The organism is Streptomyces sp. NPDC002032 (assembly GCF_042890765.1).
Taxonomy (GTDB): Bacteria; Actinomycetota; Actinomycetes; order Streptomycetales; family Streptomycetaceae; genus Streptomyces.
Genome location: NZ_JBIASM010000023.1, coordinates 1 through 52,885, shown reverse-complemented (window position 1 = coordinate 52,885; position 52,885 = coordinate 1). Strand labels below are relative to the sequence as shown.

General features: G+C 72.5%; 58 protein-coding genes and 3 pseudogenes (1 of these 61 cut by a window edge). 23 read left to right on the top strand and 38 right to left on the bottom strand.

All coding sequences use genetic code 11. The features are described 5' to 3' along the window. Positions 1–1,107, bottom strand: the 5' portion of a protein-coding gene (locus ACFYYT_RS33335) for an FAD-dependent monooxygenase (protein ID WP_351821224.1). 138 nt of this gene lie to the left of the window's left edge; only the first 1,107 of its 1,245 coding nucleotides appear in the window; the start codon lies at positions 1,105–1,107; its stop codon lies off the left edge, out of view. A 74-nt stretch (positions 1,108–1,181) separates the two neighbouring features. Here ACFYYT_RS33335 and ACFYYT_RS33330 point away from each other — a divergent pair, with 74 nt between their 5' ends. Then, positions 1,182–1,754, top strand: a complete 573-nt coding sequence (locus ACFYYT_RS33330) for a TetR family transcriptional regulator (protein ID WP_351821226.1) — start codon at positions 1,182–1,184, stop codon at positions 1,752–1,754. Between the two features lie 424 nt (positions 1,755–2,178). Here the strand turns inward: ACFYYT_RS33330 and ACFYYT_RS33325 are convergent, their stop codons facing one another. After that, complete coding sequence (locus ACFYYT_RS33325) at positions 2,179–2,679, bottom strand: MarR family winged helix-turn-helix transcriptional regulator (protein ID WP_351821229.1); 501 nt, start codon at positions 2,677–2,679, stop codon at positions 2,179–2,181. A 108-nt stretch (positions 2,680–2,787) separates the two neighbouring features. Here ACFYYT_RS33325 and ACFYYT_RS33320 point away from each other — a divergent pair. Both ACFYYT_RS33320 and ACFYYT_RS33315 read left to right on the top strand, forming a co-directional pair. Then, positions 2,788–3,678, top strand: a pseudogene (locus ACFYYT_RS33320) (alpha/beta hydrolase); the annotation flags it as partial. Positions 3,679–4,743: 1,065 nt separating this feature from the next. After that, complete coding sequence (locus ACFYYT_RS33315) at positions 4,744–4,914, top strand: hypothetical protein (protein WP_351821231.1); 171 nt, start codon at positions 4,744–4,746, stop codon at positions 4,912–4,914. Positions 4,915–5,057: 143 nt separating this feature from the next. Here ACFYYT_RS33315 and ACFYYT_RS33310 read toward each other — a convergent pair whose 3' ends face one another. The 8 genes from ACFYYT_RS33310 to ACFYYT_RS33275 all read right to left on the bottom strand — a co-directional run bounded on the left by ACFYYT_RS33310 (position 5,058) and on the right by ACFYYT_RS33275 (position 8,893). Then, the gene (locus ACFYYT_RS33310) at positions 5,058–5,462 is read right to left on the bottom strand and encodes a gas vesicle protein K (RefSeq protein ID WP_385322032.1); all 405 of its coding nucleotides are present in this window, start codon (positions 5,460–5,462) and stop codon (positions 5,058–5,060) included. Continuing rightward, entirely contained in the window at positions 5,459–5,677 is a 219-nt protein-coding gene (locus ACFYYT_RS33305; RefSeq protein WP_351821233.1) for a gas vesicle protein, read from the bottom strand. The genes ACFYYT_RS33310 and ACFYYT_RS33305 overlap by 4 nt, the downstream gene beginning before the upstream one ends. Continuing rightward, positions 5,674–6,516, bottom strand: coding sequence for a GvpL/GvpF family gas vesicle protein (locus ACFYYT_RS33300; protein WP_351821236.1), 843 nt, complete (start codon positions 6,514–6,516; stop codon positions 5,674–5,676). The genes ACFYYT_RS33305 and ACFYYT_RS33300 overlap by 4 nt, the downstream gene beginning before the upstream one ends. After that, entirely contained in the window at positions 6,513–6,935 is a 423-nt protein-coding gene (locus ACFYYT_RS33295) for a gas vesicle protein (protein ID WP_351821239.1), read from the bottom strand. Before ACFYYT_RS33295 ends, ACFYYT_RS33300 begins: the two co-directional genes overlap by 4 nt. Positions 6,936–6,955: 20 nt before the next feature. After that, complete coding sequence (locus ACFYYT_RS33290) at positions 6,956–7,204, bottom strand: gas vesicle protein GvpG (RefSeq protein ID WP_351821242.1); 249 nt, start codon at positions 7,202–7,204, stop codon at positions 6,956–6,958. An 88-nt stretch (positions 7,205–7,292) separates the two neighbouring features. Further along, complete coding sequence (locus tag ACFYYT_RS33285; protein WP_351821245.1) at positions 7,293–8,012, bottom strand: GvpL/GvpF family gas vesicle protein; 720 nt, start codon at positions 8,010–8,012, stop codon at positions 7,293–7,295. A 3-nt stretch (positions 8,013–8,015) separates the two neighbouring features. Next, positions 8,016–8,489 (bottom strand): gas vesicle protein GvpJ, encoded by a 474-nt coding sequence (gvpJ, locus tag ACFYYT_RS33280; protein ID WP_351821248.1) that lies wholly within the window; start codon positions 8,487–8,489, stop codon positions 8,016–8,018. Between the two features lie 26 nt (positions 8,490–8,515). Continuing rightward, complete coding sequence (locus tag ACFYYT_RS33275; RefSeq protein ID WP_351821251.1) at positions 8,516–8,893, bottom strand: gas vesicle protein; 378 nt, start codon at positions 8,891–8,893, stop codon at positions 8,516–8,518. Between the two features lie 213 nt (positions 8,894–9,106). Between ACFYYT_RS33275 and ACFYYT_RS33270 the strand changes: the two genes are divergently transcribed. Together ACFYYT_RS33270 and ACFYYT_RS33265 are read left to right on the top strand one after the other, a co-directional pair. Next, the gene (locus ACFYYT_RS33270) at positions 9,107–10,249 is read left to right on the top strand and encodes a histone protein (protein WP_351821253.1); all 1,143 of its coding nucleotides are present in this window, start codon (positions 9,107–9,109) and stop codon (positions 10,247–10,249) included. Positions 10,250–10,252: 3 nt separating this feature from the next. Then, on the top strand, positions 10,253–11,395 hold the full coding sequence (locus tag ACFYYT_RS33265; protein ID WP_351821256.1) for an SRPBCC family protein: 1,143 nt from the start codon (positions 10,253–10,255) through the stop codon (positions 11,393–11,395). 80 nt (positions 11,396–11,475) lie between these two features. Here ACFYYT_RS33265 and ACFYYT_RS33260 read toward each other — a convergent pair whose 3' ends face one another. From ACFYYT_RS33260 to ACFYYT_RS33245, 4 genes are all read right to left on the bottom strand, one after another. Further along, positions 11,476–11,649: a CsbD family protein gene (locus ACFYYT_RS33260; protein WP_351821259.1), complete on the bottom strand. Its 174-nt coding sequence runs from the start codon at positions 11,647–11,649 to the stop codon at positions 11,476–11,478. 108 nt (positions 11,650–11,757) lie between these two features. After that, positions 11,758–12,627, bottom strand: a complete 870-nt coding sequence (locus ACFYYT_RS33255) for an SDR family oxidoreductase (protein ID WP_388610325.1) — start codon at positions 12,625–12,627, stop codon at positions 11,758–11,760. Positions 12,628–12,775: 148 nt separating this feature from the next. Next, positions 12,776–12,973, bottom strand: coding sequence for a hypothetical protein (locus ACFYYT_RS33250; RefSeq protein WP_351821370.1), 198 nt, complete (start codon positions 12,971–12,973; stop codon positions 12,776–12,778). 241 nt (positions 12,974–13,214) lie between these two features. After that, on the bottom strand, positions 13,215–13,976 hold the full coding sequence (locus ACFYYT_RS33245; protein ID WP_351821265.1) for an SDR family oxidoreductase: 762 nt from the start codon (positions 13,974–13,976) through the stop codon (positions 13,215–13,217). Between the two features lie 293 nt (positions 13,977–14,269). Between ACFYYT_RS33245 and ACFYYT_RS33240 the strand changes: the two genes are divergently transcribed. Then, entirely contained in the window at positions 14,270–14,845 is a 576-nt protein-coding gene (locus ACFYYT_RS33240) for a helix-turn-helix domain-containing protein (RefSeq protein ID WP_351821268.1), read from the top strand. A 24-nt stretch (positions 14,846–14,869) separates the two neighbouring features. On the opposite strand, the pseudogene ACFYYT_RS33235 reads toward ACFYYT_RS33240, so the two are convergent. The 3 genes and pseudogenes from ACFYYT_RS33235 to ACFYYT_RS33225 all read right to left on the bottom strand — a co-directional run. After that, a pseudogene (locus ACFYYT_RS33235) lies at positions 14,870–15,187 on the bottom strand (MBL fold metallo-hydrolase); the annotation flags it as partial. Continuing rightward, positions 15,109–15,413 (bottom strand): annotated as a pseudogene (locus tag ACFYYT_RS33230) (helix-turn-helix domain-containing protein); the annotation flags it as partial. The pseudogenes ACFYYT_RS33230 and ACFYYT_RS33235, both read right to left, overlap by 79 nt. An 80-nt stretch (positions 15,414–15,493) precedes the next feature. Further along, positions 15,494–16,681: a low temperature requirement protein A gene (locus ACFYYT_RS33225; RefSeq protein WP_351821271.1), complete on the bottom strand. Its 1,188-nt coding sequence runs from the start codon at positions 16,679–16,681 to the stop codon at positions 15,494–15,496. Between the two features lie 312 nt (positions 16,682–16,993). On the opposite strand from ACFYYT_RS33225, the gene ACFYYT_RS33220 reads away from it, so the two are divergent. The 5 genes from ACFYYT_RS33220 to ACFYYT_RS33200 all read left to right on the top strand — a co-directional run bounded on the left by ACFYYT_RS33220 (position 16,994) and on the right by ACFYYT_RS33200 (position 20,746). Next, complete coding sequence (locus ACFYYT_RS33220) at positions 16,994–17,656, top strand: hydrolase (RefSeq protein ID WP_351821274.1); 663 nt, start codon at positions 16,994–16,996, stop codon at positions 17,654–17,656. Positions 17,657–17,660: 4 nt separating this feature from the next. Further along, on the top strand, positions 17,661–18,155 hold the full coding sequence (locus tag ACFYYT_RS33215) for a DoxX family protein (protein WP_351821277.1): 495 nt from the start codon (positions 17,661–17,663) through the stop codon (positions 18,153–18,155). Positions 18,156–18,277: 122 nt separating this feature from the next. Further along, complete coding sequence (locus ACFYYT_RS33210; protein ID WP_351821280.1) at positions 18,278–19,108, top strand: alpha/beta hydrolase; 831 nt, start codon at positions 18,278–18,280, stop codon at positions 19,106–19,108. 178 nt (positions 19,109–19,286) lie between these two features. After that, the gene (locus ACFYYT_RS33205) at positions 19,287–20,240 is read left to right on the top strand and encodes an alpha/beta hydrolase (protein ID WP_351821283.1); all 954 of its coding nucleotides are present in this window, start codon (positions 19,287–19,289) and stop codon (positions 20,238–20,240) included. Continuing rightward, positions 20,237–20,746 (top strand): hypothetical protein, encoded by a 510-nt coding sequence (locus ACFYYT_RS33200; protein ID WP_351821286.1) that lies wholly within the window; start codon positions 20,237–20,239, stop codon positions 20,744–20,746. Before ACFYYT_RS33205 ends, ACFYYT_RS33200 begins: the two co-directional genes overlap by 4 nt. A 32-nt stretch (positions 20,747–20,778) precedes the next feature. On the opposite strand, the gene ACFYYT_RS33195 is transcribed toward ACFYYT_RS33200, so the two are convergent. The 4 genes from ACFYYT_RS33195 to ACFYYT_RS33180 form a co-directional block, all read right to left on the bottom strand. After that, positions 20,779–21,783, bottom strand: coding sequence for a helix-turn-helix domain-containing protein (locus tag ACFYYT_RS33195; RefSeq protein WP_351821289.1), 1,005 nt, complete (start codon positions 21,781–21,783; stop codon positions 20,779–20,781). A 114-nt stretch (positions 21,784–21,897) separates the two neighbouring features. Further along, positions 21,898–24,609 carry an AAA family ATPase gene (locus tag ACFYYT_RS33190; RefSeq protein WP_351821292.1) on the bottom strand — a complete coding sequence of 904 codons (2,712 nt, stop codon included), beginning with the start codon at positions 24,607–24,609 and terminating at the stop codon, positions 21,898–21,900. A gap of 248 nt (positions 24,610–24,857) precedes the next feature. Beyond that, on the bottom strand, positions 24,858–25,679 hold the full coding sequence (locus tag ACFYYT_RS33185; RefSeq protein WP_351821295.1) for an alpha/beta hydrolase: 822 nt from the start codon (positions 25,677–25,679) through the stop codon (positions 24,858–24,860). 277 nt (positions 25,680–25,956) lie between these two features. Continuing rightward, positions 25,957–26,403, bottom strand: coding sequence for a MarR family transcriptional regulator (locus ACFYYT_RS33180; RefSeq protein ID WP_351821298.1), 447 nt, complete (start codon positions 26,401–26,403; stop codon positions 25,957–25,959). An 84-nt stretch (positions 26,404–26,487) separates the two neighbouring features. Here ACFYYT_RS33180 and ACFYYT_RS33175 point away from each other — a divergent pair, with 84 nt between their 5' ends. Then, complete coding sequence (locus tag ACFYYT_RS33175; RefSeq protein WP_351821300.1) at positions 26,488–27,282, top strand: alpha/beta fold hydrolase; 795 nt, start codon at positions 26,488–26,490, stop codon at positions 27,280–27,282. Between the two features lie 100 nt (positions 27,283–27,382). Here ACFYYT_RS33175 and ACFYYT_RS33170 read toward each other — a convergent pair whose 3' ends face one another. After that, positions 27,383–27,598 (bottom strand): hypothetical protein, encoded by a 216-nt coding sequence (locus ACFYYT_RS33170; RefSeq protein WP_385320272.1) that lies wholly within the window; start codon positions 27,596–27,598, stop codon positions 27,383–27,385. Positions 27,599–27,698: 100 nt separating this feature from the next. Here ACFYYT_RS33170 and ACFYYT_RS33165 point away from each other — a divergent pair, with 100 nt between their 5' ends. After that, entirely contained in the window at positions 27,699–28,040 is a 342-nt protein-coding gene (locus ACFYYT_RS33165; RefSeq protein ID WP_351821305.1) for a HopJ type III effector protein, read from the top strand. 114 nt (positions 28,041–28,154) lie between these two features. On the opposite strand, the gene ACFYYT_RS33160 is transcribed toward ACFYYT_RS33165, so the two are convergent. Continuing rightward, positions 28,155–28,370, bottom strand: a complete 216-nt coding sequence (locus ACFYYT_RS33160) for a DUF6243 family protein (RefSeq protein WP_351821308.1) — start codon at positions 28,368–28,370, stop codon at positions 28,155–28,157. A gap of 245 nt (positions 28,371–28,615) precedes the next feature. Further along, positions 28,616–29,176: a TetR/AcrR family transcriptional regulator gene (locus ACFYYT_RS33155; protein ID WP_351821311.1), complete on the bottom strand. Its 561-nt coding sequence runs from the start codon at positions 29,174–29,176 to the stop codon at positions 28,616–28,618. A 97-nt stretch (positions 29,177–29,273) separates the two neighbouring features. Between ACFYYT_RS33155 and ACFYYT_RS33150 the strand changes: the two genes are divergently transcribed. Both ACFYYT_RS33150 and ACFYYT_RS33145 read left to right on the top strand, forming a co-directional pair. Then, complete coding sequence (locus ACFYYT_RS33150) at positions 29,274–29,876, top strand: DUF2867 domain-containing protein (RefSeq protein ID WP_351821314.1); 603 nt, start codon at positions 29,274–29,276, stop codon at positions 29,874–29,876. 97 nt (positions 29,877–29,973) lie between these two features. After that, entirely contained in the window at positions 29,974–30,387 is a 414-nt protein-coding gene (locus ACFYYT_RS33145; RefSeq protein WP_351821317.1) for a TraR/DksA C4-type zinc finger protein, read from the top strand. A gap of 21 nt (positions 30,388–30,408) precedes the next feature. Here ACFYYT_RS33145 and ACFYYT_RS33140 read toward each other — a convergent pair whose 3' ends face one another. The 6 genes from ACFYYT_RS33140 to ACFYYT_RS33115 all read right to left on the bottom strand — a co-directional run bounded on the left by ACFYYT_RS33140 (position 30,409) and on the right by ACFYYT_RS33115 (position 34,205). Further along, the gene (locus tag ACFYYT_RS33140; protein ID WP_351821319.1) at positions 30,409–30,819 is read right to left on the bottom strand and encodes a hypothetical protein; all 411 of its coding nucleotides are present in this window, start codon (positions 30,817–30,819) and stop codon (positions 30,409–30,411) included. Then, complete coding sequence (locus tag ACFYYT_RS33135) at positions 30,816–31,253, bottom strand: response regulator transcription factor (RefSeq protein WP_351821321.1); 438 nt, start codon at positions 31,251–31,253, stop codon at positions 30,816–30,818. Before ACFYYT_RS33135 ends, ACFYYT_RS33140 begins: the two co-directional genes overlap by 4 nt. Next, entirely contained in the window at positions 31,250–32,425 is a 1,176-nt protein-coding gene (locus tag ACFYYT_RS33130) for a PAS domain-containing sensor histidine kinase (RefSeq protein ID WP_351821324.1), read from the bottom strand. The genes ACFYYT_RS33135 and ACFYYT_RS33130 overlap by 4 nt, the downstream gene beginning before the upstream one ends. Further along, positions 32,422–33,105: a response regulator transcription factor gene (locus ACFYYT_RS33125; RefSeq protein WP_351821327.1), complete on the bottom strand. Its 684-nt coding sequence runs from the start codon at positions 33,103–33,105 to the stop codon at positions 32,422–32,424. Before ACFYYT_RS33125 ends, ACFYYT_RS33130 begins: the two co-directional genes overlap by 4 nt. Then, positions 33,105–33,473 (bottom strand): STAS domain-containing protein, encoded by a 369-nt coding sequence (locus ACFYYT_RS33120; RefSeq protein ID WP_351821329.1) that lies wholly within the window; start codon positions 33,471–33,473, stop codon positions 33,105–33,107. Before ACFYYT_RS33120 ends, ACFYYT_RS33125 begins: the two co-directional genes overlap by 1 nt. A 153-nt stretch (positions 33,474–33,626) precedes the next feature. Further along, positions 33,627–34,205 (bottom strand): TetR/AcrR family transcriptional regulator, encoded by a 579-nt coding sequence (locus tag ACFYYT_RS33115; RefSeq protein ID WP_351821332.1) that lies wholly within the window; start codon positions 34,203–34,205, stop codon positions 33,627–33,629. Positions 34,206–34,296: 91 nt separating this feature from the next. Here ACFYYT_RS33115 and ACFYYT_RS33110 point away from each other — a divergent pair, with 91 nt between their 5' ends. From ACFYYT_RS33110 to ACFYYT_RS33085, 6 genes are all read left to right on the top strand, one after another. Next, complete coding sequence (locus ACFYYT_RS33110) at positions 34,297–34,743, top strand: DUF1772 domain-containing protein (RefSeq protein ID WP_351821335.1); 447 nt, start codon at positions 34,297–34,299, stop codon at positions 34,741–34,743. A 260-nt stretch (positions 34,744–35,003) separates the two neighbouring features. After that, positions 35,004–35,723 (top strand): class I SAM-dependent methyltransferase, encoded by a 720-nt coding sequence (locus ACFYYT_RS33105; RefSeq protein ID WP_351821338.1) that lies wholly within the window; start codon positions 35,004–35,006, stop codon positions 35,721–35,723. 138 nt (positions 35,724–35,861) lie between these two features. Continuing rightward, a complete protein-coding gene (locus tag ACFYYT_RS33100; protein WP_351821341.1) occupies positions 35,862–36,266 on the top strand; it encodes a hypothetical protein in 405 nt (134 codons plus the stop codon). A gap of 389 nt (positions 36,267–36,655) precedes the next feature. Beyond that, entirely contained in the window at positions 36,656–36,790 is a 135-nt protein-coding gene (locus ACFYYT_RS33095; protein ID WP_351821344.1) for a hypothetical protein, read from the top strand. A 38-nt stretch (positions 36,791–36,828) separates the two neighbouring features. Then, positions 36,829–38,460, top strand: a complete 1,632-nt coding sequence (locus ACFYYT_RS33090; protein ID WP_388610310.1) for a SulP family inorganic anion transporter — start codon at positions 36,829–36,831, stop codon at positions 38,458–38,460. Then, the gene (locus tag ACFYYT_RS33085) at positions 38,457–38,966 is read left to right on the top strand and encodes a RidA family protein (RefSeq protein WP_351821347.1); all 510 of its coding nucleotides are present in this window, start codon (positions 38,457–38,459) and stop codon (positions 38,964–38,966) included. The genes ACFYYT_RS33090 and ACFYYT_RS33085 overlap by 4 nt, the downstream gene beginning before the upstream one ends. A 70-nt stretch (positions 38,967–39,036) precedes the next feature. On the opposite strand, the gene ACFYYT_RS33080 is transcribed toward ACFYYT_RS33085, so the two are convergent. The 6 genes from ACFYYT_RS33080 to ACFYYT_RS33055 all read right to left on the bottom strand — a co-directional run bounded on the left by ACFYYT_RS33080 (position 39,037) and on the right by ACFYYT_RS33055 (position 46,962). Beyond that, on the bottom strand, positions 39,037–39,777 hold the full coding sequence (locus ACFYYT_RS33080) for a class I SAM-dependent methyltransferase (RefSeq protein WP_351821350.1): 741 nt from the start codon (positions 39,775–39,777) through the stop codon (positions 39,037–39,039). Positions 39,778–40,188: 411 nt separating this feature from the next. Next, entirely contained in the window at positions 40,189–41,394 is a 1,206-nt protein-coding gene (locus tag ACFYYT_RS33075; RefSeq protein WP_351821352.1) for an MFS transporter, read from the bottom strand. 102 nt (positions 41,395–41,496) lie between these two features. Then, positions 41,497–42,804 (bottom strand): DegT/DnrJ/EryC1/StrS family aminotransferase, encoded by a 1,308-nt coding sequence (locus ACFYYT_RS33070; RefSeq protein ID WP_351821355.1) that lies wholly within the window; start codon positions 42,802–42,804, stop codon positions 41,497–41,499. Then, a complete protein-coding gene (locus ACFYYT_RS33065; protein WP_351821358.1) occupies positions 42,798–43,853 on the bottom strand; it encodes an NAD-dependent epimerase/dehydratase family protein in 1,056 nt (351 codons plus the stop codon). Before ACFYYT_RS33065 ends, ACFYYT_RS33070 begins: the two co-directional genes overlap by 7 nt. 612 nt (positions 43,854–44,465) lie before the next feature. Next, positions 44,466–46,031: an APC family permease gene (locus ACFYYT_RS33060; protein WP_351831084.1), complete on the bottom strand. Its 1,566-nt coding sequence runs from the start codon at positions 46,029–46,031 to the stop codon at positions 44,466–44,468. 220 nt (positions 46,032–46,251) lie between these two features. Beyond that, entirely contained in the window at positions 46,252–46,962 is a 711-nt protein-coding gene (locus tag ACFYYT_RS33055; protein WP_351831082.1) for a TetR/AcrR family transcriptional regulator, read from the bottom strand. Positions 46,963–47,074: 112 nt separating this feature from the next. Here ACFYYT_RS33055 and ACFYYT_RS33050 point away from each other — a divergent pair, with 112 nt between their 5' ends. After that, positions 47,075–48,301 (top strand): saccharopine dehydrogenase C-terminal domain-containing protein, encoded by a 1,227-nt coding sequence (locus ACFYYT_RS33050; protein WP_351831080.1) that lies wholly within the window; start codon positions 47,075–47,077, stop codon positions 48,299–48,301. Between the two features lie 134 nt (positions 48,302–48,435). After that, positions 48,436–50,019 (top strand): hypothetical protein, encoded by a 1,584-nt coding sequence (locus tag ACFYYT_RS33045; RefSeq protein ID WP_351831078.1) that lies wholly within the window; start codon positions 48,436–48,438, stop codon positions 50,017–50,019. Positions 50,020–50,063: 44 nt separating this feature from the next. Here ACFYYT_RS33045 and ACFYYT_RS33040 read toward each other — a convergent pair whose 3' ends face one another. Both ACFYYT_RS33040 and ACFYYT_RS33035 read right to left on the bottom strand, forming a co-directional pair. Further along, positions 50,064–50,723 (bottom strand): DUF5825 family protein, encoded by a 660-nt coding sequence (locus ACFYYT_RS33040; RefSeq protein WP_351831076.1) that lies wholly within the window; start codon positions 50,721–50,723, stop codon positions 50,064–50,066. An 83-nt stretch (positions 50,724–50,806) separates the two neighbouring features. Beyond that, the gene (locus tag ACFYYT_RS33035) at positions 50,807–52,708 is read right to left on the bottom strand and encodes a RiPP maturation radical SAM C-methyltransferase (RefSeq protein ID WP_351831073.1); all 1,902 of its coding nucleotides are present in this window, start codon (positions 52,706–52,708) and stop codon (positions 50,807–50,809) included. Positions 52,709–52,885 lie beyond the last annotated feature (177 nt).

Below are 52,885 nucleotides of genomic sequence, written 5' to 3'. Positions count from 1 at the left end.
GGCTCGGACGCGGACGGCGTCGGTACGGTCGCGGCGGGCGGCGGTGTACGCGGCGAGGGCGGCCGGGACCGCGTTCGTGCCGTCCGCGTCGTTCGCGGGGGCCGCAGGGTCCGTGCTGTCCCCGCCGTTTCCGGCGTGTCCGGCGTCTCCGGCGTCTCCGGCGGGGAGCAGGTGGGCCAGGATCACCGCGTCCTCGATGGCCTGGCAGCCGCCCTGGCCGAGGTTGGGGGCCATCGCGTGGGCCGCGTCGCCCAGCCAGGCGATCCGGCCGTGGTGCAGGACGGGCAGGGGCGCGGCCAGGTCGTAGAGGTCGTTCTGGAGGATGTCGTCCGGTTCGAGGCGGCGGATGTGGTCGAGCAGGGCCGGGATCGGATCGTGCCACGAGCCGAAGCGATGGACGAGTTCGGTGCGGGGGTCGGCCGACCGGGTGCCGGGCGGGACGACCGCGGTGGCGTAGAGGTAGTACCGGCCGTCGGAGAGCGGGGTCACGCCGAACCGACAGCCCCTCCCCCAGGTCTCGCTCATGGCCGGCACCCGCAGGTCCGGGGCGTCCACGAGCATCCGCCAGGCGGTCTCGCCGATGTAGTGCAGGCCGGGGTGGGCCGGGAAGTACGCGCGGCGCAGCGCGCTGTGGATGCCGTCGGCGGCGACGACCAGATCGGCGGGAAGGTCATGGCCGGCGGACGTCCGGACGATCGGGCGGCCCCCGGCGTCGTCCACGGCGCTCACGGTGGTGCCGTAGCGGAGGGTCCCGGACGGCAGCGCTGCGGCCAGGGCGGCGGTGAAGGCCGGGCGCGGGACGGCGATCGGGGCGATTCCGTAGCGGGCGGTCATGTCCGCCGTGCGGGTCCGGGTGAGCCACCGGCCATCGGGGCGGCGTACGCCCATCGTGATGGGGATGGCGCTGCCCGCGGCGCGGGCGGCGTCGACGCCGATGGCATCGAGGGCGCGCAGGGCGTTGGGGGCGAGGCCGATCCCGGCGCCGGTGGCGGGAAGTTCGGGGGCCCGTTCGCAGACGGTGACCTGCCAGCCGCGCCGGTGCAGTGCGAGGGCGGCCGTGAGGCCGCCGATTCCGGCTCCGGCCACCACCGCGTGACGTTTCGGCATGGAACACCTCTCCGTTCGGTTCAGGCATCCTCTACAGATGTAGAGCCTTCACTCTACAGCTGTAGAGTGAAGGCATGTCCAGTCCTGACCGTCGCACCCTCATCGCGGACACCGCGATCGCCACCGTGGCCGCGGCCGGCCTGCGGGGACTCACGCACCGCGCGATCGACACCGCGGCGGGCCTGCCCGCAGGCAGCACCTCCTACTACTTCCGTACGCGCACGGCGCTGATCAGCGCCTGCTACGCGCGTATCGCGGAACTCGACGTGGACGACTTCGAGTCGAAGCGCCCCGACTCACGGGAAGAGGTTGCCGCCGCGCTCGGGGAGCTGCTACACCGCTGGCTGACCACGGGCCGCGAGCGCCAGCTCGCCCGCTACGAGCTCAGCCTTGCGGCCGCGCGCACGCCGGAGCTGGAGCCCGCCCTGCACCGGGCGGGCCGGGCCTCCCGCGCCCGCGCGGCCGCCGTTCTCGCGGCACTGGGCGCGGCCCGCGCCGAGGAGGGCGCGGAGCTCCTGGTCTCCTGGACCGACGGGGTCCTCTTCGACCGCCTCATCGGGACGATGGCCTCGACGCAGCGCACGCCCGACCCGGCGGAACTCACGGCGGTCGCCCGCCGCATGCTCGACGCGGCACTGGCCGGATAGGCCGCGTCGGCGAAGTCCCGTCCGGCCGGTGGTCCGCCTGCGGCGCAGTAACGCCAAGGCGGCCACGGCCGCGGTCAGGAGCAGCAAGATGCCGCCCTCGACCAGCTGGAGCGGCCAGAAGGGCGCGTCCGGTGGTACGCGAAGTCCGGGGCTCCGGAGGGGGCGGTCGCCTGGAGCGCGGCCCAAGCGTCGGTGGCGTGCCCCGGGGCGCGGGCTGCGGACCACAGGCGTGGACGGAGAAGGCTGAAGCCGGCCATCACGGCCGCCGTGGCACCTTCGGCCAGGGCCATGGCGGCGAGGGTGCGGCGGCCGGGAGCAGCAGCTTCCCCGCGAGCCAGTAGTCCGGCGTGACCAGCCTGACTGGCGTGACCGGCGTGCCACAGCCAGGCACGGTCGCCCGGACCTCGCGGGGATGGGGTGAGCGTCAGCTCTTCGGTGTGGAACGTTGTGTGAGCGGTACGGAGGAAGGGATCGCGCTGCTCCCCGGTTGGCCTTGGCCGTCCGCCTCGAGGTTCGCGCGGAGAGCGGCCAAGGTGGTGGCGAGGTGTTTGCGGTCGGCAGCGGAGACCGTCCGCGTCAGCGAGACGAGCGCGCTCTCCACCACAGGCCCGGAAGCTGCCAGCACCTTCTCGCCCTCGGGCGTGAGGCGCAGGACGGAGGAACGGCGGTCGTGCGGGTGCGCGACACGTACGCACCAGTCGGCGGCCACCAGCCGGTCGACCGCCTTGCTGGCGGCCCCCACCGTGATCGCCAGCTCGGCCACGAGGTCGAGCACGCGGCACCCGTCCACCCGCTCGATGATCTGCAGGCACTCGAACTGGCCGAGCGTCAGACCGTGTTCGGCGCGCAGGCGGACGCCGACCGCGTTGTAGAGCCGGGTCTCCACGCGGACGAGATCGAGGAAGAGGCGAGTGACGTGGCTCACAGAGCCTCCAATAGATTCCCGGGAATCATCTTCCCTGGAAGGTGGTTGGACACGGACAGATGGATTCCAAGGAATCCATTCTTGCATCCCGACCCGATGGAGGCCGCCATGTCCGAACAGCAGCGCCAAGCCCTGGACGCCCTGCTCCGCTCCCTGCCGCGCCCCGAGACGCAGCCCACCCCCGCCGAGCTGCGGACCGGCTTCGCCGCAGCCATGACGCGGCCGGCACCGGACGGCGTCACCATCCGCAGAACCGCCCTGGGCGGGAGACCCGCCCTCGAGCTGGAGCCGGCCGGCGCGGCCGATCGCGGCCTGCTGCTCTACCTCCACGGCGGCGGCTACGTCATCGGCTCACCCGACACCCACACCGGCCTGGCCGGTGAACTCGCCGCCCGCACCGGCCTGCGCACGACGTCGGTGGACTACCGGCTGGCTCCCGAGCATCCCTTTCCCGCCGCGGTCGACGACGGGCTCGCCGCCTACCGCGAGCTGCTGGACACCGGTACGGACCCGCGCGAGCTCGTCGTAGCCGGCGACTCGGCCGGCGGCGGCCTGAGCATCGCAACCCTGCTCGCCGCCCGGCAGGCAGGACTGCCACAGCCGGCCGCCGTGGTCGTCTTCTCCCCGTGGGTCGACCTCACCCTCTCCGGGGCGAGCATGCGCACCAAGGAGGACGCCGACCCGATCTTCACCGAGGCCGACGTGCGCGCGTACGCGGACCTCTACGTCGGCGCGGGCGAGCGGAGCCATCCCCTGGCGAGCCCGGTGTTCGCCGACCTCACCGGCCTGCCCCCACTGCTCGTGCAGGTCGGGGCGAACGAGGTACTCCTCGACGACGCGGTCCGCCTGGCCGCCCGCGCGGGCGCCGCCGACGTCGAGGCCACGCTGGAGATCGGCCCCGGCCTGCCGCACGTCTACCAGAGCGAGCACGGGCGTCTCGACGAGGCGGACGCCGCACTCGACCGCGCCGCCCGCTTCCTCTCCTCCCACCTCCCGGCCCCGGGCAAGGCCGGTCACGTGCAGGAACGCTGGCCGCCTTCTACCGGCCCGAAGGACTGCGGCAGCTGCGCACCCGGTCCGACTTGCTCATGGATGGGCTGCTCGGCGCAATCCGCGCTCTCTTCCCTGGTCACCAGTTGGTTACTCATCACCCTGCGGTCCACCCCGGCGCGGCGGACGCCCGGCTCCTGGACCGGCCTGCGTACACGAAGTGGCCGACAGGGGGAATTGTGGTGGCGCCACAGGCACGAACGGCAGCAGCATCGGTTGCGGGCAGCCGCCCCGCAGCCGTTGCCCATCATGGTGCTGGAGTGTCCACAGCCTGCATGGGCGAAGGGACTTCGGCGCGCCGACCGTGTCGTCGCGCGGGATTTCACGTGGAGGGGATCCACCAGCCGAAGCGGGCCGGCAGCCCGATCGCGGGCCGCTCGTACACACCGAGGACGGCCGCCGCCTGAGCCGTGGTCACATCGGCGCGGGCGCCACGGGCCGCCCAGGATGCTCCGGGCCGGTCCAGGCACAGGAGCACACCGCGCGGCGGCCGGGGGGACGCGCGGGAGCGGCCGTCGTAGACGGGTCACTGCCGACACCGACCTCGTGAAGAGGAAGCGGGAATCCCCGGAGGTGAGCCGCGGCTGATCGCCACGGACTGTCCATCGCCACACCCGCCGGCGCGCGTCGGCGCGAACAGTTGCTGATCCTCTGGATGCCTGCCGGCGCGGACGTCCTCGGAGCGGCCTATACGGCCGCCTCCGCGGTGCTCACCGGCTTCTGCCCGACGTGCACGTTCGCCTCACCGCCCGGCGCCCGGCACACCTCGACTACCGGCGGCTGGTCGTCCTCGCCCAGGGCTTGACGCCTCGCGCCGGCGGATGGCCGGGCAGGCTGAGCATGACGGAGGTTCAGGTGCAAGGAAGGAGATCGCGGGTAGGCGCAGCGCGTGATCGATCCGGTTCCCTATGGCTCACCGCCTGCGGCGTCCGCTTCACCACAGCCCGCCCCGCGGGTGCCGGCCACCAGGCCTCCGGCACCGGGCTGGGCCTTTGACGAGGAGGTACCCGGGACATGACTGGCAGCGAGAAGACGAAAGCCCGGCTGGAGCAGTTCGCCGGAAAGGTGGTGCGCAAGGCCGCTCCTGTGGTGGGAGAGAAGGTCGTGGCCGCCAAGGGCCGTGCGATGGAGGTCCGGGGCAAGGCCCGTCTGATGAAGGCGAGCGTCAAAGACAGGTTCCATTGACGGTCTGGGGTCAGTGCGAGGTACCCGGTCGGGCGTGCGGCGTTCGTGCGCCCGGGCCACGGCTCGGGGTACGGGCTGCGGCCGTGTGCATCAGTTCGAGCATCCGGCTGGTCACCCGTGCGAAGTCGTGCCATCGATCGCGGTCACAGGAGGGGGCCCAGTGGGCCGAGGTCGAGGTTGAGGTCTTCGAGGGTGTAGCCGTGCTCGGCGCACAGCTGTGCCAGGCGGTCGTGGAGGGCCATGAGGGTGGCGCCGAGTTCTTCTTCTTGCTCATCGGACAGGCCGCCCGCGTCGACCCTGCGCAGGGCCTGGCGTTCGATGAGCTGGCGCAGGAGCTCGATCACGGTGAGGACGAGTTTGAGGAGGTCCTCGCCGACGGTGTCCGGGTCGGTCGTGAGGCGGCGGGCCGGGTGTGCGGGTGCGCCGTCCGGGGCCGGGGGTGCCTGGATGAGGCGGAAGGCGTGGGACATGGTGTCGCCGATGTCGCGCAGACCGTCATCCGCCGGCGGGGGCTGGTGGTCGCCCGTTCCGGGGTGTGGGGTGGTCATGCCCGGCCGGTTTCGCGGCGGAGGGGCGGCTGCGGTGCTTCGGAGCTCACGGAGACGATGAGGGCGCGCAGCGAGATCCGGACGAGGTCGATGTCGGCGATGGTCAGGACGATGTCGCCGGTGATGACGACGCCGCCGCTCAGGAGCCGGTCGAGAAGGTCGACGAGGGCGACTTGCCGTCCGGGCAGCGGCGGTGCGGGCCCGGGGGCGGTCATGAGGGGGGTCCGTCGGGCGCGGGCGGTTCTGGGGCGGGGGGCGCGGCGAAGGAGTAGGGCGCCCATGGTCCTGTGACTTCGAGGCGGATGCCGTCGAAGGGCCGCGCCGCGTCCTGCAGCGCGGTGGTGAAGTCGTGCGCGAGTTCGTCGGGGACGAGGTAGGCGTCGTTGAGGAGGTTCTCGGCGGTGGTGAGGGCGCCGCTCTGGACGGGGTGGCTCACCCGTTCCGTGGTGTAGCGGGCGGCGGTGGTCTCGATGGCGGCGGCGGCTTGCTGTGCCTGCCCGTAGAGGGTCTCGCGGGTGTGGTGCTGCGCTCGGCGGCGCTGGAGGTAGGCCTTGCCGGGGGTGGTGGCGGGGGCGGCAGCGGCGGGTGTGGTGTCGGTGGTGGGCGGGGTCGCGGCGAGGTAGAGCTTCACGCCGATTTCGGTGTGTCCGGCGAGCTGGGTGAGGCGCTCGCGGAGCGTGGTGTGCTGTGCGGTGAGGGCGCTGCGGGCGCGGTCGTCGTCCTGGTAGACGGTGGCCATGCGCAGCGGCAGCACCGTGGCGCGGGCGGCGAGTGCCTGGACGACGTCGTGGTGGGCGCGGGCGACCGCTTCCAGCCAGTGGAGGTCTTCGAAGTGGTTCTTCAGGTCGTGTTCGTTGAAGTCGTGGGCGGGGACGTGGCTGGCTGCGAAAACGAGGGGCGGGAGGGCGCCTGTGGGGGCCGTGGGGGGATCGGTGGCCAGCGGGTTTACGGGTGTGCCGTAGATGCCGTGGAGGCCTGTCAGGGCGGCGCGCAGGGGTTCCGTGAGGTACGCCGCTGCGTACACGTAGGTGAGGGTGTCCGGGTCCTGGTTCACCGCCGTCGCCTCCGTGCGGGGCCGGTGTCCTCGGTTTCGTCGTCGGGTTCGTCACCGGCGGGCTCCGCTGTCGGGCTGCCCGGGGAGTGCTCTGCCCGTAGTTGTTCGAGTTCGGCGCGCAGGCGGCGGTTTTCCTGTTCGAGAGGGCTGCCGGTGTGCCGGGAGGAGAGGGAGGGGTCGTGTTCCCACCAGTCGATGCCCATCTCCTTCGCCTTGTCGACGGAGGCGATGAGGATGCGGAGCTTGATGGTCAGCAGTTCGATGTCGAGGAGGTTGATGCGGATGTCGCCGGCGATGACGATGCCCTTGTCGAGGACGCGTTCGAGGATGTCGGCGAGGCTGGAGGAGCTCTGCCCGTAGGGGGCGGGGGCGGCGCGGGAGGGGAAGGATCCGAGTCGGCCGGGAAGTGGCTCGGTCACGGTGACGGCCTCCTTTCCGGTCAGGTGCGCCGCTCGTAGAACTCGGCGATTTCCATCAGCCGGTCCAGGAGCTGGTCCTCGTACCGGTCGAAGGTGTCCTGGTCGATTTCGCCGCTGGTCAGGCGGCGGTCGAGGTCTGCGAGCTCGCGCCAGACGGGCGCGGGGTCGTAGTACTCGTCTTCGGCCTGCTCCGCGACGCGCTGGGCGGCCCAGACGACGGCCCGGACCGGTGCGACGGGAAGGGTGGCCAGGAACGTCAGGAGGCCCATGGTGGTCGTCCTCCTCGTGGCGGAGCGGGGGTGGCGGAGCGGGGGTGGTGGAGCGGGGGTGGTGGGGGGCGGGGTCAGCGCGCGGCGGTCACTGCACGAAGCTGTAGGGGGGCAGGGGGCCGGTGACGCGGACGTCGACGCCGTCTTCGACCTGGTCGGTGAGTCCTTTGTGCGCGGTCAGGAAGTCGTCCTTCTTCTCGTGCGGGACGAGCAGGGAGAGGTTGAGGAAGTCGGGGTAGGCCGGCGGGTGGACCGTGTGTTCCCGGGCGTAGGCGGTGAGTGCCTGGACCAGTCCGGCGGCGAGTGCCTCCTGGCGTTCCTGGACGTCGTGGGCGACGATCTCGCCGAGCGCGAGGGGCAGCTGCGGGTCCTGGTCGCCGGCCCGGATCCGGTCGTTGAGTTCCCTGGCTTCGGCGGACTCTTCCAGCACGTCGCGCAGGAGCTGTTCCTCGTCCCGCTGCGAGGCCCGTACGTGGTATTCGGCGCAGCCGTCCAGGCGTTCGAGGGCGGCGAGGTAGGCGGCTGCGTTCTCTTCGAGAGCCTGGCGCACGCTCTGGTCGCTGTCGGCTACGTATCCGAACTGCAGCGGCAGGACGACCGCGCCGGCCATGAGGTGTTCCTGGATTTCCTGGTGGATCTGGAGGTCGCGCCGTTTGGGCCGGATCTCTTCGGCGACGTCGCTGACGACCGCGGTCAGGGGGCCCTCGGTGATGGTGCGGACCGCGGAGGGGTGGGCGCCGACACCGGTGAGACCGTCGGGGTGGCGGGGGTGGTCCTTGCCGGTGATCGCGTACACGTAGAGGGCCATCGCTCACTCCTTCTCCCTGCGGACCGGCCGGCGGGCGGGACGGCGGCGACGTGGCGCCTCCTCCTCCTGCGCCTCCTCCTCCTCCTGCGCCTCCTCGTCGGGCTCCTTCGAGTGGGCGGAGCGGCCGGTCAGGGATTCGGTGACGGCGTCCACGGCGCCGCTGAGCGCGCCTTTGGATTTGCCGCGCGCGCCGCCTTCCATGAGGCCGCCGACGACCTCGGGCAGCTGGGCGGGGGCCTTGCGGCCCGCTTCGAGGTCGAGGCGGTTGCAGGCTTCGGCGAAGCGCAGGTAGGTGTCGACGCTGGCCACGACGATCCGCACGTCGATTTTGATGAGCTCGATGCCGACCAGTGAGATGCGGGCGAAGACGTCGATGACCAGGCCGCGGTCGAGTATGAGTTCCAGGACGTCGTAGAGGCTGCTACTGCTGCTTCCGCCTCTGCTCATGCTGCTGCCGCTCTGCGGCACCATGGTCATGGCGTCTCCTTTCGCGGACGGCCCGGCTAGGCCGGCCGGTCGATCATGCCCCGGCTGTAGCGGCGGGTCCGCTCGTAGGAGACCAGCGCCCCGTCGGGGTCCAGGGCGACCTTGTAGCTGGCCATCACGCTGGTCGTGTCGGGGATGCGTTCCAGCTCCACCACCTCCACCTGCGCTTCCCAGCCGTCCTGGGTCGGTTTGAGGGAGGTGACGGAGTCGGGTACGCGGCCCAGGAGTTGGGCGAGCTGCCCGGCGGCGGAGCGCATCGCGGCGGCCGCGTCCGGAACACCGGGCCGGGGCCGTTTGGCCGGGGCTCGTCGCGGCGCCGTCGCCCCTGCGTCCTCTGCTTCTTCGGGCGGTCGCGGGCGGGAGCGGCGCGGGCGTGCCGGTTCTTGTGCGGCCATAGGTCACTCCACTGGGGGAACACCACTTGCCGAATACAATGTCATCATATATGGACATATCTCCCGTCACGGGGGTAGGTGGTGTGCAAGACCTCCTGAGCGGGGTGGTCTCCCCCGCGTCGCGGCGCGACAGCGCCGGCGCATCCGCGGACCCCGGACATGTCCCGGGCGGCGATGAAACCTGCGAGCGCCCGGGTGAAGGGATTGCAGCTCATGCAGGACACGACCAAAATCGCGCTCGCGGCCGCCGTGGCCGGGGGCTACGTACTGGGACGCGCCAAGAAGGGCCGCCTCGCGTTCTCCGCGGCGACCTACCTCGCCGGACGGCGCTTCGGTCTGGACCCCACCCAGCTCATGACCCAGGGCCTGGCCAAGCTCAAGGAGATGCCGCAGTTCGCCGAGATCGGCGAGCAGCTCCGCGGCGAAGCCCTGGACGCCGGGAAGAAGGCGCTGGGTGAGGTGGCCAACCGCAAGCTGTCGGACCTCGCCGGCTCGCTGCACCAGCGCACTCTCGAAATAGGCAGCGAGAAGTCCGGCAAGGACAGGGCCAGGGACGAGGACGAGGACGAGGAGCCTTACGAGGACGACAACGGCTACGAGGACACCTACGACGACGAGGACGAAGAGGAAGGCTACGCGAAGCCGCAGGACGAGAACGAAGAGGACGAGGAAGAGGAGCCGGAAGAAGAGGGCGAAGAAGGGGGCGAAGAGGGCGAGGAGGAGTACGAGGACGAGGCCTACGAACCTGAGGCCGAAGAGGAGGAAGAACCCGAAGAGGAAGAGCCCGAGGAGGAGGAAGAGCCCGAGGAAGAGGAAGAGGAAGAGGAAGAGCCGCAGGAGGCTCCCCCTCCGCGCAAACGCAGTCGGCCTTCCCCCCGCGCACGCGGCAGCGCCGCTTCCGAGTCCGCGCCGCGCAGGTCCACCCGGCGCCAGAGTCCCCCCTCCGCACCGCCCGCGCCCGCCAGGAAGCCGGCGGCGAAGAAGACCGCCCCAAAGGGGGCGCCCGCCGCCCGCTCCGCGCCCGCGAAGAAGAGCGCGCCGTCCAAGGCCGCCGACCGCCCGGCATCCGCCAGGAGGAGCACACCGTCCAAGACCGCCCCCGCGCGGCCCGCCAAGAAGACCGCCGCGAAGAAGGCGGCCCCGGCCAAAAAGGCGGCCCCCGCGAAGAAGGCGGCCCCGGCACGAAAGGCGGCCCCGGCCAAGAAGTCCGCGCGCACACCCGCACGCAAGACCGCGGCGCCCGCGAAGAAGTCCGCCGCGGGCACACCCGCGCGCAAGACGGCGGCCAAGAAGACCGCGGCGAAGAAGACGGCAGCGAAGAAGACGGCGGGCCGCAGGCCGTCCACGCGGAGGTAGGCCATGGCACAGTCACAGCGCGCCGAAGGACAGGAAAAGAAGTCCGGGCTGGACCAGCTCCTCGAAGAGCTGACCTCGTTCCTGGGCGCCCAGGCCGGACAGCTCGCCGACAAGGCGACCGACAAACTCGGCGATGTCACCGACCAGCTCCAGGACGTCGCCGACGGCAAGGGAAAGCTCTCCGACGTCGCCGGCATCGGCGGCCGGATGATGCAGGGCGACTCCCCCTTCAAGGCCATGCTCGGCCAGGGCCTGGGCAACGTGAAGGACAAGGTGACCGATGCCGCCTCGAACCTGTTCGGCAAGGGCAAGAAGGGCCGCAAGAGCGGCGGCAAGGTCATCAACATCATCGAGTTCATCGACGTCGGCCTGCCCCTGCGCACGGTGTATGACCACTGGACCCAGTACGAGGACTTCAGCGGCTTCGCCAAGGGAGTGCGCAGCGTCTCCCGCAACGACGACACCACCAGCGACTGGAAGGTGAAGGTCGGCCCTTCCACACGCGGGTACAAGGCCACCATTCAGGAACAGGTACCCGACGAACGCATCGTCTGGACGTCCGAAGGAGCCAAAGGCACCACGCGCGGCTGCGTCAGCTTCCACGAGGTGACACCCACACTCACCCGCATCGTCGTCGTGGTCGAGTACTACCCCTCCGGCCTGTTCGAGAAGACCGGGAACATCTGGCGGGCCCAGGGCCGGCGGCTGCGCCTGGACCTCAAGCACTTCCTGCGGCACGTCTCACTCACCACGGACGAGGCGGAAGGCTGGCGCGGGGAGATCCGTGACGGCGAGGTGGTCGTCACCCACGAGGAGGCCCTCGAAGAGGAGGAGGCCCAGGACGAAGAGGGCTCCGAGGACGAGGGCACGGACGCAGAAGACGCCGGGGAAGAAGGCGACTACGACGACGAGTACGACGAGGAGGGCGAGGAGGAGCAGCCCGAGCAGGACGAAGACGAGGCCGCGGAGCCGGGCTCCGATGAGGAGGGATACGACGACTACGACGACTACGACGACGAAGCCGAGGAGGACGAGGAGGACGAGGAGGACGAGGACGACGACGGGCAGGAGGAACTGGCCGCGGAGGACGACGACGAGGACGAAGAGGAAGCGCCACGGCGGGCACGGCGGCGCCAGCGGCGCTGACCGCCACGACGGCGAGGAGCCGCAGGAAGGGCCGGCACCGCGTGCCGGCCCTTCCTGCGTGTCCCCACACGCTGCCCTGATCAGTGCTTCAGCGTGTCCTTCACCTTCTGACCTGCCTGCTTCGCGTCGCCCGCCATCTGCTCACGAGCGCCCTTCGACTCCAAGCTCTGGTTTCCCACAGCCCGGCCGGCGGTCTCCTTCACCTTGCCCTTGGTCTTCTGGGCCACGTTCTTGACCTTCTTGCCGGTCGCCATCCTCATCACCTCCGCGCCGCACAGCAGCGTCCTTGACGACTCCAGGCGCATACCCACGCATATGCCAGATACACATCTAATCTGACATTCCCGCCCGTGCGTGAGGGCTCACTGCTGCGGGCGGGCGTTCCGGTCCGCCTGGCCGCCGGCGCCGAGCATGCCCGTGGCTTCGAAGGGCGCCGACCGGGCGAGGCGCGGCAGTTCGCGGCGCGCCACGCGGGTGACGATCGGGGGCAGGAAGGCCCGTACGGGCTGGACCGCGCGCAGCCAGCCGGGCACGTAGACGGATGCTCGCCGGTGTTCGATGGCGGTGACGAGGCGGGCGGCGACCTGCTCGGCGGGGTAGGTCTTCCGGGCCGGCGGGGGCATGTGAGCCCGTAGCTCGCGCAGGACCGCGTACTGGTCGGCGTCGCGCGTCATGTCGGTGTCGATCCAGTTGATGTAGGCGATGGCGACTCCCACGCCCTCGTGGGCGAGTTCCGCGCGCAGGGCGTGGGCGAAGGACTCGGCTCCCGCTTTGGACGCGCAATAGGCGCTCATCAGCGGTGAGGTCCCCATGGCCGCGAGCGAGGTGATCTGGAGGAAGTGGCCGCCGGTGGCAAGGAGTGCGGGGAGGAACGAGCGCGCGGTGATGGCGCTGCCGATGAGGTTGACCTCGATGACGCGCCGCCAGGCGTCGGGCTCGGAGTCCGCGAAGGGTCCGCCCTCGGCGATGCCTGCGTTGGCCACCACTACCGAGGCGGGTCCCATGCGGGCGGCCACCTGCGCCGCCGTCCGCGCCATCCCGGCGTCGTCGGTGACGTCGGCCTCCCACCAGGCGGCATCGTGCTGCAGCGTGGCGGCGGTCCTGGCCAGTCGCTCAGGTTCGAGGCCGAGCAGCGCCACCCGCGCGCCGCGCGCGTCGAGGGCGCGGGCGGTGGCCGCGCCCAGGCCCCGCGCGGCTCCGGTGACCACGGCGACGCGACCGTCCAGAGGCATCCGCGGGGAAAGTGCCATCAGGTCTCCCAGCCTCGGTAGGGACGACCGCGCCCGGCCGTGAGGTCCGCGCCTGGCCTCGCGGGTTCACCCGGCGCCTGCCCCCGGCGGCCGCGCCGAACCGTAGGGGTGGGACGCGCGCGGCTCGCGGTCACCGGCGGGTAAGGAACTGCGGGCTGAGGTTCTTGATCATGGTTGCGGTCCAGCGCATCAGCCGCAGCGGCTGCGGGTGGCAGGCGCCTGCCAGGGCGGTGAGCCCCTGGTCGCGGGTGGTCTTGGCCGGCTGGGCGAGCATCTGCCGGTGCGCGGCAGTCCAGGGCGGCGGCGAGGTGGAGTTCGCCCGGGTCATGCTCGGGCGGCTCCGGAAGGCCGTGCTCGTGGCTGTTGGGGTTGCGGAATACCCGCCGCGTAGCAGCCGTCGGTGGGTGACTCGGGAGCCGCCGTCGTGTCTGTCGTCCGGCCAGATCCCGGACATGGCCAGGTAGCGGCTGCGGGCGTAGTCCAGGGCGTCCTCGGGGGGTGTTGGCGCAGCGCTGCGATGCGCCGGGCAGGGCGGCCCGGCCGGATGGCCGGACCGCTGGGCGGGTGGTTCACACCTGCGCCATGCCGCCGTCCGCGAAGAGTTCGACGCCGGTGATGAAGCTGGAGGCGTCGCTGGAGAGGAAGACCGCGGCCTTCCCCATCTCGCGCGGGTCAGCGATCCGTCCGGTCGGGTTTCCCTCCCCCATGGTCTTGACGGCGACGTCGACGTGGTCGGCTCCCTGGGCCATCGCCAGTGCGCTGCGCAGGGAGTCGGTGTCGACCGCGCCGGGGCTGAGGACGTTCATTCGGATGCCCGATCCCTTGGTGTCCTGGATCCAGGCCCGGATGAAGTTGCGTACCGCGGCCTTCGAGCCGCCGTACAGGCTCATCCCGCGCGGCGGCTGGATGGACGCCGTGGAGCCGATGACGACGACGGTGCCGCCGGGCGGCAGCAGCGCGAGCGCGGGCTGAACGGTGAAGAGGACGCCTTTGGCATTGACGTTGAAGGTCTTGTCGAACTGCTCCTCTGTGATGGCGCCGAGCGGGGCGTGCGCGCCGATCCCGGCGTTGGCCACGACCGCGTCGAGCCGCCCGTAACGCTCCTGAACCTGCCGGTAGGCCGCCTCCATGTCCGCGAGCTTGGTGACGTCGGCCACGATCCCCGAGCAGTTCGGCCCGATCGCCGCGACCGCCTCGTCGAGGGCCTCCTGGTGCAGGTCGGTGATGACCACGCGGGCGCCGTGGGCAACGAACTCCTGGGCGATGGCCAGGCCGACCCCGGACGCGCCGCCCGTGACGACGGCGACCCTTTCTGCGAGCGAAAGACTCATCTTGTGCTCCTGTGAGTGAGTGGATTGCCATGTGCTGCGTTCGCAGCGGCGGTCGTGCGAGATGTGAAAGCCCAGGCCGGGAGCGGGCTGAGGCCGAGGGCCTGCCCGTTGTTTCCGGGACGGGCGGCCGTGGCCGCGCTACGTCGGAAACGTGGGGACGGAGGCATTCATGCGCTCGTGGGGGGCGTATGCGGGCCCGCATGCCCTAAAGTGGAAGTGGAGGCGCCTCCAGTTCCCTTACTGTAAGTGGAGGCGTCGCCGGTTAGCAACCCCGGGACGACAGGAGAGCGCGGATGGCCGGAGAGACAGGGCGCCCGCTACGGGCCGACGCGCAGCGGAACCGGGAAAAGATCCTCTCGGCTGCGGTACGGGTCTTCGCCGAAGACGGACTGGAAGCGCACATGGAGCGCATCGCCAAGGAGGCCGGCGTCGGTTCCGGCACGCTCTACCGCAACTTCCCCACCCGGGAGGTCCTCATCGAGGCCGCCTACCGCAACGAGCTGGTCCGGCTGTGCGACGCGGCCCCCGACCTGCTGGCCACGCTGGCCCCCCGCGAGGCCCTGCGCGCCTGGGCTGGCCGCTTCATCGACTACGCGACCGCCAAGCTCGGCATGGCCGACGCCCTGCGCGCCCTCGTCGATTCCGGTGTCAATCCCTACGCCCAGAGCCACGAGATGATGGTGGCCGCCCTGACCTCGCTCCTGGCCGCCGGCGTCGAGGCCGGCACCATCCGCTCCGACATCGGCGCCACCGACATGTTCGCCGCCCTCGCCGGCATCGCCCTCACCTCGGGGAAGCCGGAGCAGCGCGAGCAGGCCGAACGTCTCCTCGACCTCACCCTGGACGGCCTGAGCACCGACCGGCGCTGACAGGAGGCGGGACCCAAGAGCTCCCCGCTTCCGGGACAGCCCCGTCGCCGACCCCGCGTGGTCGACGTGCAGATGGGTGTTGACCACGAGGTCCACGTCCTCCGGCCGTACGCCGGCCCGCGCGAGGCTGCCGAGGTAGTCCAGTTGCAGGTGGTTCCACGCCGGGACGGCCGGGCGGGCCTTGTCGTTGCCGACGCCGGTGTCGATGAGGAGGGTGCGGCCCTCGCTGCGCAGCAGCCAGGTCTGCATGGCGGTGTGGATCATGGCCGCCGGTCCCGGCTGCGGGGCTTGGCCGGCCGGGCCAGGTCGTGCAGGTGGAGTCGTCCGGCCTCGTCCAGCCACAGGGCCCGGGCGATCGCCTCCAGCACTTCCGGCGAGGCGTTCAGCGAGTGCCCCTGTTCCAACCGGGCGTAGCAGGAAGCGCTCACCCCCGCCAGCAGCGCCAGCTCTTCACGGCGAAGGCCCGGCACGCGCCGCCGCTCCCCGTAGGGGCCACCCCGGCCTCGTCGGGGCGCAGTGGGGAGCGCCGCGTCCGCAGGAGCTCCCCGAGCTGTGGTTTCCCGTTCATGGCTCCGAGTATGGGTCGCCCCGCCCCGCGCAGCCTCTCCCTGCCGGGGAGGGGCACCGGGGGTCGGCGGCCTGCCGGGTTCAGGCAGCGGGCGCTCTCGCGGGTCGCCGGCGCGCCGTCAGCAGTACGACGAGTGCGGCCAGCAGCCCGCCGACGGCGAGGGCGGGAGCGGGAGACCACGTCGACAACAGGATGCCTGCCGCGACGACCGGATAGGGGGCGCCCTGGGCGGCGGACCGCTGGTGCGGTCGCAGGTGCACGCTCCAGACGACGGTCAGGAAGACCGCCGCCGGTACGGTGACCGCGGCCGCGGCCGCGAGCGGCGGGGCGCCCGGCCCGGTGGTGACGTGCTCGGCGTAGGCGGACAGGCCGGCGCCTTCGGCGGCCGCCGAGGCGAAGACCAGGTAGTGGCCGTAGGCCCAGGTGAACCTGCGGCGGTGGAACCGGTGGGTCGTTTCGAGCAACGTGTGCGCGGGTTCGTCGAAGTACAGCCACCACATGGCGAAGGCCGTGCACAGACCCCCGGCGGCGACGGCGCCGAGCGCGGCCGTGCCCTGGTGGCGGGCGAAGGCGCTCTGGACGGCGAGGGTGGTGGCCGCGACGGACTCGCCGATGACGATGAGGGTGAACAGTCCGTACCGCTCGGAGATGTGGCGCGGATGCCAGGGCGTCATCCCGGCGGACTGCGCCCACACCGGGACGGACACCTCGGCGACGATCAGCAGGGCCATGCCGGGCAGCCGTGCCGCCGCCGGCAGGGCGAGCAGGCAGACCCAGCCGGCCTGGCAGAGGGTCACCCCGGTGGCGAAGCGCAGCGCGGTCGTGCGCCGGGCGGGATCGGAGCGGGCGGCGCGCACCCAGGAGGCGGCCAGGGCCGTCCGGAGCAGGACGTACCCGACGGTGACGACCCGCAGGTCGCCGCCGTCGAAGGCGCGGGGCACACCGGCGGCGAGGACGAGCGACCCGGTGATCTGGATCAGGACCAGCAGCCGGTAGGGGACGTCGTCGACGTCGTAGGCGGAGGCGAACCAGGTGAAGTTCATCCAGGCCCACCAGATGGTGAAGAAGACCAGGGCGAAGCTCAGGAACCCGGTCGCGTACGTGCCGTGGGACAGCGCCTCCAGCAGGCCCTCGGAAGCCTGGGCGACCGCGACGACGAAGCACAGGTCGAAGAGGAGTTCCAGCGGGGTGGACGCCCGGTGCGGTTCCCCGGGGTCGCGCCCCACCATGCCGCGTCGGCGGGCCGGGGGCTGTCCGTCCGGGCGCATGTCTGGCTCTCCTCGTTCCCGGCCCCACGGGAGGGACCCACCCGGCGACGCTAGGGGCGCCGGGCGCGGGCCGGTGTGCACACAGCGCACGGGAACTGGCGCGAGAGCGCCCCCCGTCACGCTGTCACGCTGTCAGGCCGGTTGCGGCGCAGGGCCGGGCGGAGGTGCACGCGGGGGACAGAGGCGGGGCGCGGACGGGCAACTGCGGCTGTTCCGGCGGTTCTAGGTTCGGGGAACGACGGGCCGAAGCGATGGTGCGGCCGGTCGCCTCCGATTCCGCAACCGCCTTACCGCGAGAGGACGACACCCTTCATGTTCGACACAGCCCAGGTGCAGGCGGCCCCGAGCACCGACCTGCTCACGCCCGACAACGCGGTCATGCTCTTCGTCGACCACCAGCCGCAGATGTTCTTCGGCACGGGCAGCGGCGACCGCGCCGCGATCATCAACAGCACGGTGGGCCTCGCGAAGGCCGCCCGTGCCTTCGGCGTCCCCGCGGTGCTCACCACGGTCGCCGCGGAATCCTTCTCCGGGCCGCTGCTGCCGCAGCTGGCCGCCGTGTTCCCCGACCAGAAGCCCATCGACCGCACCAGCATGAACGCCTGGGAGGACGCCGCCCTGGTCGAGGCGGTCCGCTCCACCGGCCGCAGGAAGATCATCTTGGCGGGTCTGTGGACCGAGGTGTGTCTGGTGCTGCCCGCCCTCTCCGCGCTGGAGCAGGGATACGAGGTCTACGTGGTCTCCGACGCCTCCGGCGGCGTGAGCCCCGCCGCCCACGAGCACGCCCTCCAGCGGATGCTCGCCGCCGGGGCCGTCCCCGTGACCTGGGTGCAGGTGCTGCTGGAGCTCCAGCGCGACTGGGCCCGCCAGGAGACCTACGGCGCGGTCATGGAGATCGTCAAGGAGCACGCCGGCGCGTACGGCCTGGGCGTCGTGTACGCGCAGTCGGTCATCGGCGCGCACGCGGCCGGCTGATCCCTTGGACACCGGCCTCCTGATCCTGCGGCTGCTGGTGGGCCTGCTCATCGCCGGCCACGGGGTCCAGAAGATCAGCGCGCACCTCGGCGGTCACGGACTGGACGGCGGAGCAAGGGAGTTCGCCGCCGACGGGTTCCGCGGCGGGGCGCTGACCGCCCTCGCGGCGGGTGGCGGACAGATCGGCTCCGGAGTGCTGCTCGCCGCCGGACTCCTGACGCCGCTCGCCGCGACCGGGGGGATCGGGGTGATGACCGTCGCCCTGAGCGTGAAGTGGCACAACGGCCTCTGGGTGCAGGACGACGGCTACGAGTACCCGCTCGTGCTGATCGGCGCCTGCGCCGCTCTCGCCGCCGCCGGCCCCGGCGCCTGGTCCCTCGACCGCGCCCTCGGACTGACCCCGTACCCGCTGTGGTGGACGGTCCCGGTGGTCGCGGCCGGGGTCGGCAGCGGCCTCCTCACCCGGCTCGTCCTGCACCGCGCCCCGGCTGCCCCGTAGGGCCCCCGTACGGTCCGGCCGCCCGCGCACACCCCCTCGGCGGGCGGCCGGACCCCCTCACCCACCTGAAGTCCGCGCGGGCGCAGGCCCGCACCCTCCACGAGAGAAGGCCGAGCACACCCATGCCCTACGTCAAGGTCGCCGAAGGCAACTCCGCCCCCGTCGAGCTCTACTACGAGGACCACGGTTCCGGCCGGCCCGTCGTGCTGATCCACGGCTGGCCGCTGAACGGGGCCTCCTGGGAGAGGCAGACCGCCGCGCTGCTCGCCGCCGGCAACCGGGTCGTCACCTACGACCGACGCGGTTTCGGCCGCTCCGACCAGCCCGCCGACGGCTACGACTACGACACCTTCGCCGCCGACCTGAACCACCTGCTCATCGCCCTCGACCTGCGGGACGCCGCCCTGGTCGGCTTCTCGATGGGCACCGGCGAGGTGGCCCGCTACCTGGGCAGCTACGGATCCGAGCGGATCTCCAAGGTCGTGATGATCGGCGTCGTCCCGCCCTTCCTCCTCAAGACCGAGGACAATCCGGCCGGTGTCGACGGCGAGGTCTTCAAGGGCCTCGAAGAGGCCATCCGAGCCGACCGGTTCGCGTTCATGAGCGACTTCCTCGCCGACTTCTACAACGTGGACGTACTGGGCGGACAGCGGATCAGCGAGCAAGCCGTCCAGGCCAGTTGGAACGTCGCCGTCGGTGCCTCCGCCAAGGCCACCCTCGACTGCATCCACGCCCTGCTGACGGACTTCCGCGAGGACGTCAGCCGGATCGACGTCCCGACGCTGATCATCCACGGCGACGCCGACCGCACCCTGCCCATCGACTCCACCGCGGTCCCGCTGGCGCGCCGGATCTCCGGAGCCGAGCTCACGGTCGTCCCCGGCGGCCCGCACGGCCTGCTGTGGACGCACGCCGACGAGGTCAACACCGCGCTGCTGGCCTTCCTGGGCTGAGCGAGCTGCTCCTGCGGCGGGTCGGCGGCGCTCTCCCGCACGGGAGCCGCCGCCGGCCCGATCCTGGGCGGCGGCGCACCACCCGACGTCCTCCCTCCTGCCCCTCCGTTCCCTCCTGCCCCTCCGTTCCCTCCTCCCCCCTCCGTTCCCTTCACCCCTCCACGGAAGAAGCCCCGCCATGCCGAGCAAGCCCGTTCTGGAACCCGCCGCCCAGGCCTTCGCCGACGCCACCGCCAAACCGCCGTACCTCTACGAGATCCCCGTCGCCGAGGGCCGCGCGGCCGTCGACGGCGTCCAGAACGGTGAGGGCGTCACCTTCCCGCCCGTGGACGAGGAGTGGGTGACGGTCGCCGGCGGCCCCACCGGGGAGGTCCGCGCCCGCATCGTCCGTCCCCGCGGCGCCACCGGCACGCTGCCGGTGATCCTCTACATCCACGGCGCCGGCTGGGTCTTCGGCAACGCCCACACCCATGACCGCCTGGTGCGCGAACTGGCCGTCGGCACCGGGGCGGCCGTGGTCTTCCCCGAGTACGCCCTCTCCCCCGAGGCCCGCTACCCCGTCGCCATCGAGCAGAACTACGCCGTCGCGCGGTGGATCGTCGCCGATGGCGCCGCCAAGGACCTGGACGGTTCGCGTCTCGCCGTCGCGGGCGACTCGGTGGGCGGCAACATGAGCGCCGCCCTCACCCTGATGGCCAAGGAGCGCGGCGACGTCCGCCTCGCCGCGCAGGTGCTCTTCTACCCGGTGACCGACGCGTCCTTCGACACCGAGTCCTACGGGCAGTTCGCCGAGGGCTACTTCCTGCGCCGCGACGCCATGCGCTGGTTCTGGGACCAGTACACGACCGACGCGGCCGAGCGCGCGCAGATCACCGCGTCCCCGCTGCGCGCGACCACCGAGCAGCTCACCGGGCTCCCGCCCGCCCTGGTCGTCACCGCCGAGGCCGACGTCCTGCGCGACGAGGGCGAGGCGTACGCCGCCGCGCTGCGGACGGCCGGTGTGCCGGTGGTCTCCCTGCGGGCGCTGGGCACCATCCACGACTTCGTGATGCTGAACCCGCTGCGCGACACGCACGCGGCGCGGCTCGCCATCGGCGTGGCGGTCGACGTCCTGCGCAAGGCCCTGGCATGAGCCCCGGGCAGCAGCCGAGCATGCCGGTGGCCGGCATAGGACCGGCCGCGGAGCCGCAGGGCCCCGCGGCCGATCTCCTGGTCCGCAACGCCAAGGTGTTCACCGGGGACCCCGCCCGGCCCGAGGCCCGCGCCGTCGCCGTCCGCGACGGCCGGGTCCTGGCCCTCGGGGCCGACGACCACGAGCTGGCCGCCTTCGTGGGCCCCGCCACCCGGGTGGTCGACGCGCTCGGCCGCCGGGTGGTCCCCGGCCTCAACGAGGAGTACGCGGTGCGGCCCCTCTTCGCGCACCTGCGGGCCGTGGTGGCGCCGACCTCCGTCTTCGCGGCCCCTGAGGACTGGGGTGCGGGCGGCGACGGCCCCCGCCACGCGCTGGCCGACCGGGTGGTGCGGGCGGCCGGGGAACTCGCCGCGCTGATGTCGGGCTCCGGGCGGGCCGTGGCGGCGGAGGAGGAAGTGGTGCCGTTCGAGCAACGGCTGGCGGCGCTGCGGACCGACCGCCCGTGAAGGCCCGCTCCGACGGGCCCGCCCCCGGCGCGTCAGCCCTCGGACCGGTCCGGGCCCGGAGCCGGAGCCGCGTCCGCGTCCGGATCGATCCGGGTTCCGGCCTGCCACTCCCGGGGGGACATCCCGTAGGCCTGCCGGAAGGCCCGGCTGAAGTGGGAGGGGCTCACGAAGCCCCACCGCTGGGCCACCGCCGAGACGGCCGGCGCGGTTCCCGTCGCCCGGGACAGTTCCCGCCGGCAGCGGTCGAGCCGTTCGCGGTGGATCCAGCGGCCCACCGTCACGCCCTCGGTCCGGAACAGTTTGTGCAGGTAGCGCACCGAGATGTGGTGCGCGGTGGCGATCCGCTCCGGCGAGAGCCCGGGGTCGCCCAGGTGCCGCAGGATGTACTCCTTGACCCGGGCCAGCATGCCGCGCGCCGACTCGGGCGCGCGCGGGTCCAGCTGGCCCTGCCGTTCCCGGACCAGTACGGCCAGCAAGTCGGCCGTGGTGAGGGCGAGTCGGTGGGCGATGTGCGGGTCGAAGCCGGCCGCCTGCTCGGCCAGCCGGTTCAGGTGTCCGGCCACCAGCCCGGAAGTCCCCGTACTGCCGCTGAGCAGCGTGCCGGTGACCGCCCGCAGGTCACCGTCCGGGAGGCCGAGCACGGCCTTCGGCACTCGGAACGCGGTGAACCGGAAGGCTTCCGGCTGCTCCCGCTCGTAGGGCCGGCCCGCGTCCGAGCAGGTGAAGGTCCCGGGCAGGACCAGGGCCTGCCGCCCGTCCTGGGTGAGCCGGGCGGCGCCCCGGTGCTGAAGGGTGACGGTCAGGAACTCCCCGCCTCCCTGGGCTATGCGGCGTACGCTGCGCGACACGGTCTGCGGGCCGGCTTCGACCTCGGAGATCTGGAGCGGGCCGAGCTGCCGACTGGTGATCGTTCCGATCGACGGCACGCGTTCGTGCAATCTGAGGTCGAGCGGGATGAAGGTGCCGGACACCAGATCGTGCCAGTATCCGGCGCGGTCGCGCGGCGACGGCGGCAAGGTCGACAGTACGACGGACATGAGGGACTCCGAGTGACGGGCGAATCGTTCCTCCCCTCACTGTCGTCCCAGAAGGCTCCGGCGCCATCCGTCACATGACTTGCGTCGTCGGCCGGCGCCCGGCCGCGGGTCCGCTCAGCCGCCCGACTCCCGCTCCACGACGTCGCGCAACTGGCTGCGGGAGGTCACGGCGAGGGCCGGGAAAGCCTGGTAGAGGTGCGTGCCGACGGTGCGTGGCGACAGGCACAACCGCTCGCCGATCTCCCGGTTGGTCAGGCCCTGCGCCGCGAGCCGTACGATCCGCTGCCGCTGCGGGGTCAGGGCGCGCAGCGCGCTGTGCCGGGCCGCCTCCACGACGACGCCGGCCGCCCGGAGTTCCGCCTCGGCCCGCTCCGCCCAGTGCCGTGCGCCCAGCCCCTCGAAGATCTCCCGGGCCTTCGTCAGGGCCGCGCGGGCCTCGGCGATCCGGCGCTGCCTGCGGAGCCATTCGCCGTACTCCAGCCAGGTCTGCGCGCGCTCGAACGGCCAGCGCACGCCGCCCGGTTCCGTCACGGCTTCACGGAAGTGCGCTTCGGCTTCGGCCGGTTCGGCGAGGAGCGCCCGCGCCCGGAGCAGGATCTGCCGCAAACGCGGCGAGGCTCCGTCCCCGACGGCCTCGGTGACCTGGTCCAGGATCGTACGGGCCTCCTCGGCGTGACCGGTGAGGACGGCGGCGGCCGCCTGGTCTGCGACCGCGTAGCACGAGAGGTGGTAGTGCGCGGGCGCCCCCGAGGCGTCGAAGAGGTCCCGCAGGTGGAGGTGGGCGGCGACGTGGTCGCCCAGGGCGGTCGCGGCCAGCCCGGCGGCCCGGCGGGCCCGGACCACGGTGGCGAGTGCGCAGGCCGGTTCGGCGACGGCCAGGGCGGCCGCCGCGTGGCGCAGCGCGGTCTCGGGCTCACCGGTCAGCGCGCACACGGTGGCGAGGGCGGCGAGGGCCCGTACGGAGCCCAGGGTGCGGTGTCCGGCCAGGAACCGCTCGGCGAGCCGCTCGACGCCGAGCCGTGCGTCCGCCCACCGGCCGCTGTCGAGGTTGGCCCAGGCCAGGTCGGCCGCGGTCATCCCGCCGTGGAAGTCGGCCGCGTCCTCCCACTGGGGGTTGACCACGCCGCCGAGCAGGCTGACGGCCGTCTCGGTCTCGTCGAGCAGCATGCACAGGACGCCGAGGGTGTGGGACTCGGTGGGGATGAGGCCGGGGGCGGCGGCAGCCGCGGGCAGGTGGGCGCGGACCGTCGCGCCCAGGGTGAAGGGGTCGGTGACGCCCAGGTCCCACAGGTTGAAGGGGTGGGTGGCCCGGAAGCCGTCCGCGGTGGCCCGGGCCGCGAGCATCGGCCGGATCCGCTCCCGCTGCGCCGGTATGCCCGAGTGGTAGACGATGCCGGTGGCGATCGTGGACACGTCTGCGGCGAGCTGCCGCGACGCGGGCAGGTCTTCGGGGACGACGAGGGCGAAGGCCCGTTCCATCCGCCCCATGAGCATCGCGACCAGGCCGCTCAGGGCGCAGATCCAGCTCATCGCCGCGGGGTCCTCGACGAGACGCTCGGCCTGTCCGGCGAGCGCCTCGGCCCGGTCGATGTCGCCCACCAGGACGGCGGCGTAGGCGGCGGTCGACAGGAGTCGCGCGCGCTCGGCCAGGTCCGGGTGGAGCTGCGCGGAGCGTTCCAGTCCGGCCAGGGCCTCGGCGAGGGCTCCCCGGCCGAACGCGCGGACGGCCGTGGCCTCCAGGGCGGCGGCGACCGAGGCGTCGGGGACCACCGTCGCGGCCGACAGCTGCCAGCTCCGCCGGTCGGGGTCGGCGTCGAGCACGGCTGCCAGCGCCAGGTGCGCGCGGCGCCGCTCGGCGAAGGGGGCCGCACCGTAGACGGCCGAACGGATCAGCGGGTGGCGGAAGTCGAGCCGGTCGGCCCGCAGGTGTACGAGCCCGGCCCGCTCCGCCGGCCGCCACACCTCCGCGTCGGTGCCGGGCGGGAGCGCGGCGAACACGTCGGACAGGCTCGCGCCCTCAGCGGCGGCCGCGACCAGCAGGGCGTGACGGGTGGCCGGGGGGAGTGCGTCGATCTGGGTGGCGAAGGTCCGTTCCAGGAGGTCGGTGACGGGTACGGGCCCCATGTGCGGGAGTTGGCCGCCGTGCGCCGCCGACCGGGCCAGCTCGACCAGGGCGAGCGGATTGCCGGCGGCGGTGGCCAGCACGTGGCGCCGGGCCGGCCCGACGGGCGCGTCGGGCTGGATGCCGAGCAGTTCCTCGGCCTCGGACGGGGACAGGGGCGGCACCGTCACGTCCGGGACGGCGGGGTCCAGCCAGTCGGGCCGGTGGGAGCCACGGACGGCGACGAGCAGCCCGATCGACTCGCCCGCCAGGCGCCGGGCCAGGAAGCCCAGGACTTGGCAACTGCCGTGGTCGAGCCACTGGGCGTCGTCCACGGCCAGCAACAGCCGTTCGGTCGAGGCGACTTGGGAAGCGAGGGTCAGGACGGCCAGACTCATCATCATGAGGTCGGGCGGCGCGGGGTCCTCGCCCAGGCCGAAGGCGCTGAGCAGCGCTGCCCGCTGACGGACCGGCAGGTTGTCGAGGTCATTGCCCAGAAGGGGCAGCAGGAGTTGGTGCAGTCCGGCGAAGGCGAGCTCGGCCTCGGCCGCGTTGCCCCGGACCCGCAGTACCCGGGTGCCGGCGCGCGCCGCGTCTTCGGCGGCGGTGTCGAGCAGCAGGGTCTTGCCCACCCCGGCCTCGCCGAGCAGCAGTACGGCCGCTGCCGCCGTGCGGGGGGAGAGCGCTTCGGCGATGATCGCCCGTTCTCGTTGACGACCGATCACCACAGGGCTCCTGAACCATCGTGCGTGGAGTGAGGCTCCAGCCCCTTCGCTCGAACCTCGAACCTCGAACCTCGAACAGGGGGACGAACCGACACTCGCCGGAGCATAGCCCGCACCACGGCCCAGGAAGAATTCGGGAAAGCCGCCCCCCTTCCACCCCCGCCGCCAGGGGTGGAGCGGGGCGATGGGGGGCCGGGCGCGCTCCGCCGTCGGGGGCGGCTCGGCCGCCGGCCCCGACGGCGGGCGGGTCACTCGGCGAGGAACGCCAGCAGGTCCGCGTTGAAGGCCTTCTCGAAGTCGCCGACCAGGCCGTGCGGGGCGCCGGGGTAGACCTTGAGCCGGGCGTCCTTGACGAGCTTGACGCTCTGCAGGGCGGCGGCCCGGATCGGCACGATCTGGTCGTCGTCGCCGTGGGCGACCAGGACGGGGATGTCGATGCTCCTGAGGTCCTCGGTGAAGTCGGTCTCCGAGAACGCCTTGACGCAGTCGAGCGCTCCCTTGAGGCCGACCTGCATGCTCATCAGCCAGAACGCGTCGCGCAGGCCCGCGGACACGCTCGCGCCGTCGCGGTTGGCACCGTAGAACGGGCCGCTGAGGTCCTGGTAGAACTGCGACCGGTCGGCGCCGACGCCGGCCCTGATGCCGTCGAAGACGTCGATCGGCGCGCCCTCCGGGTTCGCCGCGGTCTTGAGCATCAGCGGGGTGACGGCTCCCAGCAGGACGGCCTTGGACACCCGGGAGGTGCCGTGCCGGCCGAGGTAGCGGGCGACCTCGCCACCGCCGGTGGAGTGGCCCACCAGGACGGCATCGGTCAGGTCGAGCCGCTCCATCAGCTCGGCCAGGTCGTCGGCGTACCGGTCCATGTCGTTGCCGTCCCAGGTCTGGGAGGAACGGCCGTGCCCGCGCCGGTCGTGCGCGATGGCGCGGAAGCCGTGCGAGGCGACCAAGTGGGCCTGGTTGTCCCAGGCGTCGGCGTTCAGCGGCCAGCCGTGACTGAAGACGACCGGACGGCCGCTCCCCCAGTCCTTGAAGAAGATCTCGGCACCGTCCCGGGCGGTGATCGTGGGCATGCTCGTCCTCCTGGGGTGACCGGGCGGCAGGCCGTGCCCGCCCGTCGCGATGGGGGCCGGCGGACCCGGAGCGCGCCGGCGCCGCCGCCCGGTTCCGCCGTGGTGCATGCCACCACCCTGCCGCGCCCGGGCCGCCGGGGACCCGGTCATCCGATTGCGCGGCCCGATTCAGTCACTCGTACGGCTGAGCAATGCCGTTGGGCCGGGCGGGAGCGGATCGAGCCGGGCGTCCCAGCGGGGCGTTGGCTGCCTGGGCGCCGGATACCCGACGACACCCTCAGCCCGGCAGTCCCGGCCCCGGTTCCTCTTCGGGGGGTTCGCCGCCGATCCTTTCGAGCAGGCCCAGGAGCGTGCCGCGTTCGGTCTCGTTGAGGGCGGCGAAGGACGCGGCGAGTACCTCGTCGGCGACGCGGTGTCCGGCCTGGAGGACGCTCACGCCCGCGGGTGTGAGGTGGTGCTCCAAGCGGCGGCCGTGGCCCGGCCGCCGCTCGATCAGGCCCTGGGTCACCAGCCGGCCGGCGAGCGTGCCGAAGGCCTGCTCGCTCTGGAACGTCTCCCGGGCGAGCTCCCTGGCCGAGGCCCCGGGCCAACGGCCGATCGCCCGCAGGGCGTCCCACTGGGCCAGGGTCGTGCCGACGAGCGCCAGACGGGCGTCGAGGGTTCGGTGGTGTCGGTACTGAGCCTGTTTGACGGCCCTACCGAGGATCTGCAGTTCACCGGGCATGAACCCACCCTACCCCAGCGACTAAGGTTGTTTATCTAAACATCCTTAGTTACTGTCGTGTCATCACCGACCCGGAGGCACACCATGACCGAGACCCGCACCGTCACCCTGCACAACGGCCTGACCGCCCTGCTCACCGAGGCGGGGCAGGGCCGCCCCGCCCTGGTCCTGCACGGCGGCGGCGGTCCGGCCACGGTCGCCGGGATCGCCGAGCACCTCGCGCGAACCCGGCACGTCCTCACCCCCACCCATCCCGGCTGGAACGGCACCCCGCGCCCGGACGGGCCGAGCGGTGTCGCCGGCCTGGCGGCGGGCTACCTGCGCCACCTTCAGGACCGCGGCCTGCGCGACGTGCTCGTGATCGGCTCCTCGCTCGGCGGCTGGATCGCGGCCGACATGGCCGTGCGCGACACGGGGGCCGACACCATCGGCGGCCTCGTCCTGATCGACGCCGTCGGGGTGCGGATCGAGGGTGAGCCGATCACCGACTTCTTCGCCCTGGACGCCCGTGGCGTCGCCGAGCACTCCTACCACGACCCCGACCGATTCCAGGTGGACCGGGCCCTCGTCCCGGCCGATCAGCTCAGCTTCCGCCAGGGCAACATGACCACCATGCGGGCCATCGCCGGTGACCCGTACATGCACGACCCGCTGCTTCTGGACCGTCTGCGGGACGTCCGGGTGCCCGCCCTGCTGCTGTGGGGGGAGAGCGACCGCATCGTCACTCCGGCCTACGGCGCCGCGTACGCCCGGGCCTTCGCCGACGCCCGCTTCGAGGTCGTCCCCCGGGCCGGGCACCTGCCCCAGATCGAACAGCCGGCAGCCACGCTCGCCGCGATCGACGCCTACGCCGCACGGGACGTACGCCGCTCGGGCTGACACGGCCCGGCGGGCGAGCGGCGCGGACTTCGCGGACTCACGTACGGACGCGTACGGACGCGTACGGCGCGATCCCCCGGCCACCCGCGGAGCGCCGTCGTCAGACGGCCTCGGTCGCGAAGAGTTCGAGGTGGGAGCAGTGCGGGCAGCGGTACGCCTCTATCCGGCGCCGGGGCCGGCCCAGCCGTTTGGCACCCCCGAACAGGCCGCGTTCCAGCGCGCCGGCAATCCACCGGGCGTACCCCCGGGAGCCCTCTCCGGCATCCTCGACGAAACCCGGCTCCAGCCCGACACCGGCGCAGTACGTACATCTCATCGCATCCACCGGGCGAGTGTAAGAGCCTCCCGCAGCTGAGGGTAAGGTCTCCCGGTCACGGAGGGCGACCGGCCCGTCCGCTCAAGCCAGGGGAACCGACATGACCGATCTGAACTCGCTGCGGGCAAGCCTTGCGTCGGGTGAGCATGAGTTCGCCGACACCTTGGCCTTCGTCGCCGCGCACTACGACTACCAGCCGCAGGCGTTCCGCAATGGGGATCTGGAAAACGCCGCGGGTGAGAACGAGGGCTCCTGCAAGACGCTCGGACTGGCCCTGCTGGAAGGGCTGAGCGACCAGGAGGCACTGCTCGCGTTCGGTGAGCACTATCGCAGCGTGCTGGCGACGCCGGACGACGCCGACCACGGCAACATCCGCAACCTCCTGGCCCATGGCCTGGCGGGCGTGAGCTTCGCCGGGCAGCCGTTGGCCCGCAAGAGCTGAACGGCGAGACCGGCGGTCGATCGTGCGGGCTCACCCCGGGACGGGGCAGGGCCCGGACCGCGCGTCGCGGTCCGGGCCCTGCCCCGTGCGGTGTCGCCCTGCGGCGGCGGTGCGTCAGCTCTGCGCGGTGTCGTCACCCGTCTGTCCGGCGGCTTCGGCCGTGCCGGCCTTCTCGCGCATCTTGCGCACCAGCTCCGCCTTCTGGTCAGCGGCACCCTGGCGGTCGCGGTTGCGGTGCGGACCGTTGTTCTGCCGTTCGGCGCGGGAGAGCTTCTTGCGGTGGCCGCCGCCCTGGCCCACGGGGTTGTTGATGTTCTTGCTGTCGGTCACGGGTTCTCCCCGGTCGTGATGTGAAGTGATCTACGGATTCATGGGTGGGGGACGGGCGCGGCGACGTCGAAGGGCGTCAGCGGGGGCCCATCACGCTCTCACTCGAAAATCGGCGTCCGGAAGGACATGACAAAGACGGTACCCGGTTCCGCCGGCCCCGCACACCAGGCCCTTTGCCGTCCGGCCCTCGGCCAGGCGGTCGGCCAGGCGGTCGGCCGGGCGTCGGCGAGCGCCATCCGGTGCCGCTAGCGGAGCAGGCGTTGTCTGATCAGCTCCATCACTTCGGCGCGGCTGCGCTTGCCGTTGTCGGCGGCGTCGAGGTGGTTGCCGATGCGTACGGAGACGGCGATCAGGCAGCGGACTTCGACCTCGTCCTCGTCGGGGCAGAAGTCGGAGAAGAGGGAACGCAGGTAGTCCATGCGGCGGTTGTCGACGCGGCGCAGGCGCTCGGCGACGTCCGGGTCGCGGCGGGCCCAGTCGCGAACGGCCAGGTCGGCGGTGGTGCCGCGCACCGGTCCCTCGGTGGGGGCGGCCGCCAGGGTGAACAGGCGGTCCAGCCGGGTCCGGGCGTCGCCGCCCGCGCTCTCCACCTGCTCGATCACGCCTCCGGCGACCTCGTACTCCCAGGTGTCGAGCATCTCGGTGAGCAGGGCGTCGCGGTTGCGGAAGTACCCGTAGAAGCCGCCCTTGCTGACGCCGAGCGCTTGCGCCAGTGCCTCGATCCGGACGGCGTCCGGGCCGCCCGCCGTCAGGGCGCGCAGGCCCTCCTCGATCCACTTGACGCGTGGGGTGCGGGTCGCGCCCATGGTGTGTGCCTCCTCACGTCCCGGCCGAGTATACGGGCGCGTATGGATGGGTCTACGCTCAGATCTATACGGCACCGTATAGACAGGGGTTCAGGTCATGCGCCTTCCACGAACCGCCCACACCCGCCACCCCTGGCGGATCCACGAGATCGCCGCCGACTTCACGGTCGAGGACGTCTGGGCCCTCCCCACGCCCGGCGGCCCCGACGACCTGCCCGAGCTGGTGCGGCAGCTCGCCGAGGGGATCCGGAGCGGCGTGAACGGAGACACCCCGCTGACCCGGCTGCTCTTCACCGTCCGTTGGCGGCTCGGAGCGGTGCTCGGCTGGGACGGGCGGGCGAGCGGCATCGGCGCCCGTACGACGTCCCTGCGCGAGCGGCTGCCGGCTGACCTGCGCGAAGGGCCCCGGGGCCCCGACCTCGGCTCGTCCACGTTCACCTCGCTCTACGAGACGGGCGACGAGTGGGCCGCCGAGATGGCCAACAAGACCGTGCACGCGGTGCTGCACCTGGGCTGGGTCGGCGACGGCTCGGGGGGCCACCGAGGGCAGATGGCCGTCCTGGTCAAGCCGAACGGCCCGTTCGGCCGCCTCTACATGCTCGCCATCAAACCCTTCCGGTACCTCGGGGTGTATCCCGCGCTGATGCGCACGATCGGACGCACCTGGCAGGCCAACGCGGCCGGTCGCGGCCGGCGGTGATGCCGGGGCCGGCGGCATGGGGGCGGGGCGGCCGCCCTCCGGCGGTGGGTGGGGCCCTCCGGGGAATCGGGTGCGTCGGCCTCGCGTTGTTCTCGGCATGGGCAATGCAGGACAGAGCGGTCACTCCGGGCGCGAACCCGCCGCCTCCGCGGCGGCCCGCGCCCGTCTCATGGGCGACCGCGCCGACACCCTCGCCCGGATCGCGGCGCTCGGCCGGGACTTCGACGCGATCGTCGCGGCCAATGCTCTGGTCGCCGTCGATGACGAGCACGACCCCGAAGGGGGCAGCACCGCCTTCGAACGGGCCCACGTGGCCTCCCTGACGGCATCGTCCCGCGAGCACCTGGACGAGCTGGACCGGGCCCTGGAACGCCTCGGACGCGGTGAGTACGGGCGGTGCGAGGGCTGCGGCCGGGCCATCGCGCCCGAACGCCTGGAGATCCGGCCGGCGGCCACCACCTGTATCCGCTGCGCCGAGCCCGGTCCGCGTCGCGCGCCGCATCCGGGCTGACCGGCGGGCACCCCCCGCCGGTCAGCGCCAGGTGGTGGTGTCCACGATCCGGCCGGACGCGAGGTCGATGCGGCCCTGGAAGTCGCCCGCGTTGCGCGTGACCATGATCAGAAGCGGTCGTCCGTGCCGGAGGAAAGCAGCGTAGAAGCCGTGCACGTCGGCGGGGTCGGGCAGCAGGTCGCACGGCGGACGCAGCCGGAACCGCTCCGTGCCGTCGGCCCGGTAGACCACCGCGTTGTCCGACGGGGTGAAGGGTGCGCCGTTGATCGCCTCCAGCACCAGCAGGAGCGACTCGTCGCGCTCCCGCCATGCCAGGACCGCCTGCGGTGGGAGCGCGTACCTCTTCTCGACGTTCCCGGCGGGGCCGCTCCACCGGACCGTGGTGGCGCCTTCGGTCCAGGTGAGCACGACGTGCGGATCTTCGGCTGTCACGGGGTCTGGGGCTCGTCTCGGGCGGTGCCGGCCATGAGTGGGAGGGCTTCGGCTCCGTGGGCGCGGATCTCGGCCAGCAACCGGGCGTTGGTGATGCCCTTGACGAGGTATCCGGCGACGCCGGCCGCGGCCATTTCGCTGCGCGGGCCCTGGTCTCCGTAGGCGGAGAAGGCCAGGATGCGCACGCCGGGGACGGCGCCGACGATCTGCTGGGCGGTGTACGGGCCGCCGCCGGGGAAGCGTACGTCGAGCACCACGACGTGCGGCAGCAGAGCGGTGGCGAGCCGGATCGCCTCGGCGGCGTCGGCCGCGCTGCCGACCAGGGCGAGGTCGTCCTGGGCGCGGACGACGTCCGCCAGCGCCGCGCGCAGCATGGCGTTGTCGTCGCAGATCAGTACGCGCAGGCGGCTCGGGGGTGGGGCGGGCGGGGTCACGACGGCTCCTGGAGGGCGGTCGTGGAGTCGCGGTGGCCGGCGGGTGGGCCCGGTAGCGGTTCATCGAGCACGCCGGGCGGCAGATCGGGTACCCAGAACTCGACGGTGGTGCCGGTGCCGGGTTCGCTGCGGAACGTCCACCAGCCGCCCGCGGTCTCGGCCCGTTCGCGCATCTCCATCAGCCCGAAGTGCTCGTGCAGCCGGTGGGCGAGGGCCGGCCGGCCGGTGCCGTCGTCGGTCACCCGGACCAGCAGGCCCTTGTCCTCGGTGGTGACGCTGATCCGTACGGAGCGTGCCCTGGCGTGCTTGTGCACGTTCAGCAGCGCTTCCTGCACGATGCGGAAGATGGTGATCGCGGTTTCCGGGGCCGGTTCCGTCCTCACGTCGTGGTGCAGGGACGGCTCCAGTCCCCAGTCCGCGCTGACCACGTCGTCGAGGTGCTGGGACAGCGCTTCGACCAGGCCGTGCCGGTCTATTCCGGGCGGCTGGAGCCGGAAGGTGAGGTTGCGCAGGCGGCCGACCGCCTCGCGTACGGAGGCGTCGAGCCGGGTGAGTTCGCGGGCGTAGGGCTCGTCGGACTGATCGGCGAGCAGCTGGAGCCGCATGCCGACGGCGACCATGGCCTGGATGGTGTCGTCGTGGACGTCCCAGGCGATGCGGCGGCGTTCCAGCTCTTGTGCCTGCACGAGGTGGGTGAAGAGGCGGCGGCGTTCGCTGAGCGCCTGCTCCGCGGCGCGGCGCTCGGTCATGTCCCGGGTGACCTTGCCGAAGCCGCGGAGTTCGCCCGTCTCGCCGAAGAGCGGGGTGATGACCACGTTGGCCCAGAAGCGGGAGCCGTCCTGCCGGATGCGCCAGCCTTCGTCCTCGAGGCGGCCGTCGGCGATGGCCGCCTTGAGCTCCAGGCCGGGCTTGTCGGCGGCGATGTCCTCGGGCGGATAGAAGACGGAGAAGTGCTTGCCGATGATGTCCGAGGCGCCGTAGCCCTTGATCCGCTCGGCGCCGGCGTTCCAGCTGGACACGTGGCCCGTGGGGTCGAGCATGAAGATGCCGTAGTCGAGGACGCTGGTGACGAGCAGGGTGAACGCCGTCTCGGTCGGGGCCAGGGGGCCGCTCCGGCCGGCGGGGTCCTTCGCGTCGGTCGCGGGCGCGGGCGCGGGTACGGGCGCGGTCACGGGAGGATGCCCTCCCGGCGGGCCACGATGACCGCCTCCAGTTGGGACCGGGCGCCGAGCTTCTCCAGCACCCGCTGGATGTGGTTCCTGGTGGTGTTGAGCGCGACGCCGAGCCGATGGCTGATCTCGGCGGCGCCCAGGCCGTCGCCGAGCAGGTGGAGGGTTTCGCGCTCGCGCGGGGTGAGCGCGGCGCCCGGGGCCGGGGTCCGGCCGGTCAGCCGGTCGAGGGCTCCGCTGAGCAGGCCCTTGCTGAAGGCCGGTTCACCCGCCGCGACGAGGCGTACGCCGTTCTGGAGTTCGGCCAGGTTGCCGGCCTTGAGGATGAGTCCCGAGCCGCCGGCTTCGGCGACCTGGGCCGCCACCGCCGGGCTCCCCTCGCCCGTCAGTACCAGGACCCGGGTGCCGGGGGCCGCGGCCTTGAGCGCGGCGATGGCGGGGATGCCGTCGCCGTCCGGCAGCCGCCGGTCGAGGACGACCACGGCGGGGCGCAGGCGGGCGGCTTCGGTGAGCGCGTGCTTGAGGGACAGGCTGCGGCCGACCACCTTCAGGTCGCCGGTGCGGTCCAGGGCGAGCCGGATCGCCTCGGCGACCATGTCGTGGTCCTCGACGAGCAGGATCGTGATGCGCCCGTCGGCGGTGCGCGGCACGGCGTCCGGGGTGGCCTGCGGTGTCGGAGGCATCAACGAACGGTCCTCGGTGGTAGACGCGGCAGGGTGTCGGCGAACACTTCGTCGACGCCGGTGAGGGCGAACAGCCGAGCCACCTGCGCGAGGGCGCCCTCCACGCGCAGCTCGGCCGCGATCCTATCCGCTGTGGCCTTGGCCTCCACCATCACGTTGAGGCCCGCGCAGTCGCAGAACCGCAGGTTCCACAGGTCGAGCACCACGCGGTCGGGCCGCAGTGCGAAACAGTCGGCGAGGGCGGTGCGCAACTGCGGGACGCCGTCCAGGTCCAGCGCGCCGACGAGCCGGAGGCAGGTCGCGCGCGCGTCTGCGTCGGGCGCGGTGATGTCGGGCGCGGTCATGACGTGGAATCCCGGGCCGGTCATGTCGCAGCCTCCCTCATGTGCAACCCCCAGCCTGGATGAACGACACCGGGCAAGACTAGTGAATCTGCACTAGATGAGAACCCGTTTCCCCGAACGGATCGCCGGGGCCGGGAGGGAGGATGACATCGTGCGTCCTGCCCGTGGGGCGGGGCGTCAGGGCAACGTGAGCCGGTGCACCAGGAGTTGCAGCCTGCGGTCGGCCTCCGGCGGGGGGAGGCGGCCGGCTCGGGTCAGGGTCGCCAGGCCGTGCAGGGCCGCCCAGAAGACCTCGGTGAACAGCTCCGGGGCGACCCCGTCGCCGGCGACGTCGCCGAGGTTCTCCAGCAGGGCGGCGAAGGCGTCCTTCAGGGGCTCGGGGGTGTCCTCCCGGGCGAACGCCAGGCCTCCGTCGAGCTGGAACATGGCGTCGTAGACCGCCGGGTTGCGCTCGGCGAAGCCGACGTAGGCGCGGGCGACGGCGGCGGCGCGGGCGCGCGGGCCGTCCGCGGCGGAGGCCGCGGCCCGCAGCTCGGCGGCCATCTCGGCGGCGCCTTCGAGGGCGACGGCGCCGATGATCTCGCGCTTGCCGCGGAAGTGGCTGTAGAGGACGGGCTGGCTGTACTCGATGCGCTCCGCGAGACGGCGGGTGGTGACCGCGTCCCAGCCCTGCTGCTCGGCGAGTTCGCGGGCCTTCGCCAAGATGAGGCGTTCGCGGCCCGCCCGTTCGCGCTCCTTGCGTTCCTGTACCGACATGATTCGATCCTAGCAGCGCTAGACAAACGAGCGGTAGCCGAGCTAGCGTTGCATCACCAGCTAGCACCGCTAGATCCCAGGAGGGGTCATCATGCTCAACGCACTCGAGGTAGTCACCACCGTGATCGTCGGCGTGATGGTGGGGGTCGAATTCTGCGTCGCCTTCTTCGTCAACCCGATCCTGAACGGCCTCCCCGGGGACAACGGCCTGCGCGGCCGCTCCCACGGGGCCCGGCTGCTGGGCGCCGTGATGCCGTTCTGGTACATCGGCTCGCTCGTCCTCGCCGCGATATGGGCCGTCGCCGGATGGCACCACCGGGGATCCGGCCTCGTCGTCACCGCCACCGCGCTGCTGATCGTGAGCGTGGTCATGTCGCTCCTGCTGCTCGTCCCGATCAACAACCGGGTCAAGACCTGGACCGCCGAAGGCCTGCCGGCCGACTGGAAGGAGCAGATGAACCGCTGGGACCGCTTCCACTACGTCCGCGTCGCCGTCATCGTCGCCGCCTTCGCCCTGCTGGTGACCGCCCTCGCCTGAACCCCCCCGTTCGTGGTGGCCAGTGCTGTGGCCGGAAGGGTTTGCCGGGTCACGGTGTCCGGTGCGGTGCACCGCAAGGCGGAGGACCGCGACTTGTACTGGACGTACTTGCGCGGTCCGACAACGCGGCGAGGTGCCGTGCCGGACGCCGTGACACGGTGAACCCTTCCGGCCACAGCACTAGCCCCACCGCACCCTGGGTAACCACTCGGCACGGCGACCCCCCACGCACCCGGCGCCGCACACCGCGAGGAGAGCCCATGACCGTGTCCGACCGCTACCGCACCTCCTGGGACGGCTACTGGGAGCAGAGCTCCGGCGAGCCGGGCGAGCCCTTCTGGGACGCGGACCCGGCCCTGACGGCCCGGCGCGACCTCGACCACCTCGCCCCGTATGCCGACCACTCGCTCCCGGTCGCCGACCTCGGGTGCGGCAACGGCACCCAGACCCGCTTCCTCGCCACCCGCTTCGCGCGCGCCGTGGGCGTCGACCTCTCCGCCGCCGCCGTCGCTCACGCCCGCCGCGCCGACCCGGCCGGGGCGGCCGCGTACGAGCAGCTCAACCTCGCGGACCCGGTCCAGGCCGGCGCCCTGCACGAGCGCCTCGGCGACACCAACGTGTACATGCGGGCCGTTCTGCACCAGAGCGACCCCGAGGACCGCCCCGCGGTGGCCGCCGCCGTGGCGCGGCTGGTCGGCGCACACGGCCGCGCCCTGGTCCTGGAGCCGACCGGCGAGGCCAAGGACGTCATCGCCGCCATCGCGACGCAGCCCGGCGGCCCCTCCCCCAAACTGCGCCGCGTCAAGGAACACGACCTGCGCCCCGGGGAAGTCGCCGAGGGCGAGGTGGCGGGCCTGCTGCGGGCGGCCGGCCTCACCGTCCTCGACGAGGGCACGACCGCCCTCGCCATGAGCGAGACCCGCCCCGACGGCTCCCCGGTGGAGCTCCCGGCCCGCTGGTTCGTCGCCGGCCGGCTCTGAGCGGCCGCCGGGTGGCGGGGGCCGCGTACGGCCGAGGGCTCCCGGCGCACCGCCGGCTCCGGCATGGGCGCCGGTACTCAACGTGAGGTGAGTACGTCTCCTCTGGCCGGGGGCCGGCGTGCCCGGGAGGCTGGGGCCATGCGCCAGAAGCGACGGACACCCGCCCTGATCCTCCCCGCCCTGCTCTCGGCCCTCGTAGCGGTGGCGGCCTGGGCGGCCTGGCTCGGCTGGGACCAGCACCGTGACGTGCACCCCGACGGCTCGGTCACCGGCCCCTACGCGGCCTGGCAGGTGATCGGGCTGGTCCTGACCCTGGTGGCGGCGGCGGCCTGGGCCGGCTCCCGGCGGCACGTCGCGAGCGCGGTGCTGGGCACCGCCACCGGGCTGACGGCCGCGGCCTACGTCGACTGGTCGGACGACGCCAGCGGCCTCTTCGTCATCGGCGTGGGCATGATCGGATGCGCAAGCCTCGTCGGGAGCTGGGCCGTTGCCTCCCTCGCCAGTTCCGTCACCCGGGACGCGGGAGAGCGCGGGCCGCGCTAGTGCCGCGTCAGGCAACGTTCGCCCCGTCGCGGCGTCCGGCACGCCCTCTCGCCGCACCGGCCGAAAGCCCGAGTACGTCCAGTACGAGCGCTTTCGGCCGGCACGCCGAGAGCACGCACCGGACGCCGCTCCTTGACGGGCAAACGTTGCCTGACGCGGCACTAGGGGGTGTCACTGCGTCCGTGTCTCATACGGACGTCCCGCGCTGGCACAAAACACTCTCCCAAAGACAGGTATGGAGCTGGCAAAATGCTGGGCACGGTCCGCTAGGACCGTGCAGTCGGGCGCCCCGGCCCCACCCCGCAGGACCGCGCCGGAGCCCCGCTCCCCCGACCCGACCACACCGCGCCCCGGCACCCCGCCATGACGGGCGCAGGAGGCAGGCCATCATGACGTCACCCATCGACCACCCGCCCGCCTTCGCGGCGCACCATGCCGTCGATCCCCGGCACGCCGTCGCGCAGTTGGCGGCCTTACGGGGCCACCCCCGCGACGCGGGCCGGCCCGCGGTCGGGCCGCTGTGAACCGCTCCGGGCCCGGCGCCGGCCCCGGACCCGAAGCCGTGTCGGCCACGCGCTCCCACCTGCGCTCGTCGTTCGGGGAGCTGCGCCGGCCCGGTGTGCTGCGCCAGGACGTGCTCGCCTCGCTGGTCGTCTTCCTCGTCGCGCTGCCCCTGTGCGTCGGAGTCGCCGTCGCGTCCGGAGTGCCCGCCGAACTGGGCCTGCTCACGGGCATCGTGGGCGGGCTGGTGGTGGGGTTCCTGCCCGGCAGCACGCTCCAGGTCAGCGGTCCGGCGGCCGGGCTGACCGTGCTGGTCTTCGAGGCCGTCCAGGAGTTCGGGCTCGGCCTGCTGGGGGCGATCGTGCTCCTGACGGGCGTGCTCCAGATCCTGCTCGGACTGCTGCGCTGCGGGCGCTGGTTCCGCGCCATCTCCGTCTCCGTCGTGCAGGGCATGCTGGCGGGGATCGGGCTGGTCCTGATCTTCGGCCAGCTCTACACCATGGCCGCTGCCCGGCAACCGCGCTCCGGCCCGGACAAGATCCTCGGCCTGCCGGGGCTGGCCGTCGACGTCGTCGCCGGTCCCGGCGCCGCGACCGCCGCGGCCCTGGGGCTCGGCACCATCGCGGTGCTCGTCCTGTGGCCCAGGATGCCCGCGTCCGTACGGGTGGTGCCCGCGCCGCTCGCCGCCGTGGCGCTGGCCACGCTCGTGTCGGTCGTCTTCCGCCTGGACGTGGCGCCCGTGACGGTACGGGGACTGCTGGACGGCATCCAGCCGCCCGGCCCGGGCGAGCTGGCGGAACTGGGCGGGCTCGCCGTCCTCGGCACGGTCGTCGCCTTCACCCTCATCGCGTCCGCCGAATCCCTCTTCAGCGCGGCCGCCGTGGACCGGATGCACACCGGGCCGCGTACGCACTACGACAAGGAACTGGTGGCACAGGGCGTCGGCAACAGCCTGTGCGGCCTGCTCGGCGCACTGCCCATGACCGCCGTGATCGTCCGCAGCTCGGCCAACGTGCGCGCGGGGGCGCGCACTTCGCTCTCCCGCATCCTGCACGGCGTCTGGCTGGCGCTGTTCGCGGTGCTGCTGCCGGCCGCCATCGGCGTCATCCCGCTGGCCGCCCTGGCGGGCGTGCTGGTGCACGCGGGCTGCAAGCTGGTGCCGGTCAAGGAGATCGCTCCCCTGGTGCGCCGCGACCGGGGCGAGGCGCTGATCCTGGTCGTGACGGCCGTCGCGGTCGTGGTGACGAACCTGTTCGAGGGGGTCGTCCTGGGGCTGGTCCTCGCGGTGGCCAAGTGCGCCTGGGACACCTCGCACGTCCAGATCGACCTGCGCGAACTCGCCGACGGGCGCCTGGTGCTGACCCTGGCGGGCCATGCCACCTTCCTGCGGCTGCCCCGCACGCTGGAGACGCTGGAGGCGCTGCCGAAGGACCGTCCCGTCGAGCTGGACCTGCGCGGTGTGCACCACCTCGACGTCGCCTGCCAGACGGCGCTGGAGGGCTGGGCGCTGCGGCACCATGCGGCCGGCGGCGGACCGGTGCGCCTGGTCACCGGTGACACCGGGCCGGATATGCCGTTCGGGGACGGCCTCGCGACGCTGGGCGCAATCGATTCCCCTTCGAGGAATTCTCATTCCCGCGGTGCCAGCATCATCGCGCCAGGCGCCACTCGGGACGAAGGGACAAGAAAATGACCAAGTCGGGACGCAGGCTCGGAATCGCCACCGTGGTGGGTGCGGTCATGGCCGCGATGATCACCGTCTCGGGACCCACCGGGGCCGTCGCCCAGGACCAGGGCCGGCGGGGCTGGGACCACTTCGGGCACGGCGTGCCGTGGGAGGAGTCCTACGGGTACTCGCAGGGCATCAGAGCGGGCGACACGATCTACATCTCCGGCCAGCTGTCCCACGACGCGGCGGGGAACCTGGTCGGCGTCGGTGACTTCGAGAAGCAGGTCCGCACCTCCTTCGACAACCTGGACAAGGTCCTCGCCCACTACCGCATCCCCCGCAGCCAGATCATCAGCATGAAGATCTACACGAAGGACCTCCGCAAGAACTTCGACACCGCCGCCCGGCTCCACAAGGAGTACGTCGGCAACCACCGCACCACCGACACCATCCTCGGCGTCACCGACCTCGCCTTCCCCGACCAGCTCGTGGAAATCGAAGCCGTCGCGCTGACCTCGCCCCGCTCCTGACCCGAGGGGTCGCGGGACCACGCGCCGGCCCGGCCCCTCAGGGGGGCGGGCCGGCGTCGGGACCGCCCGGTCAGGCGGTACAGCGGATCATGGTCAGCGGCCGGTTCCCGTTGTAGTCCGCCCAGTACTCCTCGCCGAACTTCTCCACTCCGGCATCCGAGACGTCGAGCCGGACCCATTCGATCCCGGTGAATCCGGCCGCCGTCAGGGTCTTCTCGTACGTCTCCTTCGACGGCGTGACGGAGTCGAAGGAGACCGGCGGATCCAGCAGGGCGGTGAGCCTGGTTCCCCGGCCGATCTCGTCGTCCTTGCCGGTCGACTCGCACAGGAAGCCGTACTTCTCCAGCGACGGACCGCCGAAGTCGTAGGCCGGGTCCATCCCGAACAGGTAGAACGCGCCGCCCGGGACGAGGCTGCGCCGGATGTTGTGCATCATCCGCTCGATCTCGGCGACGTCGCTCGCGTAGTTGAACGCCTGCACCGCCACGGCGACGTCGAACGGCTGGTCGAAGGCCCGCAGGGTGGCCGTGTCCCCGACCGCGTACTCGATGCCGAGCGGCTCGGCCTCTTCGAGCTGGTGGGCCACATCGATCATCGCGCCGGAAATGTCGAATCCGTAGACGTAGGACGCGCCGCGGCGCTTGAGCTCGCGGCTGTAGAAGCCGGTGCCGCAGGCGATGTCGAGCACGGACTTGCCGGTGACGTCGCCGACCAGGGCGAGGAAGCCCGGTACCTCGGCGTAGCGGATGATGGGCAGGGTCTTGAAGCCTTCGAAGGCTTCGCCGATACCGTCGTACAACTGACCACTCATCGTGGTGGTTCCCCTCGATTTGTGGCGTCGGCTCACAGGACGAGCCGCGGCCCTCAGCGGGAAGTCTGCTCCGTCGCGCGCAGGACTCCGCACTGGTGGAACGCACGAAGCTGCTGGTGGCATCGCAAAGGTGCGTACGAACGAAGGCGTCTCCCCCGGATCCGCGAGGTTCGCTCCCACGGGTGCGGCGGGAGCGGGGACCGGTGATCGCCGGTGCGCGGCCGGGCGTCCGCGGTCTTCCGGTTGCCGCGTGGTGATCAATGCGCGTCGCCGGTCGCGGGCCGTGGCGGCCTTCCCCTTCGGGGCGGCCGGGTTGCGGGACCCCGGGCACGTCCGCTGCGGGGGCGCGGCGAGCGAGGCCGCCGCCGCGCCGAGCGGGGAGCGGGATGTGACTCCCGTCACTTCCGGCCGTCAGGGGCGGCGCAGACGGGGAGCCAGCACCGCCATCACCGCCATCAGCGCCGGCAGCACCAGCATCGCCCAGCGCAGGGTCGTCGCCTCCGCCAGCGCGCCGATGACCGGAGGTCCCGCGAGGAAGCCGACGTAACCCACCGCCGAGACGGCGGCGATGGAGGTGCCGGTGCGATCGGGGCGCAGGGCGGCCGCGTGGGCGAAGACGAGGGGGATGACGGCGGCCATGCCCAGGCCCAGCAGGGTGTAGCCGACGAACCCCGCCGCCGTCGTGGCGTCGATGATCGGGATGAGGGCTCCGGCGCCGGCCACCACGGCGCACAGGCCCGTGAAGCGGGCCGTTCCGAGACGGGCGCGCATCCGGTCGGCGCTCAGGCGGCCGATGACCATGCCCGCGGAGAAGACGGCGTACCCCAGGCCCGCCGCGCCCGCCGAGGCGCCGGTCTCCTCCTTCAGGTACACCGCGCCCCAGTCGTTGACCACCCCCTCCCCCATGAGCGCGCAGAACGCCACGAGGCCGGGGATCCACAGGCCCGGACCCGGCAGGGCCAGCAGGGGGCCCGTCCGGGAAGGGCCCTCGGCCGGCGGGGGCTCGGGGGCCAGGCCCGTGGCCGCCACCCCCGCCACCACCAGCAGGACGAGGGCGGCCACCGTGAAGTGCGCCGCGATCCCGATCCCGGCGGCGGCCGCCAGGCCCCCGGCCGCCGCTCCGGTGATGCCGCCGAGGCTGAACATGGCGTGGAAGCCGCCGAGGACGGGGCGGCCGTAAGCGCGCTCGACCAGGACGCCCTGCGTGTTCATCGCGACGTCGACGGCCGTGTTGCCGCACGCGAACACGGCCAGGGCCGCCGTCAGTACGGCCAGGTTGGGGACGTGGGGCAGGATCGCGAGGGCGCCCAGATAGGCGGCCATGCCGGTGCACAGGACCGTACGGCTGCCGTACCTGGCCACCAGCCCGCCCACGAGGGGCAGTCCGACGAAGGCGCCGCCGCTCAGGCCGACGAGGGCCACGGCCAGTTCCCCGGCGGACAGGTCCAGCCGGCTCTGGACGGCGGGTACCCGGGCCGCCCAGGTGGCGAAGGCGGCTCCGGTGACGAAGAAGATCGCGCAGACGGCCAGCCGCATCGTCCGTGGCCGTCGGCTGCGGTCACGGGCGGCCGGGGCCGCGCGTCCCTCGACGGTGTCGGGCTCGGGCTCGTTGCGCATCTACGTCCGTCCCCTTGTCGTTCGTCCCCGGGTGGTGCCGCCCGGGTGGTGCCCGGCCCGCCCGCGTGCCCCGGCGGCGGGGCGGGGCGGGCCGGCCGTCCGTCATCGCGCCGATTCGGCCGTCCGCCGGGTCAGGGCGATCAGCGCCTCCCGCTCCTCGACGAGGACCTTGTGCAGGACCTCGGCGTAGCGGTGCATCGTCCGTTCGTCGTTGGGCGGGCCGAAGGAGCTGAAGCTCTGCCCCAGCACCAGCCGGCGCAGGCAGGTCTCCTCGCTGACGGGGTACTGCGCCGGATCGTAGTGGTGGCCGGGGCGGGCGTGCCCGCAGCTCCACGGGCAGCCGCGGCCGTAGCCGCGCAGTTCCCGGAACAGGGTCTGCCCGGGTACCGGCTGTGGCTGCCAGCGCATGATGTGCAGGCCTTCGGCGTTGACCGCGCGGGCGAGCGCGTCACGGAAGGCGGCGACGGGAAGGCCGTCGAGTCCGAGGTCCTCGGGCATGACGAGCAGCGTATAGAAGAAGTAGACGTGCGTGCGGTCCTCCGGCACGAACGGCGCGCGGATGCCGGGGATGCCCGCGAGGGCCCGGGTGAGCGCCGCGCCGTTGGCCTGCCGGGCCAGGGACATCTGGGGCAGTCGGGTGAGCTGGGAGCGGGCGAACGCGGCGGCGAGGACGTCGATGCGGTAGTTCCAGCCCATGATGCGGGCGTTGTAGTCGCGGCTCTGGCCGGGCAGTTCCTCGCCGAACATCAGCACCCGCCGGGCCAGCCGGTGCTGCTCCTCGTCACGGGTGGCGAACAGCCCGCCCTCGCCGAGGGCGGAGAGGGTCTTGGACCCGTTGAGGCTGGCACCGCTCAGTGTGCCGAGCGATCCGACGGGGCGGCCCCGGTACGCGGCGCCGTGGGCTTGGGAGGCGTCTTCGATCAGGACGAGGCCGTGCCGGTCCGCGATCGTGCGCAGGGCTTCGTAGTCGGCGGGCAGGCCGTTGAGGTCCACGGAGACGATGGCGCGGGTGCGGTCGGTGATCCGTTCCTCGATCCGGGCCGGGTCGATGTTGAAGGTCGCGGGGTCGGTGTCCACGAACACCGGGATCGCGTTGGCCTGGAGCACGCAGGAGGCCGAGGCCAGGAAGGTGTCGGCCGGCACCAGTACCTCGTCGCCCGGCTCCACGCCGGCGGCCGCGATCGCCATGTGCAGCGCGGCCGTGCCGGAGTTGGCGGCGAGGACGTAGGGCATGCCGGTGAACTCGCTCCAGGCGGCCTCCAGCTCCCGCACCGTACGCATCGGCCAGTGCCAGGGGGTCGCCTCGTCCAGCGCGTCGAGCACGGCCTTGCGGTCGGCGTCGACGATGTGCGGCCAGGGGGCCACCTCGTTCTCGGCGAGCAGCGGGGAGCCTCCGTCGATGGCTAGCACGTCGCGGCCTCCTCGCCGGCTCCGACGGCGGCGGTGAGCGTCAGCTTCCGGCGGGCGGGGGCCTCACGGCGGAAGACGGCCTTGGCGGAGGGGGTTTCGGGGAAGGGGCCGAGCAGGTCGGCCAGGCCGGAGAGGCCCTCGGCCAGGCTGACCCGCGGCACGAAGCCGAGGGCGCGCAGGCGGGTGACGTCGGCGAGGAGGGTGAAGCTGTCCGCGAGGCTGGAGGAGTCGGCGTCCAGCAGCGCCGGGCGGCCGGTCGCCGTCCCGACCGCGTCGGCCAGCTCGCGCATCGAGATGGCGGTGCCGGTGCCGAGGTTGTAGATCTCGCCGTCGGCGCCGCGCTCGGCCAGGGTCATCAGGGCGCGGCAGAGGTCCTCGACGTGGATGAAGTCGCGGCGTTTGCGGTCGATGTCGCCGACCACCGGGATCGGCCGCTCGTTGAGGTGCCAGCGCAGGAACTGCGAGACCTCCCCGCCCGCCCGGCGCGGGTCCTCGCCGGGGCCGTAGACGACGAAGGACCGGCCGATGACGACCGACAGTCCGGCGGCCGCGTGCAGACTGCGCAGGGTCAGTTCGCCGGAGAGCTTGGAGGCGCCGTAGGGCAGGAAGGGGCCCGTGGGATGGTCCTCGCGGATCGGGCTGTGGCGCGGGGTGCCGTAGACGATGGCGGAGGAGAGGTAGACGAGGCGGCGTACGCCCAGCTCCAGGCAGGCGTTGCCGACGTTGCAGGTCCCGAGGGCGTTGACGTGGAAGTCGTGGCGGGGATGGGCGACCGACTCGGTGCCGCTGGCGTTCCCGGCCAGGTGGAACACGGCGTCTGCGTTCTGCAGCGCCAATAAGGTCTCCCCGTAGTCGCGCAGGTCGGCGCGGACGTAGGAGACGCCGGGCAGGGCCGCCAGTTCGGGCGGGAGAGGGGCGTGGTCGACGACGGTGACCTTCTGCGAGAGAAGGCTGAGGGCCGTGACGAGATGCCGGCCGACGAAGCCGGCTCCGCCGGTGACGGCCACTTCGTCGTAGTGCGCTTCGGGCATGTCGGGGCCGTGGTGCACGGTCACTCCATTCGGGATTCGAGGCGGGGGAAGGGGCGGGCGCGGGCGGAAAACGGCCGGTGGTCACCCGCGGCGCACATGCCGGCCGCCGCGCACATGCCGGTGCGCGGCGGCCGGCATGTGCGCGGGTGCCGTCCACCCCGGGCCCGGACCTCGGCGCCGCCTGCGCACCTGATCGGTTGCGACTCGACATCGGTTGCGGTTCAACCAGTTCAACACGGCTCCCGCGGCTCGGCGCAAGGGGCGCCGGGAAACTGGCCGAGACTGCCTCCCGCCCGTCCGCGCGGCGGTGCGGGGAGCGGAGCTGCCCGGATCCCGCGATGATCGAGCGCGGACGGAGACGCTCCGACGAACCGGAAGCGGGAGGGGCGCCCGCCTGCCGCACGGCCCGGATGGCCGGTTCGGCGGGCTTGACTTTCCGTCCACGGCGGGATCTTTCCGCCCGAAGGCCGCGGAGGCGGACGAGCCGGGTGCACCGGGCCGTGACCGGGTCACCACGTGTTCGCCGGATGTTCGCCGCGGCCCCCGCCCGACGCCCTCGGGCTGCCCGGCGCCAGGCGGCGGGCGGCGGGCGGCGGCACGGCGTCGGACGCCGGCGGAGCGCCCGGCTCGTTACGGCTCCCGGTGCGTTCCGGGGCGTTCGCGCCAGAACGCCGGCGACGCGGCCCGGCGCAGCAGCATGAGCACCACTCCCGCGCCGGCCAGGAAGAGGGCGATGACCAGGGGTGCGCCCAGTCCGAACCAGGCGGTCGCGGCGGCGGAGTTCCGCGGGTCGGCCATGTCGATGACGGACTCGACGAGGAGCCAGATCAGCAGGGCCGCGCCGGTCAGCGGGCCCGCGCCGAGCAGCAGGAAGGGGCGCGGGCCCCGCAGCAGTTCGTGCCGGTACCAGACGGCGCAGGCGATGCCGGTGAGGGCGTAGTAGAAGGCGATGAGCAGCGACAGGGCGGTGAGGGAGTCGGCGAGGGCGTTCTCGCTGATCCGGTGGATGACGACGTACCAGACCGTCGCGGTGCCGGCGACCCACCAGGTGCTCGTGCCGGGTGTGCCGCGGCGGGCGTCGATGTGGGCGAAGCGGGCGGGCAGCGCGCGGCGCCGGGCCATGGACAGGGCGGTGCGGGAGGCGGGGATGATGGTGGTCTGCGTCGAGGCGAGCGCCGAGGTGCTGACGGCGAGGAGCAGGATCCAGTCCCAGCCGCCGAGGACCTCGTGGGCGAGGGCGGCGAAGACCTCCTCTTCCGTGTCCGCCTGTCCGGTGAGGTAGGCGGTGCCGGCGTAGGCGACGACGGCGAAGGCCACGGCGAGGTAGGTCGCGAGGAGGACGACGGTCGACCAGATGCCGGCCCGGCCGGGCGCGTTGGCGGAGTCCTTGGTCTCCTCGGTCAGGTTGAGGGCGGATTCCCAGCCCCAGTACGCGAACACGCCGAGCAGCAGCCCGCCGGTGAGGGCCGGTCCGCCCGCGCCGAAGGGGTCGAGCCAGCCGGCGGCGGGGCGGACGGCGTCCAGGCTTCCGGTGCCGGCGTAGACCCGGTACACGGCGACGGCCGCGAACACGACGAGGCAGACGACCTGGAGCAGGATCAGCACGTTCTGGAAGCGGACCGAGGCCTCGGTGCCCCGGACGCAGAGCCAGGACATGAGCAGGATCAGCAGGACGGTGAGGGCCTCGCGGACCAGCGTGTTCCCGGCCAGGCCGTCGGCGCCGAGGGCGAGCAGTCCGAAGTTCACGGCCACGTCGGCGAGCGAGCCGACGACGAGCACCCCGGTCATGGCGATGGCCCAGCCGCCCAGCCATCCGGTGGTGGGGCCGAGGGCGCGGGTGGCCCAGGAGAAGGTCGTGCCGCAGTCCGGGTCGGACCGGTTGAGGAAGTGGAAGGCGGAGGCGATCAGCAGCATCGGCACGAAGGAGGCGAGCATGACGCCGGGGGCGTGGACGCCGACCAGGGCGACGAGGGGGCCGATGACGGCGGCCAGCGAGTAGGCGGGCGAGGTGGCGTTGAGGCCGATGGCGAGGGCGCCGAGGAAGCCGATCGCGTCCGCCGTGAGTTCGCCGGCCGGGGCGTCCGCAGCCGGTGCGGCCGTAGCCGGTGCGGTGCTCGGGGCCGGCGCCGTCGCGATGGCGGTGCCGGTGGCAGGGGCGGTTCGGGGGGCCGTCTCCGGCGGGGTGTCTGCGGCCATCGTCCCTCGCTGTGCTGAGTGCGGTGTGCGGCTGCGCCGGTGCCGGGCGCGGTGTGAACAGGGCGTGAACTGCGAAGAGGAAACCCGGGCGGGCGGGTGGGGGTCAATGGTGTTGGCATAAGGGCCGGCGCCGGGCCCGGCCGGGGCGCGGCCGGACCGGCGCCCCGGCGAGGGGAACGGCGAGGGGGCCGGCCGAGGGTGCCCGGCGACGGGGCCGGGTTCAGCGGGCGCGCAGCGCCTGGAGCCGGGCTTCCGCGCTCGCGAGGAGCATGTCCAGCGCGACCGGGTAGGCGCTGTGGTTCATCCGGGCGGCGAGCAGCCGTCCGGTGGCGGCGATGTGCGGGTACGCGTCCGCCGGCAGCCGGGCGTAGGTGGACTCCCACTGCTGTTCGTCGGAGATCCGGGAGGCCTCGGTGAGGGCGAGGGCGCCGGCGTCGAGGGCGGCGAAGGCCAGGCTCTGGTCGATGAAGGCGTGGTAGATCAGGACCGCCTCCGGGTCCGGGAACCCGGCGGTGCGCAGGACGCCGAGGATGGCCTCGTCGGCGGCGATCTCGCGGGGTCGGCCGGTGACGCGGCTCGCGGTCAGTACGGCGGCCTGGGGGTGCGCGAGGTAGGCGCCGTGGATGCGCAGGCCGAGTTCGCGCAGGTCGGGGCGCCAGTCCCCGGTGGCCGACCAGCCGTCGAGGGCCCGTCCGATGAGTTCCTCGCCGATGGCGAGGGTGAGGCCGTCCATCCCGTCGAAGTACCGGTAGAGGGTGCTGGGGTCCGCGCCGAGGGCGGCGCCGAGACGGCGGGCGGAGAGCCCGGCGGTGCCGTGTTCGCGCAGCATCCGCAGGGCGGTGTCGACGATCAGCCGCTCGGACAGGACGACGCCCTGCCGGGTGGGGCGCCGCCGTCTGCGGGCCTCCTCGGGAACCACTTGCTTCGCCATCGGATGCCTTCCGCTCTTATGCCAACACCATTGACCTTATCTTGCGGGCCCGGCTTTCATCCCTGCCATGGGGCGCGGACCTCCGCGGACCTCACCTAGAGAGGGATTCGTCATGCGTGTTCTGCTTGTGGGCGCCGGTGGCGTCGGTACCGCGATCACCCGGATCGCGGCCCGCCGGGACTTCTTCGACCACTTCGTGGTCGCCGACTACGACCTGGCCCGCGCCGAGGCCGCCGTCGCCGCGCTCGGCAAGGGCGAGGACCGCTTCACCGCACGCCGGGTCGACGCCTCCGATGAGGCGGCGGTGTCCGCGCTGCTGACCGAGGAGCGCTGCGACGTCCTGCTGAACGCCACCGATCCCCGGTTCGTGATGCCGCTGTTCGAGGCGGCCCTCGCCGCGGACAGCCACTACCTGGACATGGCGATGTCGCTGTCCCGGCCGCACCCCGGCCTGCCGTACGCCCAGTGCGGGGTCAAGCTGGGCGACGAGCAGTTCGCGCGCGCCGAGGCGTGGGAGAAGTCGGGGCGGCTGGCGCTGGTGGGGATGGGCGTGGAGCCGGGCCTGTCGGACGTGTTCGCCCGCTACGCGGCGGACGAGCTGTTCGACGAGATCGAGGAGATCGGCATCCGTGACGGGGCGAACCTGACCGTCGAGGGTTACGAGTTCGCCCCGTCGTTCAACATCTGGACGACGATCGAGGAGTGCCTGAACCCGCCCGTCGTCTACGAGCGCGACCGCGGGTGGTTCACCACGGAGCCGTTCAGCGAGCCGGAGGTGTTCGACTTCCCGGAGGGCATCGGGCCGGTCGAGTGCGTCAACGTCGAGCATGAAGAGGTGCTGCTGGTCCCCCGGTGGGTGGACGCGCGGCGGGTCACCTTCAAGTACGGGCTGGGCGAGGACTTCATCGGCAAGCTGAAGACCCTGCACGCGCTGGGCCTGGACTCGACCGAGCCGGTCACGGTCCGCGGGGCGGACGGCTCCCCGGTACGGGTCTCCCCGCGCGACGTGGTCGCCGCGTGCCTGCCCGACCCGGCCACGCTGGGCGGGATCATGTCCGGCAAGACGTGCGCGGGCACCTGGGTGAAGGGCACCAAGGACGGCCGGCCGCGCGAGGTGTACCTGTACCACGTGGTGGACAACCAGTGGTCGATGCGGGAGTACGGCTCCCAGGCCGTCGTCTGGCAGACCGCGGTCAACCCGGTGGTGGCCCTGGAGCTCATGGCCGGCGGGGTGTGGGCGCAGGCCGGCGTGCTCGGGCCGGAGGCCTTCGCGCCGGGTCCGTTCCTGGACCTGCTGACGGCGTACGGCTCCCCGTGGGGCGTCCGGGAGCAGGGCTGACCGGTCGTCACGGCACCCGGACCGGCTGCACGCTGGTCCGTCAGGAATCCGCCAATCCCGGCTCAGTCGCCCCACATTGACCGAACGTGTCAGTAACCTCACGGAAACGACACGAAGTCATACAGAAAGCGATCATGAGCCGAACCATAACGAAAGCCGCCAAGCTCCTCACCGCTCCGGCCGCCGCCCTGGCCTTGTTAGCGCCCGTCGTCGCGGCGGCCGGCCCCGCGAGCGCCGCGGCGACCGCCGCGGCGACGGACGCCTACACCTTCACCAATCCGGACGGCACCCTCAACGCGACGGGCAACGGCGACGGCAACCAGATCTCCGTCACCCCCGACGGCACCAACTACACGAACTGGCGGCTGATCAAGCTCAGCGCCCCCGGCACCTTCAACCTCGCCAGCACCTCCTCCGGGAAGTGCGTGTACGCCTCCCAGCCCGCGGTACAGCAGTCCTGCGGCAAGGACGGCGAGCAGTGGCACTTCCGCCCGGTCGACGGCAAGCCCAACACCTTCGGCATCGTCCGCCGCGACGAGGGCAGCGGCACCGAGTACTGCATGGACAACCGGGGCGGCCTGCACCTGTGGGGCATCCTCGCCCAGCCCAACCCCTGCAACGGCGGCGCGAGCCAGGAATGGACGGTTCCCGCGTCGAAGGCCGCCGAGGCCAAGGGCCTCGCCCTCGACTACTACGCGGACCTGTGCGCGAGGAAGACGTCCACGTGTTCGTGGACCGAGAAGTCCGAAGGGCAGCCCGAAGTGCTGCCCCGTCAGCCCGCCTCGTCGGTCTGGTTCAACGACACCAACGGCACCATGAAGCAGGTCTTCACCACGATCTACCACTCCGGCTGGGCGCAGTCCTACTCCGCCGGCGTCTCGACCTCCGTCGGCGTCACCACCCCGGTCCAGGCGATGATCGCCAACCAGCTCAGCGCGACGCAGACCTACCAGTCCGACGAGACCACCGTGAACGGCATCGCGATCGACGTCCCGGCCAAGAACTACGGATGGGTCGACTTCGCCGCCGTCGGCAAGAAGGTCACCGGCACGTGGACCTTCAATACGGACAACCAGCCGTGGACCACGGACGCGACCGTTACCGTTCCCGTCATCAACTCGGCCGCCGGCTCCACGATGTACGTCGCCCACACCGGCGCCGAAGCGCCCGGCAGCGGCGCGGGCGGCTCCGACGTCAAGCCGGCCGTTCTCGCGAGGACCGCGACGGGCGCCATGGACGTGCCCGCGGGCGCCACGCTGACCGCCCGCGACGGCGGTGTCCGCGTCAGCGACGCGGGCGGCGCCACCATCGCGACCGTCCAGCCCGGCAGTGTCACGGACACCGCCGGCACGACCCACGAGGTCACGCTCGCGGTGACCGGCAATACCGTGACCCAGACCATCGAAGGCGTCACCGGGGACACCGTCACCGGCACGATCACGCCCCCGACCTTCTCCCTGGGCACCGGCTCCGCCGCCGCGGCGAAGCAGACGGCGGCGATCACGGCGGCGATGTCGGCGTCCGTGGGCTCCCTCACCGTCGCCGGTGCCCCGAGCAGCGACGAGCACGACAAGTGCATGGCCATGAAGATCGGCGGCAGCATCGTCTACGGCGGCGCCTGGGGCGCTCTGTCGGGCCCCGAAGGCGTCGCCATCGGCATGCTCACCGGCGCGTTCAAGGGCATCGCCAAGGGCGTCGTCGAATGTCGCGGCCGCTGACCGGGCTGCTGACCAGGGGGCCGGTCGGATCCGCACGGATCTGATCAGATCACCATCGGTGCCTCCGACCAGCGGCGGACCCGGTACGGGGCCCACCACAGGCGGTCGCCGAAGCGCAGGACGAGGGTCTCGCCCATGAGGTCGTCCAGGACCTGCCCTGGGATCGCGTCGGCGCGCGCGCCGTCGGTGAGCACCTCGATGGCCTCGTGGTACTCGGCCTCGTCGATGGTGAAGCGGCGCAGCTCGCCGTAGCGCCGGTCGCGCACCTGGATGAACCCGGGGCCGTGCCGGAAGACGCATTTGCAGATGTAGTACGTGGTGCGCCACTCCAGCGCCGTCGCGGCCGGATCGGCCGTGCCGAGGACGGCGGTCGGCGGGTGGAGGTGTCCGTAGTGGCGCCAGGCGTCGGGATCCGGGCCGGTGTGCAGCTGCCAGCCGACCGAGACGGCCATGCTGGTCAGGGCGCCGACGAAGCTCAGCGCCCGTACCGTCCAGGCCGCGTCGGCGGTGTCCGTCACGTCGACGGGGCGGGGCAGGGTGACGTGCCGGGCCCCGGCGGCGAACAGCCTGCGGGCCGCTTCGCCGCCGGGGAGGTCGATCTCGTAGCGGCCCAGGGACATGCCGGGGAGCGCGCTCACCTCGGGGTCGTAGTCCCGCGCGGCGGTCACGGTGAAGGGTGTGGTGCCGGTGAGTGCTGGAGCCATCGTCGTCCCTCGCTGTGGCGGTGTTCGGGCGGTGTCCGGGCGGTGGCCGGGGGCACCGCCCGGGGGCGGTGGCCGGGCGCGCGTCAGGCGGTCGTCGCGGCCAGTTCGGCGTCGCGGGCCGACGTGTGCCGCATGAAGTCGATCCGCAGGAACTCCTCGTTGCGCGCGGGCGGCGCGATCTGTACGAACTGCCCGCTGTCCTCGAAGACCACCCCGAGCGCCCGCCACCGCGTCAGCACCTCCCGCAGGGCGTCCTCGCCCACCGGGTGCTCCCCGTGCAGTTTGCGGGCGGCCGCCTTCACCGTGTGCGGCTGGTCCAGCAGCCGGAACAGGGCCAGTTCGAAGGGGTCGGTCAGTTCCAGGTGCGTCCAGTCGAAGGCCCTGCGCCTGCTGACCAGGACGATCCGGTCCTCCAGGTCGCAATGGGTGAGCCGGCTCCCGGCGTAGTTCCGCTTCCAGTGCGCGATCGCCTCGTCCAGCCGGGCGACGACGTCCTCGCCGATCCCGCGCGGCGGCACGTCGAAGACGTACGCGAGGTCGAACATCTCGGCCTCGGGGAGGTCGTAGGTGAGCCGGTACGGCTCGGCGGGGCGCAGGGCGGCGAAGCCGAGACCGGGGTTGTTGAAGTACGGGCTGAACCGCTCGATGGCGATCCGGGAGGACTGGCCCACGGGCGGGTTGAGGTGCTCCAGCGCGGCCAGCTGGGCCACCACGTCGTCGTAGTCCTCGGCGTCCTCGCCGGGGAAGCCGTGCAGGTAGTTCCAGGCGACCGAGAGGCCCACGGTGGCGGCGTCCCGGAGCATGCGGACGTTCTGGCCGCCGGTCACCCCCTTGTCCATCAGGGTCAGCACCCGGCTGTTGAGGCTCTCGATGCCCGGCTGGACGAAGATCAGGCCCGCGTCGGCGAGGGTCTGGAGCTGCTTTTGGCGCATGTTGGACTTGATCTCGATGTGCATGCGCAGGTCGAACCCGCTGTCGATGATGCGCGGGAGCACGGTGTTCACGTAGCCCATGTCCAGGATGTTGTCGACGACGTACATGTCCAGGACCCGGTGCCTGCGGGCCAGTTCGATGACCTCGTCGTAGAACACGTCCGGGCTCTTGCTGCGGAACTGCATGAACGAGCCGTTCAGTCCGCAGAAGGTGCAGTGGTGTTTCTCGCCCCACCAGCAGCCCCGTGCGCCCTCGACCACCAGCTTGGGCTCGACCCAGTTCCGTGCGTGCGAGGAGGCGAGCCGCTCGAAGTAGCCGGCGTAGTCCGGCGGCAGGATGGCGGCGGGCGGCAGCGGCCTGGTGCTCATGGCGTTGACGACGGACGCGCCGTCCGCGCCGCGCCAGCACAGACCGGGTACCCCGGACAGCGGCTTCCCGGTGTCCAGGGCGCCGAGCAGGGCGGGGAACGACTCCTCTCCCTCGCCGCGCAGGACGTAGTCGACGAAGGGGAAGTTGCGGTGGACGGCCTCGCCCTGCTTGCCGTCGCAGTTGGCGCCGCCCATGGCCGTGACGATGTGCGGGGCGAGGCGCTTGACGTACTTGGCGGCCGCCAGGGCGGCCGTGTTCTGCTGGAACGTCGAGGTGAAACCGACCACGTCCGGAGCGAGTTCGACGATGCGCCCGGCGATGTGGCGGACGAAGTCGGGCGCCGATGCGTGCAGCGCCTGCGTCATGTCCATCCGGGACCCGCGGACCCGGCTGCCCATCGCTTCGGTGAACTCGGGAACCCGCCATGCGGGGTCTTCGTAAAGGGCCGAGGAGAACACCCAGTCGCCGCATCCCAGGAAATAGGATCCGAGCGCGTAGTACGAATAGTCCTCCAGCGTGAATTCCGTGTTCTCGGTGATCCAGTCCACGTATTCGAGATTGGCGTGGAGAACGTCCGCCGTTCCGTTCGGAACGCGCTCGTCGACACTGCGCTTGAGAATTCCGAGAGCCAGCGACGGAAGGTCGATCGGGGCCCACGGCATGTTCACCAGGAGTACGCGCACGGCTGGCCTCTTCTCATGTGATCAGGGCACGGAACGGGTCTTCGCAGCGGGTACGGGCCGGGGGCGGGGGGGGGGCCCCGGGGGGCCCCCCCCCCCGCGGGGCGCGCGCCCCCCCGCCCCCCCCCCCCGCGGGGGGGGCGTGTTTTGTGGCCGCCCGCCCCGGGCGGGGGGGCGCGA

What these genes read in the sequence shown, in the direction of transcription:
- ACFYYT_RS33205 (WP_351821283.1), top strand. Translation starts at nt 19,287, where the DNA reads ATGCCGAGCAAGCCCGTTCTGGAACCCGCCGCCCAGGCCTTCGCCGAC.
- ACFYYT_RS33110 (WP_351821335.1), top strand. Translation starts at nt 34,297, where the DNA reads ATGCTCAACGCACTCGAGGTAGTCACCACCGTGATCGTCGGCGTGATG.
- ACFYYT_RS33250 (WP_351821370.1), bottom strand. Translation starts at nt 12,973, where the DNA reads ATGACCCGGGCGAACTCCACCTCGCCGCCGCCCTGGACTGCCGCGCAC.
- ACFYYT_RS33275 (WP_351821251.1), bottom strand. Translation starts at nt 8,893, where the DNA reads ATGGCCGCACAAGAACCGGCACGCCCGCGCCGCTCCCGCCCGCGACCG.
- ACFYYT_RS33195 (WP_351821289.1), bottom strand. Translation starts at nt 21,783, where the DNA reads ATGTCCGTCGTACTGTCGACCTTGCCGCCGTCGCCGCGCGACCGCGCC.
- ACFYYT_RS33310 (WP_385322032.1), bottom strand. Translation starts at nt 5,462, where the DNA reads ATGACCACCCCACACCCCGGAACGGGCGACCACCAGCCCCCGCCGGCG.
- ACFYYT_RS33115 (WP_351821332.1), bottom strand. Translation starts at nt 34,205, where the DNA reads ATGTCGGTACAGGAACGCAAGGAGCGCGAACGGGCGGGCCGCGAACGC.
- ACFYYT_RS33055 (WP_351831082.1), bottom strand. Translation starts at nt 46,962, where the DNA reads ATGGCGAAGCAAGTGGTTCCCGAGGAGGCCCGCAGACGGCGGCGCCCC.
- ACFYYT_RS33100 (WP_351821341.1), top strand. Translation starts at nt 35,862, where the DNA reads ATGCGCCAGAAGCGACGGACACCCGCCCTGATCCTCCCCGCCCTGCTC.
- ACFYYT_RS33245 (WP_351821265.1), bottom strand. Translation starts at nt 13,976, where the DNA reads ATGAGTCTTTCGCTCGCAGAAAGGGTCGCCGTCGTCACGGGCGGCGCG.
- ACFYYT_RS33290 (WP_351821242.1), bottom strand. Translation starts at nt 7,204, where the DNA reads ATGGGCCTCCTGACGTTCCTGGCCACCCTTCCCGTCGCACCGGTCCGG.
- ACFYYT_RS33125 (WP_351821327.1), bottom strand. Translation starts at nt 33,105, where the DNA reads ATGCCTCCGACACCGCAGGCCACCCCGGACGCCGTGCCGCGCACCGCC.
- ACFYYT_RS33095 (WP_351821344.1), top strand. Translation starts at nt 36,656, where the DNA reads ATGACGTCACCCATCGACCACCCGCCCGCCTTCGCGGCGCACCATGCC.
- ACFYYT_RS33330 (WP_351821226.1), top strand. Translation starts at nt 1,182, where the DNA reads ATGTCCAGTCCTGACCGTCGCACCCTCATCGCGGACACCGCGATCGCC.
- ACFYYT_RS33285 (WP_351821245.1), bottom strand. Translation starts at nt 8,012, where the DNA reads ATGGCCCTCTACGTGTACGCGATCACCGGCAAGGACCACCCCCGCCAC.
- ACFYYT_RS33145 (WP_351821317.1), top strand. Translation starts at nt 29,974, where the DNA reads ATGGGCAATGCAGGACAGAGCGGTCACTCCGGGCGCGAACCCGCCGCC.
- ACFYYT_RS33150 (WP_351821314.1), top strand. Translation starts at nt 29,274, where the DNA reads ATGCGCCTTCCACGAACCGCCCACACCCGCCACCCCTGGCGGATCCAC.
- ACFYYT_RS33175 (WP_351821300.1), top strand. Translation starts at nt 26,488, where the DNA reads ATGACCGAGACCCGCACCGTCACCCTGCACAACGGCCTGACCGCCCTG.
- ACFYYT_RS33210 (WP_351821280.1), top strand. Translation starts at nt 18,278, where the DNA reads ATGCCCTACGTCAAGGTCGCCGAAGGCAACTCCGCCCCCGTCGAGCTC.
- ACFYYT_RS33265 (WP_351821256.1), top strand. Translation starts at nt 10,253, where the DNA reads ATGGCACAGTCACAGCGCGCCGAAGGACAGGAAAAGAAGTCCGGGCTG.
- ACFYYT_RS33050 (WP_351831080.1), top strand. Translation starts at nt 47,075, where the DNA reads ATGCGTGTTCTGCTTGTGGGCGCCGGTGGCGTCGGTACCGCGATCACC.
- ACFYYT_RS33225 (WP_351821271.1), bottom strand. Translation starts at nt 16,681, where the DNA reads ATGCGCCCGGACGGACAGCCCCCGGCCCGCCGACGCGGCATGGTGGGG.
- ACFYYT_RS33155 (WP_351821311.1), bottom strand. Translation starts at nt 29,176, where the DNA reads ATGGGCGCGACCCGCACCCCACGCGTCAAGTGGATCGAGGAGGGCCTG.
- ACFYYT_RS33080 (WP_351821350.1), bottom strand. Translation starts at nt 39,777, where the DNA reads ATGAGTGGTCAGTTGTACGACGGTATCGGCGAAGCCTTCGAAGGCTTC.
- ACFYYT_RS33085 (WP_351821347.1), top strand. Translation starts at nt 38,457, where the DNA reads ATGACCAAGTCGGGACGCAGGCTCGGAATCGCCACCGTGGTGGGTGCG.
- ACFYYT_RS33170 (WP_385320272.1), bottom strand. Translation starts at nt 27,598, where the DNA reads ATGAGATGTACGTACTGCGCCGGTGTCGGGCTGGAGCCGGGTTTCGTC.
- ACFYYT_RS33315 (WP_351821231.1), top strand. Translation starts at nt 4,744, where the DNA reads ATGACTGGCAGCGAGAAGACGAAAGCCCGGCTGGAGCAGTTCGCCGGA.
- ACFYYT_RS33120 (WP_351821329.1), bottom strand. Translation starts at nt 33,473, where the DNA reads ATGACCGGCCCGGGATTCCACGTCATGACCGCGCCCGACATCACCGCG.
- ACFYYT_RS33040 (WP_351831076.1), bottom strand. Translation starts at nt 50,723, where the DNA reads ATGGCTCCAGCACTCACCGGCACCACACCCTTCACCGTGACCGCCGCG.
- ACFYYT_RS33255 (WP_388610325.1), bottom strand. Translation starts at nt 12,627, where the DNA reads ATGCCTCTGGACGGTCGCGTCGCCGTGGTCACCGGAGCCGCGCGGGGC.
- ACFYYT_RS33075 (WP_351821352.1), bottom strand. Translation starts at nt 41,394, where the DNA reads ATGCGCAACGAGCCCGAGCCCGACACCGTCGAGGGACGCGCGGCCCCG.
- ACFYYT_RS33185 (WP_351821295.1), bottom strand. Translation starts at nt 25,679, where the DNA reads ATGCCCACGATCACCGCCCGGGACGGTGCCGAGATCTTCTTCAAGGAC.
- ACFYYT_RS33105 (WP_351821338.1), top strand. Translation starts at nt 35,004, where the DNA reads ATGACCGTGTCCGACCGCTACCGCACCTCCTGGGACGGCTACTGGGAG.
- ACFYYT_RS33165 (WP_351821305.1), top strand. Translation starts at nt 27,699, where the DNA reads ATGACCGATCTGAACTCGCTGCGGGCAAGCCTTGCGTCGGGTGAGCAT.
- ACFYYT_RS33200 (WP_351821286.1), top strand. Translation starts at nt 20,237, where the DNA reads ATGAGCCCCGGGCAGCAGCCGAGCATGCCGGTGGCCGGCATAGGACCG.
- ACFYYT_RS33240 (WP_351821268.1), top strand. Translation starts at nt 14,270, where the DNA reads ATGGCCGGAGAGACAGGGCGCCCGCTACGGGCCGACGCGCAGCGGAAC.
- ACFYYT_RS33180 (WP_351821298.1), bottom strand. Translation starts at nt 26,403, where the DNA reads ATGCCCGGTGAACTGCAGATCCTCGGTAGGGCCGTCAAACAGGCTCAG.
- ACFYYT_RS33305 (WP_351821233.1), bottom strand. Translation starts at nt 5,677, where the DNA reads ATGACCGCCCCCGGGCCCGCACCGCCGCTGCCCGGACGGCAAGTCGCC.
- ACFYYT_RS33270 (WP_351821253.1), top strand. Translation starts at nt 9,107, where the DNA reads ATGCAGGACACGACCAAAATCGCGCTCGCGGCCGCCGTGGCCGGGGGC.
- ACFYYT_RS33220 (WP_351821274.1), top strand. Translation starts at nt 16,994, where the DNA reads ATGTTCGACACAGCCCAGGTGCAGGCGGCCCCGAGCACCGACCTGCTC.
- ACFYYT_RS33060 (WP_351831084.1), bottom strand. Translation starts at nt 46,031, where the DNA reads ATGGCCGCAGACACCCCGCCGGAGACGGCCCCCCGAACCGCCCCTGCC.
- ACFYYT_RS33260 (WP_351821259.1), bottom strand. Translation starts at nt 11,649, where the DNA reads ATGGCGACCGGCAAGAAGGTCAAGAACGTGGCCCAGAAGACCAAGGGC.
- ACFYYT_RS33045 (WP_351831078.1), top strand. Translation starts at nt 48,436, where the DNA reads ATGAGCCGAACCATAACGAAAGCCGCCAAGCTCCTCACCGCTCCGGCC.
- gvpJ (WP_351821248.1), bottom strand. Translation starts at nt 8,489, where the DNA reads ATGACCATGGTGCCGCAGAGCGGCAGCAGCATGAGCAGAGGCGGAAGC.